Genomic DNA, 57,008 nt, shown 5'->3' with positions numbered 1-57,008 from the left:
CCGCATCCTGAATTCGCTCGGCGATACACCTGTGAAATCGCGAAACGCACGCGAGAAATTTCGCGCTTTCACTGCTTCGCGCTTTCGCGTTTTGCCAGGGACCAGGGGGCCGGGCTCGCGCGCTGCGTCACATTATGATCGACGACCCACGCCGCTTTCCGACACCCGAAAGGCTTTTACGGCAGCGTCAACTGCCGTTCCCATACAGCGTCGAATCAGCGAATCCTTCGGCGGCCAGCACCTGACCGACCAGAATCAGCGCGGTGCGCTCGATCGCGCTGCCCTGCACTTTCGCGACGATATCGTCGAGCGTGCCGGTGATCTTTTCCTCGTCGGGCCAGCTCGCGCGATAGATCACCGCAATCGGACACGTGCCGCCGTAATGCGGCCGTAATTCATCGACGATGCGTGCGAGATGCCGCACGCCGAGGTGAATCGCCAGCGTCGCGCGATGCCGCGCGAGATCGGCCAGCTGCTCGCCTTCGGGCATCGACGTCTTGCTCGCGTAGCGCGTGAGGATCAGCGTCTGCGACACGCCGGGCAGCGTCAGCTCGCAGCCGAGCGCCGCCGCGCAGGCGGCCGTCGCGGTCACGCCGGGTACGATTTCGTAAGGAATGTCCAACTCGCGCAAGCGGCGGATCTGCTCGCCGATCGCACCGTACAGCGACGGATCGCCCGAATGCAGGCGCGCGACATGCTGGCCCTTCGCGTGCGCCGCCGCAAGCAGCGCGACGATCTGGTCGAGATCCAGTTCGGCGGTGTTGATCACCTGTTCGGCGCTATGACCTTCGAGCACCGCCGCCGGCACCAGCGACCCCGCATACAGAATCACCGGACAACTGCGCACGAGACGCTGCCCTTTCACCGTGATCAGTTCGGGGTCGCCCGGGCCCGCGCCGATAAAAAACACTGTCATTCAGTACTCCAGTTATTGCTCACTGAGCCGAATCCGCATGTGCCTGCGGGGGCAACGCATCGAGAAGATCGGCAACGCCGGCGAACTCGCGATCGACGTCGGGCAACACCGGCCGTCGCAGCATGATCACCGGCAAGCCGCGTTCGCGCGCAACTTCGAGCTTGGCCTCGGTCGCGGCGCCGCCGCTGTTCTTGCTGACGACGACGTCGAACCCCTGCAGCGCGAACAGCGCGCGTTCGCCGTCGAGCGTGAAGGGTCCGCGCGCCGCGAGAATGCGCGCGCGCGCGGTGTCCGGATGCGAATCGAGCACGCGCACGGTCCAGAATTGATACGGCGGAATCTCGTCGAGATGCGCGAGCGGTTCGCGTCCTAGCGTGAATAGCGGCCGCCTGAACGCCGCGAGCGCGTCGATCAGTCCGTTCCAGTCATCGACCATGCGCCAGTCGTCGCCGGCTTGCGGCTGCCACGCCGGACGCCGCAGTGCCCAGCACGGCACCTTCGCGACGCGACACGCCTCTACGGCATTCGCGCTGATCCGCGCCGCGTACGGATGCGTCGCGTCGATCACGAGGCCGATCGCTTCGCTCGCGAGGTAACGCGCCAGACCCTCGCTGCCGCCGAAACCGCCGACGCGCACCGCGCACTTCAAGTCGTCGGGCACCTTGCCGAGTCCCGCGAGACTGTACACATGCGCGGCACCGAGCTGGCGCGCGATCTTCAGCGCGTCGCCGGTGCCGCCGAGCAGCAGGACGCGCGTCATCGGGCGACTCCGACGAAGTTGCCCTGCCGGTCGATCGCGAAGATTTCGACGCTGACCTGCGGCGGCACGATATCGCGTGCAACGGCCAACGCGTGCTGACAGACGATATCGCCGAGCGGCACCTGTTGCGCGTGCGCGAGAACGAGCGCCTGCTGGCTCGTGTTGGCCGCGCGCATCGCCGCTTGCAGCGCGGCGTCGGCGCCATGCTCGGCGGCCCAGCCGGCAAGCTGTTCGAGATCGATGCTGGAGTTGCGGCTATGCAGATCGAGATGGCCGGCCGCGAGCTTGCTGAGCTTGCCGAAGCCGCCGCAAATGCTCAGACGCTCGACCGGCGCGCGCTTCACATGCTTGAGCACCGCGCCGACAAAATCGCCCATTTCGATCAGCGCGATATCGGGCAGGCCGTAGTGCGCGCGCATCGCGTCCTCGCTCGCGTTGCCGGTGCAGGCCGCCACATGCATATAGCCGTTCGCGCGCGCAACGTCGATGCCCTGATGGATCGACGCGATATACGCCGAGCACGAAAACGGCCGCACGATGCCGGTGGTGCCGAGTATCGACAGTCCGCCGACGATGCCGAGCCGCGGGTTCATCGTTTTCAGCGCGAGCGCTTCGCCGCCTTCCACGCCGATCGTCACTTCGAAGCCGCCGCGATACGCATGGCGCGCGGCGAGTTCGTCGAGGTGCTGCGTCATCATCTGGCGCGGGACCGGATTGATCGCCGGTTCGCCGACCGGCAACGTGAGCCCAGCGCGCGTGACCGTGCCGACGCCCGGCCCGGCGCGAAAGATCACACCGGACTCGGCCACGAGGCGCACGCGCGCGAACACCAGCGCGCCGTGCGTGACGTCGGGATCATCGCCGGCATCCTTGATCGTGCCGGCTTCGGCGATCCGCTCGCCGTCCATCTCGGCAAAACGGCAGAACGTGAGCCGCATCGGCACATGCTGGCCCTTCGGCAGCACGATCTCGGCGACCTCGCTGACCTCGCCCGCCAGCAGCAAACGCGCGGCCGCCAGCGAAGTCGCGGTCGCGCAACTGCCGGTCGTATAGCCGCTGCGCAGCGGCGCCGGTTGTTCGGGGGTTTCGTCGCGCATTACGAATCGGCTGACGGTTTGGCAGGTTTGGTCACGTCGAGCAGCGTGATCGGCAACGCCTGGCGCCAGGTATCGAAGCCGCCGAGCGGTTGGGCGTGCGCGAGCGCGATGCGTGTCAGCGTGCCGCCATGCTGCTCGCGCCACGCGGCGAGCACCGCCTCGCCTTGCAGTGTGACAGCGTTCGCGACGAGCCGGCCGCCGTCGCGCAGTTGCGCCCAGCAGGTGTCGAGCACGTCCGGCACCGTTACGCCACCGCCGATAAACACCGCGTGCGGCGCGGGCAGTCCCCGCAACGCGTCCGGCGCGCGGCCGGCCACGAGTTGCAGACCGGGCACACCCAGAGCATCGCGATTCTGTTCGATGAAGCGGTGCCGCGCGTCGTTCGCTTCGATCGCGATCGCGCGACAGGTGGGATGCGCGCGCATCCATTCGATTCCGATCGAACCGCTGCCCGCGCCGACGTCCCACAACAACTCGCCGGGCGCGGGCGCGAGGCGCGCGAGCGTGATGGCGCGCACGTCGCGCTTGGTCAACTGGCCGTCGTGGATAAAGACGTCGTCGGGTAAGCCACAGCTCAGCGGCAGACGCGGCGCTTGCGCCGACGCGCGGCAGTCGAGCGCGATCAGATTGAGCGCGGCCATCTCGCCGGCCGGCCATTGATCGGCACGGCCATCGACACGCCGTTCGCGTTCACCACCCAGATGTTCGAGCACGGTCATGTGAGTCGCGCCGAAACCGCGCGCATCGAGCGACGCCGCCAGCGCCGCCGGGGTGTGGCCGTCCGCGCTCAGCACGAACAGGCGCGCGCCGTCGTGCAGATGCGCATTCAGCGTGGCAAGCGGCCGGCCGACCAGCGACACGGTCGCGACATCCTGCAACGGCCAGCCGAGCCGCGCGGCCGCGAGCGACAGCGACGACGGCGCGGGCAGCACGCGCAATTCGCCGGCCGGCAACTGCCGCGCGAGCGTCGCGCCGACGCCGAACAGCATCGGGTCGCCGCTCGCGAGCACGCACACCGCATGCGGACGCTCGGCCAGCAACGGCGCGAGATCGAACGGACGCGGCCACGCGGCGCGGCGCGCGGCGAGCCGCGCAGGCAGCATCGCCAGATGGCGCTCGCCGCCGTACACGACCGACGCGCCCAGCAACGCCCGACGCGCGGGCCGCCCCAAACCCGCGAAGCCGTCGTCGCCAATGCCCACTACGGTCAGCCATGCCGGCATGCGTCCATCCTCATCAGTTGCGTCGATTCTCGAGCGATTGCACCGCGCCACATCATGCATGCGGCTGCGCGCAAGCTCGCACGACGGGTTGCGAAAGTCCGCATGATACCGCCGCCATGCGGCCCGCGGGTTCGCGGCAGAGCGCCATGCCGCCACGATCTACGGCATCCCGCGATAGCCGGGAAACAGCCGCTGCGGCCACAGCCTGAAGATATAATGGCCGCTTTCATTGCCCACGGTCAGCCCGAAGCGCTTTCGGCCGCATGGTTCACGCCGGCCTTCATCGGGCAGCATGCAGCGAGGCCGCCACCATGCCGTCGCGCGACGCTAAACCCGGTGCCCCTTTGAATCGAGCTTCGCCTTCCCCCGTTTCGTCCCACGCGGTCACGCCACCGCGGTCACCGGCATGTCCGGGGTTGCTGCGCATCGTGCCCGCGCGCGACGGCGGCATCTGCCGCATCAAACTGCCCGGCGGCGTGCTGTGCGCGGCGCAGGCCCACGCGATCGCCGATGCGAGCACACGGCACGCGAGCGGCGTCGCCGAGTTGACCAATCGCGCGAATCTGCAATTGCGAGGCGTGCGTAGCGGACACGAAGCTGCGTTGAGCGCGGCGCTGATCGGCGCGGGACTCGGACCGGCCGCCGCTAACGACCCGCACACTACCGATCCCACCGCGCTCACTTACGCCGACGACATCCGCAACGTGATGATCAGCCCCGCCGCCGGCCGCGATCCGCACGCGCTGATCGACACGACGCCGCTGTGCGCAGAACTGCTCACGCTGCTGCAAAGCGATGCGCGCTTCGCCGCGTTGTCGCCGAAATTCGCGCTGCTGCTCGACGGCGGCGAACGACTCGCGCGAGTCGATCATCCGCACGACGTGTGGCTCGCGGCGTCGGCTGACGAAGAAGGCGTGCGCTTCGTGTTCGGCCTCGCGGGGTGCCCGGACTCGACCGGCGAAAACGCGAACGCGGGCGACCATCGCGATGCCAACGGCACGGGCGCGCTCGCGGCCGTGCCGCCGTCGCGCGTGCCAGCGCTCGTGCGCGCGTTGCTGCACACGTTCCTCGGCCTCGCCCCAGCCGACGCGACCCGCATGCGCGATCTGCTCGCCACGCATGCCGCCGATGCGCTGCTGCAGCACGCGCAACGCTTCGTCGATTTCCCGCTCGCGCGCGACGCATCGCTGCGCCACTGGCAACGCCACCTTCCCGCCGACGCGTCGCTGCGGCTCGGCGCGCATGCACAGCGCGGCGACGGCACGTGGCACGTCGGCGGCCAGCCACCGCTCGGCCGTCTCGATGCGGCCACGCTGAACGGCCTTGCCGCGCTCGCGCAGCAACACGGCAACGGCATGCTGCACGCAACGCCATGGCAAAGCGTGCTGCTGCCCGACATCGCGACCAACGCCGTACCCGCCGTGCTCGCGAAGCTGAGCGCACTCGGCCTCGCCTGCGATCCCGCGCAGGCCATCACGCATCTGATCGCCTGTGCCGGTTCGGCCGGCTGCGCGAAGGGCCTCGCCGACACCAAGACCGACGCGCTGCAACTCGCCGAGCGCTTACCCGCCGGCATCGACGTGCATTTGACCGGCTGCCCGCGCTCGTGCGCGGCCGCGCATCGCGCGCCCTATACGCTGCTCGCCGCCGCGCCCGGCCGCTACGACCTTTATCGACGCGACGACGAGCGCCCCGGTTTCGGCCAATGCGTCGCGCCCCAACTGACGATCGACGAGGCCGCCGCGCTGCTCGCGCGCCTCGCCCGGAGTACTCCCCATGCTTGATTACATTCGCGACGGTCAGGAGATCTATCGCCAATCGTTCGCGACGATCCGCGCGGAGGCCGACCTCGCGCGTATCCCCGCCGACCTCGAAAAGCTCGCGGTGCGCGTGATCCACGCGTGCGGCATGGTCGACGTGATCGACGACCTCGCGTTCTCCGACGGCGCCGGCAGCGCGGGCCGCAGCGCGCTCGCGCAAGGCGCGCCGATCCTGTGCGATGCGGGCATGGTCGCGCAAGGCATCACGCGCGCGCGGCTGGCCGCGAACAACGAAGTGATCTGCACGCTGACGCACCCGGACGTGCCCGCGATGGCGCGCGACATCGGCAATACGCGCTCGGCCGCCGCGCTCGAATTGTGGCGTCCGCACCTGGCGGGCAGCGTCGTCGTGATCGGCAATGCGCCGACCGCGCTGTTCCATCTGCTCGACATGCTCGATGCCGGCGCGCCGAAGCCCGCGCTGATTCTCGGCTTTCCGGTTGGCTTCGTCGGCGCGGCGGAATCGAAAGCGGCACTCGCGGAAAACAGCCGCGGCGTTCCCTATGTGGTCGTGCACGGACGGCGCGGCGGCAGCGCGATGGCCGCCGCCGCGGTCAACGCGCTTGCGACGGAGGTCGAATAAATGACGAGCCAGATAACGAGTCGCGGACGGCTGTACGGTATCGGTGTCGGTCCCGGTGACCCGGAATTGCTGACGTTGAAGGCGCTGCGGCTGCTGAAAGCGGCGCCGGTGGTCGCGTATTTCGTCGCGAAGGGCAAGAAGGGCAACGCGTTCGGCATCATCGAGGCGCATCTGCACGACGCGCAGCAGCATCTGCCGCTCGTCTATCCGGTCACGACCGAAGCGCTCGAACCGCCGCTGTCGTATGAAGCGATCATCGCGGACTTCTACGACACCGCCGCCGAAGTCGTCGCGGGCCATCTCGACGCGGGCCGCGACGTCGCCGTGGTTTGCGAAGGCGATCCGTTCTTCTACGGCTCGTACATGTATCTGCACGACCGGCTCGCGGCGCGCTACGACAGTGAGGTGGTGCCCGGCGTGTGCTCGATGCTCGGCGGCGCGGCGGTGCTCGGCGCGCCGCTCGTGTATCGCAATCAGAGCTTGTCGGTGCTGTCGGGCGTGCTGCCCGAAGATGAATTGCGCCGCCGCCTGGCCGATGCCGACGCGGCGGTCATCATGAAACTCGGCCGCAATTTCGACAAGGTGCGGCGCGTGCTCGACGAACTCGGACTCGCGCAGCGCGCGTTGTATGTCGAGCGCGCGACGATGCGCAATCAGCGCATCGTGCCGCTCGCCGAAGTCGATCCGATGGCGTCGCCGTATTTTTCGCTGCTGGTCGTGCCGGGGCAGAAGTGGCAAGGATGAACGCGCCCGCAATCGTGATTCTCGGCACCGGCGCGCTCGCGACAGCGCGGCGGATTCAGGCGCTGTATGTCGAGCGTGACGCGCATGCCGCGGCCGGCGTTGCTACGGCGTGTCAGGTCCACGCGCTGCAAGGCCGCGTCGAGGCCGACGTGTCGTACAGCGAACTCGGCGCCCAACTGCGCGAGCTGTATGCGCGCGGCACGCCGATCGTCGCGTTGTGCGCGGCCGGCATCGTGATTCGCTGCCTCGCGCCGCTGCTGTCGAACAAGGGTGCCGAGCCGCCGGTACTCGCGGTCGCCGAGGACGGCAGCGCGGTCGTGCCGCTGCTCGGCGGCCTCGCCGGTGTCAACGTGATGGCGCGCGACATCGCCGCTGCGTTGGCCGTGCAGCCCGCGATCACGACGAGCGGCGAACTTCGCTTCGGCACCTGCGTGCTCAATCCGCCCGATGGCTATGCGCTCGCCGATCTTGGCCAAGGCAAGCGCTTCGTGTCGGATCTGCTCGCGGGCGAAAGCACGCGCATCGAAGGCGACGCGCCGTGGCTCGACGACGCGCAACTGCCGCGCTCGGAGTCGGCGCGTCTCGCGATTCGCGTGACGCCGCGCGCGTGGGATGGGCGTGAAGACGAGCTCGTGATTCATCCACGCAGCGTGGTGGCGGCCGTCGTCAGCGACGACGCCGATGCCGATTCCGCCGACGCGATCGTCGCACGCGTGCGCACGGCACTGAGAGCGCACGGTCTCGCGATGCTTTCGCTCGCGGCCTTGCTCGCGTCATCGGCGAGCATGGCCGACCCGGCGCTTGCGCAAGCGGCAAGGCTACTCGAGGTGCCGTTACGCTTCTCCGATGCCGGCGCCGAACCGGGGGAAACGAATGCCGCACGCTTGCTGCATACGGCGCTACGCGTCCCCCATGAAACGCTGCACGACGACGACACTCACCCGAACGTCGCGCTCGCCCTCTGCTCACTGGCCATCGACGCCGCGACGCTCGGCCGTGCCCGCGGCCGTCTGACCGTGATCGGCCTCGGCCCCGGCTGCGCCGAACTGATGGTCCCCGCCGCGCGCACCGCGTTGAACGAAGCGACCGACGTCCTCGGCTATGACACCTACGTGAAAATGGCCGGCCCGCTGCGCGCGGATCAGCGTGTGCACGGCACCGACAATCGCGAGGAAATGCAGCGCGCGCGGCACGCGTTCGAGCTCGCGAGCGAAGGCCGCTCGGTCGTGATGGTGTCCTCGGGCGACCCCGGCGTGTTCGCGATGGCGGCCGCCGTGCTCGAAGCGCTCGAAGCTTCGAGCAACGACGCATGGGCAGCCGTCGAACTGTCGATCGTGCCTGGCGTGTCGGCCGCGCTCGCGACCGCCGCGCAAGCCGGCGCGCCGCTCGGCCACGACTTCTGCATGCTGTCGCTGTCGGACAACCTGAAGCCGTGGACGATCATCGAAACCCGCCTGCGCCATGCGGCGCAAGCCGATCTCGTGATCGCGTTCTACAACCCGGTTTCGCGCGCGCGTCCGTGGCAACTCGACAAGGCGCTCGACATCGTGCGGGAATATCGCGCGCCATCGACCCAGGTGGTACTCGGGCGCGACATCGGCCGGCCTGGCGGCACGCTGCGCACGCTGACGCTCGGCGAACTGCGCTCGGCCGACGTGGATATGCGCACGATGGTGATCGTCGGGTCGTCGCTGACGAGAAAATTCGCTTGCGGCGATAACGGCGCGCAATGGGTGTACACGCCGCGGTGGTACGAGTAAGCGGGCCGTACCGGGTGGTGCCAGCCCGCCCCGCTCATGCCACCTTCAGATCCTGCACCGCCCGCTGCCTGACGCCCAGGTCGTCCCACAATTCCGGATGACACGTGAACACCAGAATCTGATGCCGCGTCGCCGCGTCGATCAAGACGCGTTTGAGCGCATCGCGGCGCGCGGCATCGGTGTGGACCGCGGCATCGTCGAGCATCAGGAGCGTCGGCCGGCCTGAGGCCTGCAACAGGTCCGCGTACGCGAGCCGCGTCAGGATGCCGAGCTGTTCGCGCGTGCCGAAGCTCAGCGCGTCGAGCAGTTCCGCGCGGCCGTCGCGATCGAGCATGGCCGGAATCAGATCGTCGCCGAGCGCGAGGCTCGATTGCGGAAAAATCCGCTTCAGGTAGTGGCCGAGCCGCTCGGTCAACGGCGCGCGCAGCTGCGCGAGCGCGGCGTCGCGTTCGTCGACCAGCACTTCATCGAGCAGACTCAGCGCGCTCGCGCGCAGGCTCAGTTCGTCCTTGCGACGCGTGGCCTGCTCCACCTGCGCTTCGAGCGCGGCAAGCCGTTCGCCGAGACCCGATGCGCCCATCGTTTCGAGCTGGCTCCGCAGCTCCGCGATCCGCAGTTGACGCTCGTGCTGCTCGTTGCGCGCGAGTTCCGCCGATGCGCGATAGCGCTTCGCCTCCGCCACGGGATCATCCAGCCGCGCCGCATCGAGTTCGCGTTCGCGCTCGCCGCGCTGGTTCTTCAGCGCATCGACTTTCACGCGTTGCTCGACGATGTGCGCCTGCCACTGCGCGCGGTTGCGCCGGAACGCTTCGTCGTTCAGCTGCGCTTCTTTGCGTTGCAGCTGCGTCGCGAGCGAATCGGCCTTCGCGACGCCGGTGGATTGCGCGCCCGCCGCCTGTGCGAGCACCTTGCGCGCGGTCTCCAACGCGTCGCGCGCGATGTTGGCGTTGCGGCGCGCGTCGTCGAGCGGTGGCGCCGCGGATACGTCGGGCAGACCGGCAAGGCGCTCGCTCGATGCCTGCAAGCGCGCCGCCGTCGATGCCAGCGCCGCGCGCAACGCATCGATGCCTTGCGGCGCATGGACCTCGAGTATCCTGGCCTGGCTCTTCTGTTGCGCGACCAGCGTTTTCCATTGCTCGTGACGCGCCTGCGCATCATCCACCGACGCGACGCCGAGCGACCGCAGCAACTGTGCGTGCTGCGCCTCGAGCGACGCCAGCTCCGACAACCGCGCGGACAGATCGGACACACCCGGAATCACGCGCAATTCGCCGAGCTCGCCGAGCCCGATGCGCTTTTCTTCATCGACACGCAGCACGCCCGTGCCGCTGATCGTCTCACCGCCGACGCGCAACTCGCCGTTCAAGCTGTACTCGATGCGCGTCATCGCCGCTTCGGTCCGCGCGCGCAGCACGGTCAACTCGCCGTCGAGCGTGACGAGACGCTTGAACTGCGCGTCGTCGAGTTCGAGCGCCGCGGCGTCGCGCGCCGCCTGCAAGACGGCCGCGTTCGCCTTGTCCGCCTCGCCGATCGACGCTTCGAGCCGCTGGCTCTCTGTCCGATAGAAATCGACCTGGCTGCGCAGATCGGCAGCGGTCACGGCCGCGTTCGCGAGTTCGAGCGCACGGTTCGCCTCGGCCGCTGCCTGCTCGAATTGCGCCACACGGCTTTCGGCCTGCGCATGCGCGGTTTGCGCGGCCGCGACTTCGGCGCGCGCCGCGTCGAGTTGCTCGCGTTCGCGCGCGAGCGCCGCCTCCATGTCGAGCGCGCCCTGTTCCTGCTGCACCGACAACGCGAGTTCGGCCTCACCGATCTTCAGCGACTGCGCGAGCCCTTCGAGGCCACGTTCGAGTTGCTCGACCGCCGCGGCGCGTTGCTGCGCGAGCGCGGCCTTCTGCTCGTGAAGCTCCCACGGACGCCGGCGCTCGGCGTCGTCGAATGCCTGCTGTTGCGAGGCGAGGCGCGCGATGTTGTCGTCGAACTGCTGGCGCTGCTGTTGCAGCTCGTCGCGGCTCGCGATCAGCGTGGCCAGCTTCTGCTCCGCCTCCGCAAGCGGCCCGGTCGATTTCTGCGTGCGCGCGGTCAGCAGTTGCCGCAGCTCGCGCTGCACGGCCGCGATCAGCGCGTCCTCGCCACCCGCTTCGCGGCCGCCCGACAGTTGCGTGAGCGCGTCGCGCAGATACTGCGCCGCATGCCCGGTCGAATCGCGCATCTCCTGCGTGCCGCCTTGCTGCACCCACAACAGACCCGGCACGCCGGCGTTTTCGGCTTTCATCGGACCGCGCGCCGCGCGCGAGAAGCCGAGCAGCGCGGCGAGCTTGTCTTCGGCTTCGTCCTCGCTATACACGGCCTGGCCGATTCTCAGCTCGCAGCGCTGACGCGACACGAACTGCTTCGACAGACGGCACGCCACCCCATCGAGTTCGAAGCTGACTTCGACCGACGGTTGCCCGTTCGCGAGTCCCCACGGCAACAGATCCTTCAGATGCGAGGCCTTGTAGCGTTCGAGGAACACCGTGCGCACCGCTTCGGCAATCGTGCTTTTGCCGGCCTCGTTCGGGCCGACGAACAGGTTCAGACCGGGCTGCAGATCGTCGATCACGGTCTGCCCGCCGAACTGCCTGAATTCCTGAATCGCGATACGTTGCAGCTTCATGCGCAGGCTCCTTCACGCGGCGCTTCAGGTTGCCGTTCGCGCGCCTGCGCGGGCGGCGCGGCATGGGAATCGCGGTGCCACTGTTCGCGCTGAAAGCGCGCCAGCAGCAGCAACGCTTCGGCCGCGCGCCGCGCCTGTTGCGGATCGGCCTGCGCGTCTTCCTGCAAGCCGCGCAGCCGTGCCACCACCTTCGCGAGATAGCCGCTTTGCGCGCCGAGTTCGGCGAGATCGTCGGCGGTGGGCAGCACGTGCAGGCTGCTCAGATCGGCACGCAACGCGCGCACGCGGGCGCGCGCCTCTTCGACCGCGACATGCAGCGCCTCGGCATCGGCGAGCGCCGCGGTGCCGTCGACCTCGATGCGCAGCACGTCATTCGCGCCGAGTTCGGCGAGGCGGGCTTTCAGTGCGTCGATGTCGGTCGGTACCGAAATCGTCTCGTCCCAGCGATGCCACCGGTATCGCCCGACTCGAACCACATCGACCTGCGGCACCGCGCCGGGATCGCTGACGGTGACGTCGAGCACGAAGCCCGGCTCGTTCGCGCGGAAACGGTCCTGTTCGTGCGTGCCCGCGTACCACGTGCGTTCGTCGACGCGCAGATGACCGTGCCAGTCGCCGAGCGCCAGATAGTCGAGCCGCGCGCTCGCAGCGCGCGTCGGCGCGATCGGGTTCGACGAGTCGATGCCCTCCTGCAGAATGCCGCCGACGCTGCCATGCGCGAGCCCCACGCGGTGATAGCCGGGCGGCGTCTCAACGGAATCGAAGAAGGCGGTGGTGTCGTCGTAGGTGATGCGCTGCGTGAGCGGCGCGCATAGCAGCGCGCAACGGCACGCGTCGAGCAGCACGACGCCGCTTTCGAGCACGAGCCGCACGTTCGGCGGCACGCAATTGAGCCGCTGCGCGCGGGTCCACACGCTTTCGACGAGCGCCGCGTCGTGATTGCCCGGCAGCATGATCCACGTTCCGGAAAACGCTTGCAGCGCGGCGAACAAACGACGGATCACGGTGTCCGACACGGTCTGCAGGTCGAACACGTCGCCCGCGACGAGCACCGCGTCGACGTTGCGCGCGGCCGCTTCTTCGGCGATGCGGCGCACCGTGTCGAAGCGGGCCTCTCCGAGATGCGCGGCCTCGTCCGGTTCGAACTGACCGAACTGCGTGCCGATTTGCCAATCCGCGGTGTGCAGAAACCTGATCACTGTGCCTCCATTGCGATTGCGTTGCGTCGTGTTGCGTGGGCGCTCGACGACGAGCCCAACCGCGAATGTTACCTTGCCGAAGCCCCGGCGCGTATTGCGCGCGCGCATCCAGGCTGGACGCGTGCGCGGGCCGTACCGCATCATTGCAACCGAACCGGCTGAGCCCCGCACCTTTCAGCCGCCGCCCGACACGATCAACCGCGCCCGATGGACAAGACCACCGAACTGAAGAAAGCCAAGCGCACGCCTTTACTGCTGCTGCTCGCGGCCGCCTGCGTTTTCGTCGTCACCGCGTTCCTGCCGCGCGGCCTGTGGGTCGACGGCATCAAGGCCGTCGCCGAGGCCGCGATGGTCGGCGCGCTCGCCGACTGGTTCGCGGTCGCGGCGCTGTTTCGCCGCGTGCCGATTCCGGTCGTGTCCGCGCACACCGCGATCATCCCGCGCAACAAGCACAAGATCGCCGACAACCTCGCGCACTTCGTGCAGGACAAGTTTCTCGACGTGCCGTCGCTGGTCGGTCTGATCCGCCGGCACGATCCGGCACAGACCATCACCGTGTGGCTCGGCGAATCGGCCAACACCGAGCGTCTCGGCGACTACGTGGTGCGGCTCACCGGCGGCATCCTCGAGGTGGCCGACGATGCGCGCATCCAGAACTTCATCAAGGACGGCTTGCGCGACGTGCTCGCGAAGGTCGATCTGTCGCAATCGCTCGGCGCGATCCTCGACACGCTGACGCGCGACGGCCGTCATCAGGAACTGCTCGACACCGCGATCGATCAGGTGATCGCGGTGCTGCGCGAGGCGCCTGCGCGCGAATTCATTGCCGGGCGGATCGTCGATTGGGTGAAGAGCGAGTATCCGACGATGGAGAAGTTTCTGCCGTCGGCGTGGATCGGCGACAAGGGCGCCGAAGCGATCGCGAGCGCCGCGAACCGTATGCTCGAACAGATCGCCGAGAACCCCACGCACGAGCTGCGCGACAGGTTCGACCGGGTGGTGCAGAAGCTGATCGTGCGGCTGAAGACCGATCCGGTTTTTCTGCAACAGGGCGAAGCGCTGAAGCGCTATCTGGTCGAAGGCGAGGCTTTCAGCGCCTATGTGAAGGACATGTGGGGAGAACTGCGCGCGTGGCTCAAGCGCGATCTGCAAAGCGCCGACTCGGCGCTGCATGCGCGGGTCGCCGCGATGGGCGCGTGGGTCGGCCGCGAACTCGCGCGCGATCCGGCGCTGCGGCAATCGCTGAACGATCATCTCGAAGAAGCCGCGCGCGCGATGGCGCCCGACTTCGCGCAGTTCCTGACGCGCCATATCAGCGATACCGTGAAGAACTGGGACGCGCATGAGATGTCACGGCAGGTCGAGATGAATATCGGCAAGGATCTGCAGTACATCCGCATCAACGGGACGATCGTCGGGGGATTCATCGGTTTGCTGCTGTACGCGAGTTCGCAGTTGCTGGAGATGTTGCGGGTGCATGTCGGCTGACGACTCGCGCTCATCGAGCGACCCGCCGCGAGGCTGCGCGTGAGCCCTGCTCCCACCAAACCGCCTACAATTCGGGCATATGTCTTGCGGACGACCAGAACTCCGCTCGGTCGTCAACGCGTCCCAACCGGAATTGTGTTTACATGAAAATATCGCTGCCGCCGCCGCATGGGCGCCCCAACCGCGTTTATCCGCCGGGCACGCCGGGTCTGCATGGCCTCGTGTCGCTAATCACCGGCGTGGTGGTCGTGTGCGCGCTGTACTTCGGCCGGGAGGTGCTGATTCCGATCACGTTGTCGGTGCTGCTGAGCTTCCTGCTCGCGCCGCTCGTGCAGATGCTGCGGCGTCTGCACATGGGCCAGTTGCCGTCCATCTTCATCGCGGTGCTGTTCGCTCTCGCGTCGCTGCTCGCTATCGGCGCGCTGATCGGCGCGCAGCTCGTGCAGCTCGCGAACGCCCTGCCGCAGTACCAGGAAGCGATCGAGCAAAAGATCGAAACGGTGCAGGAAAAGACCGTGGGCCGCGCCGATTCGCTGATGAGCAGCGCTGCCAGCGCGCTGCAGCGCATGGCGCCGTCGCGCCCGGCGCCGCCGCGCCCGACCGGCCGCGCCGCGCGCAACGCGCCGCAAGTGCCGCAACAGGTCGAGGTGCACGAGCCCGCGCCGACGCCGGTGCAGCTCGCGCAGCGTGCGCTGACGCCGGCCATCGCGCCGATCGAGACGACCTTCATCGTGCTCGTCGTGACGATCTTCATCCTGCTGCAGCGCGAGGATTTGCGCGACCGTCTGATCAGCCTGTTCGGCTCGCGCGACCTGCACCGCACGACTACTGCGATCAACGACGCCGCCGGGCGCCTGTCACGCTATTTCGTCGCGCAGCTCGGCGTGAATCTGAGCGCGGGCGGCATCATCGCGATCGGGCTGGCGATCATCGGCGTACCGGGCGCGCTGCTGTTCGGCGTGATCGCCGCTTTGCTGCGCTTCGTGCCGTACATCGGCATCTGGATCGCCGCGATCCTCGCGGTATTTCTCGCGGCCGCGATCCAGCCGCAATGGACGATGGCGGTCCTCACGCTGATCCTGTTCATCGTCGTCGATGTGGTCGCCGGGCAGATCGCCGAGCCGCTGCTGTACGGTCATCGCTCGGGCCTGTCGCCGCTCGCGGTGGTGGTCGCGGCGATTTTCTGGAGCTGGCTGTGGGGGCCGATCGGCCTCGTGCTGTCGACGCCGCTCACGCTGTGCGTCGTCACGCTCGGGCGCTACGCGGACCGCTTGAACTTTCTGACCGTGCTGCTCGGCGATCAGCCCGCGCTGACGCCCGCGCAGAACTTCTATCAGCGCCTGCTCGCCGACGATCCGCACGAGGCGATCGTGCAGGCCGAACGGCTGCTGCGCGAGATGTCGCTGATCGACTACTACGACAAGGTCGCGCTCGAAGGCCTGCGGCTCGCGCGCAACGACGCGCAGCGCGGGGTGCTGATGCCCGAGCAGTTGCAGCGGATCAACGACGCGCTCGCCGATATCGTCGAGAACCTCGAAATCGCCGACGGGCTGCGCGATACGCTGTCGCCTTTGGAACCAGCGGACGCGGGTAACGCGCTGCTGGCGGGAGCGCCGGACCTGTCGTCGCCGGGCGCGGGTGCCTCCGAGCGCTACGGCAGCGATCTGCTGTCGCGCTCGCCACAGTCGGACGAAGCGGGCAAGGTGGCGGTGTTGTGCGTGCCCGGCCGCGGCGCATTCGACGAAGTGACGACGGCCATCGCCGTGCAACTGCTGAACCGCCAGGGCTTCGCGCCGCTGATGGCGACGCACTCGGGCTATCGCAGCGCGCGCGCCGATGAGCCGAGCTTCAAGGACACGTCGATCATCTGCATCGTGTCGCTCGACGCGCCCGAGTCGCCGCCGTATCTGCGCAACATGCTGCGGCGCACGCGCGAATGGCGGCCACGCGCGACGCTGGTGGTCGGCGTCGGCGATGCGCCGGACGACAGCGCCGAGCTTGATGCGGGCGGCGAGCTGCATGCGTCGCCGACGTTCCGCGCGATGATCCAGGCATGTCACGCTGCGACGAGCGGGCAACCCATGCGGCAGCAATCGCAGACGGCCAGCGCGGGCTGAGGCTGGGCAGGATCAACGTGTCTGCCCGCTGCTCAGCAATCGTTCGAGCGGCTCGGGCAGACCCAGATTCGGCTTGATTGGCGGCTGGGCGAAACTGCCCTTCGTCGCCTTTTTTGGACCTAGCCGGATAAGGCTCTCGAGCTGCGTAACCGCACTCGACACACCATCGACCACCGGCACCGGCAATTCGTTACGTATCTCACGTGCGAGACCCGCTAGCGGCGCGCCGGCGATGATGATGACGTCGGCACCGTCATCGTCGACAACCTGGCTGCACAGCGCCTTCAGTCTTGTTGCGTGATCCTGCTGCACGCTGCCGATATCGCGCAACGGCTCGTCGAGCGCGCGGATGCTGGCAAGGCGGCTCGCCAGATGACTGCGCTCGACAGTCTCGCGGTACCACGCCTTGATGCGCGGCGAGATCGCGATGATCGAGAAGCGCTGCCCGAGCGCTGCCGCAGTCAGCAGTGAGGACTCGGTCAGCCCGACTACCGGCACGTCGATCAGTTCCTTGATGCCCTGCAGGCCCGGATCGCCGAACGCCGCGATCACGACACCATCGTAGCTCCCATGGCGTTCGGCCGCCACGCACGCGCTCGCGTACGCGCCGACCAGCGCTTCGAAGCGGGTCTCGATGTAGGCAACGCCGAACGGCGCGGTCGCAACCTCGATCTCGGTATCAGGCGAAGCACTGCGTTGCGCCTCCGTCTGGATCAGCGCCGATACACTCTCGGAGATATTCGGATTGATCACCAGGATCTTCATGCTGCTCTCCACTTTAGAGGTCGACGTACTGCGGCTTGCCAGCGGCCAGAAACCGGCCCCGGCCCGCTTCCGGCTCGAGATAGTGGCCGCTCTCGACCAGCAGTTCGCCGCGTGACAGACAGTGCTTCGGCCAACCCTGGACGGTTCGTCCCTCGTACGGCGTGTAGTCGACGTTGTGATGCAGCGCGTCGTTCGCGATGGTGATCTGCTTGAGCGGGTCCCAAAGCACGATATCGGCGTCGGCGCCGACGGCGATCGTCCCCTTGCGCGGATAGAGGCCGTACAGCTTCGCGGGATTCAACGACGTCAGTTCGACGAACTTATGCAGCGACAGCTTCCCGCGGTTCACACCATCGAACAGTAGTGCCAGGCGGGTTTCGATGCCGGGGATGCCGTTCGGGATGTGCTCGAACGACACTTCCTCGCCGCCGGGCTTTTTGCCCTGCGGATCGTCGTATGAAAACGGCGCGTGGTCGGACGAGAAGACGCTGAATACACCGCGCTTTAATGCGCTCCACACGGCCTTCTGGCTGGACGAATCGCGTGGCGGCGGACTGCAAACGCACCTGGCGCCGTGATAGCCGTCCTCATGGCCGAGATCTTCGGCCGTCAGATAAAGATATTGCGGGCAGGTCTCGGCGTAGATGTTCAGGCCGCGCTGCTGCGCCCATTCGATCTGCTCGATCGCGTCCTGGCCCGACACATGCACGATCAGAATCGGCACGTCGACCAGTTCGGAGAAGGCGATCGCCCGATGCGTCGCTTCCCGCTCGACCACTGCCGGGCGCGACAGCGCGTGATACTTCGGCGCGTGCTTACCGGCTTCGGTGAGCCGGTCGGTTAGCCACGCGATGCAATCCGAATTCTCGGCATGCACCATGACCAGTGCCTGGTTGCGGCGCGCCACATCCATCACCTCGAGGATCTCGCGGTCGCTCAGCTTCAGATCGTCGTAGGTCATATAGATCTTGAACGACGTGTAACCAGCGGCGATTAGCTCAGGGAGCTCGCGTTCCAGCACCTCGGGTGTCGGATCGGAGACGATCAGGTGGAACGCGTAGTCGGTGACCGCGCGGCCTTCGGCGCGGCGATGGTAGTCGGCCACCGCGGCTTTCAGCGATTGCCCTTTTGCCTGCGCGGCGAACGGGATCACGGTCGTGGTCCCGCCACACACGGCAGCACGAGTACCGCTGTTGAAGTCGTCCGCCATCTTCAGCCCGTCCGGCATGGGTTGATCGAGATGGCAGTGCGCGTCGATTCCGCCGGGCAACGCCAGCAGGCCGGTGGCGTCGATCTCGCGCCTGCCTGCGTCGAGATCGCGGCCCAGCGCGACGACGATGCCGTCCTTCACGCCAATATCGCAATTGAAGCGCTCGGACGCCGTTACCACGTCAGCGTTGCGGATTACCAGGTCGTACATGGTTGTCATGACGGTCCTCTCAAACGACTTCAGAGAACAGGCGGCCCCAGCTTGCAAGCCGGGTCGTATCGTAGCCAGCGAGCTTCAACGACTTCCACACCACGGTGGAGACCGTGTCGTAGAGCGGGACACCGTGGTGCCGTTCCACTTCCGAGGCCAGATGTGCGGCGTGCAGGTTGGTGCAGAAAGTGACGATCGCTTCCGGCCGGTGCTCGGCGACATCGCGGATCTGTGCGCGCAGCGTCGCTTCGCTTACCTCGGAAAACTCGAAGTTCACCTTCAGGCCGAGGTGATTTTCGGATGAGCAGTCGATGCCGCTGTCGCGGTAGTTGGCGACGATCTTCTGCTGGACATCCTTCAGATACGGACTGACCAGACCGAATTTCTTCACGCCGGTCTTGTCCAGAATCTCGTTCAGCGCGAGCACCGACGTCGTTGCGGGAATGCCGGTCGCCTCCTCGATTTCGCGGCACAGGCGGCGGTCGGTCTCGAAACCGAGCCAGCCGGACGAAGTGCCGTTCCATGCGATCACGTCGACCTTGGCGTCGGCCAGCAGCCTAGCTGCCTGAATGATGTTGGTGGTGTCGAACTGTCCGAGCGCCTGCCCGGATAGCGAGATTTCGGTGACCTTGAAGCGGGAAAAATGGGCACTGACACCGGGCAACTGGGCCACCATCGCACTCGTGATCGGTTCGAGCGCGGTGTTGGATGACGGTGTAAGCATGCCGAGCATGACGCGTTTGCTCATGATGAAGTCAGCAATCAAGTGTTAATGGTGAAGAAAGGCCGGCTTAGACGGGCAATTTGCGTTCGTAGTCGATCAGCGTCGAACAGACGAGGAGTCCTACGCCTGCGGCGGCGAAAAACATCAGCGCCAGAAAATACGAGCCGGTGGCCTGCACGATCAGGCCGACGATGATCGGAACCAGAACGCCGCCGATATTGCCGCCCAGGTTCATGAACCCGCCGAGAAAGCCGACCTTGTGGCGTGTTCCCAGAATGGAAGGCAGGCACCAGTACAAACCGCACCAGCGCAGGAAGAACAACGTAGAGGCCAGCAACACCACCACCGCCGCCGCATTCCCGACATAGGCGACCGAGAAGATCGACACGGTCGCCGCGACCGCGGCGATTCCGAACAGCGTGCGCATCACGCGGTTGGGCGAACCGCCCGCCGCCTTCCACTTGTCGGCGATCCAGCCGCCAATCAGTTCACCGACGAAGCCGCTGAAGAAGATCGCGAAACTGGCTCCGCCCATCTGCTGGATGTTGAAGCCGTGAACCTTGTTCAGATAGTTCGGCATCCAGGTGAGCAAGCCATAAAACAGCGAGTTGAAGCACATCCAGCCAAAGAACATGCCCCATACCGAGCGATACCGGAAAAAATCCAGGCTGCGGCCGCTGGCATCAACCGGCTCACTGAGGTGCTCTTCCTGCAGCGCCGCTTCGAGATAGTCTGCTTCTGCCTGATTCACGGCCGGATGCTCACGCGGGTTGTTACGGATGTAGTACCAGGCAAAAAGGCCGGCAAGCATGGTTCCAATACCGGCCACCACGAAGGAGGTGCGCCACGATCCAAATTCGCTGATCAGCCCGGAGATGATCACCGCACCGAGTGCCGCTCCCAGCGGCGCGCCGCCGTCGAGCAACGTCGCCCCGCGGCCGCGTTCGTGCCGGGTCATCCACATTGCGTTGAGCTTGCCGCCCGCCGGGTAGATCGGTGCTTCGGCAGCGCCCAGGCCCAAGCGAGTGAAGATCAACGCGGTGGCCGTCGTGCAGACCGCGGCAATGCCCTGGAAGAAGCCCCAGAACAACGTGGCGCACGCGATCACGATGCGCGGTTTGAAACGGTCAGCCAGCATGCCCCCCGGGATCTGCATGAACGCGTAGGTCCAGAAGAACGAGCTGAGGATCAGTCCCTGCACTGCCGGGGCGATATGAAACTCCTTGGCGATGAGGGGCATGGCGACGGACAGCGAGGCCCGGTCCACATAGTTGATCGAAATCAGCATCAACATGATCAGAAAGATTTTCCAGCGTACGCCGGTCCTGACCTCGGCCTGCACGGCCGCATTTACGGTTTGCATCTGTGTCTCCTCCGTTCGCCTGATCATGGCTTTGGGGTCTCATGTCTGTGTCCGGGATCGCTCCAGGACCAGTGCGCTGCATGCGCCAGCGCAGTATATGATGCCTAATTATGGATTACAAGCGTCGCATTTCATTGATTTCAATACTTTTTTTATTTTCTGTAGATAGCCAGCCGAAGCTGTAAGACAATTAAGCGAAGACCGAGGATGCAAAAACGGAAACAGGCGACATGGACATGAATTCACTACCGGCTGATACACGCAAGCGCGTCAGCCTGCGCGGCACGGGTATGTACGCGGCGATCGCGGAGCGATTGCGCGAGATGATTCTCGAAGGTGAATTGGCGCCTGGGGAGCATATCGACGAGAAAGCGCTGTGCGAGCAGTTCGACATCTCCAGGACGCCGGTACGCGAGGCGCTCAAAACGCTCGTGACTGAGGGGTATGTGACCCACCGGCAGCACATGGGCTTTCAGGTCGCACCGATCAACAAGGCCGAGATTGCTGCCATCTTCGAAGTGCTGCATGGATTGGAGGAAACGGCCGGACGACTCGCTGCGCAGCGCATCGACGACAAGCAGATGAAGGTGCTGATGGAGCGCCATCGCACCATGGAGACGTACCACCGCGAAGGCAAGCGCACCGCCTACTACCGCGCCAACCAGAAAGTGCATCAGCACATCGTCGACGTCGCCGGCAATCCGGTGTTATCTGACATGTACGCATCGTTGATGAGCAAGATTCACCGTGCGAGAGGTGCGGCTAATGCTGATGTGCTGCGCTGGGCCGAGTCGCTCGGCGAACACAGTGAAATACTGGACGCGCTATCCAGACGCGATGGAGCATGCCTCGCCCGCTTGCTGCGCGAACATTCGGAACACACCGCCGCGGAAGTGATGAAAGTGCTCGAGACCGCAAATGGCAACGAGTAGTGAAGGTCTGTGAAGCCCGTATTGGCCTGGACGTCGTGTGCGCAGACATTGAACGAGGACACCGCCTTACGGTGCCCTCGGAAGGCTAGCGACCGGCGCTCTGACCGTCGTCGACGTGCAGAATTTCGCCCGTGACGAACGGTGCGGAATCAAGGAAGGGAATCGCGTCGGCGATATCGCTCATCTCCCCCATGCGCCCCAGCGGATGAAAAGCGCCCAGCGCCTGATGGGTTTCCGGCGCGTGCATCGGCGACTTGATGATCCCCGGCGCGACGGCATTCACGCGGATACCCCCAATCGCGTACTCGATCGCCAGCGACTTCGTGACAGCATGCTTTGCCCAGAAAATTTCTCGCTCGACTTCAACGCCAGCCGAGTCGATAGCGACCATCAAGGAAAACGCAGACAGGCTGATTCAGGTTTCGCATCGACCTGACATCACGCCTTGTCAGATTGCGCCAGCCACTGGTCCAGACTTACGCGGCCAATCCGCGCGTCGCCAAGCGGCACCAGCGACTGTTCCTCGACGCGGCCGCCGTAGTAGCGCGCATCCTGATCCGTCACAACAGGGCGCGGATCGCCGACAGATTTCAAATAACGTCTGACGATCGCGGCGAACGGTTCACGGTCCGGGCCCGCGATGTCCACCGTGCCGTTCAGTGGTGCGGCGAGAGCGACCTGCGCGAGGATCGCTGCGACGTCATCCGCCGCTATCGGCTGGAACAGTCCGTCCCCAATGCGCACCGTCCCGCCTTCTGTGCCGGCATCGGCAATCGCGCCGATGAATTCCATGAACTGGGTCGCGCGCACGATCGTGTAGGGCACGCCCGCCGCTTCGATTGCCTCTTCCTGCGCGACCTTGGCAACGAAATACGCGTTTTCCGGCGTGCGCTCGCAGCCGACGATCGAGAGCGCGACATGATGGCGTACCCCTGCTGCTACTTCAGCTTTGCCGAGGTTGCGCGTCGAGGTGCGGAAAAAGTCGAGCACCGCCTGCGGCTCCCAGGAAGGCGCGTTCGCCACATCCACTACGACGTCCGCGCCCGCTAGCGCGTTGCTCAGCCCTTCCCCCGTCACGGCGTTCACACCGGTACGGGGCGACGCAGCAATTGCCTCGTGCCCCGCCTCGCCAAGCAGCGTGACGACACGCGAGCCGATCAGGCCGGAACCACCGATTACGACGATCTTCATGGCACATCCTCCAGGTAACAGTCAGTTAGCGGACGGCTGGCGGCCGTTTCATCGGGGAAAGCCCTCGCCGCCGTCGCATCGTGTGAGGTCATTGTGGGAAGATCATGAACCATCGAAAAGTGCCAAGAAATGTTCAATGGACCAGGACATCCTGATTCCGGGCTGCTTGCCGGCGAGACAGTCATGAGCGTGCCTTCTACCGCATTCACCGTCGATATCGATCGGCAGCTCGAGTTACCGATCTACCTGCAGATTTGCGCGCGCTTCCGAACCGCGATCGCCGCAGGGCATCTGCGTCCGGGCGATCGCGTGCCCGCGTTGCGCAGCCTCGCTACGCAACTGAACACGGCGCGCGGCACGGTTGAACTGGCGTATACGATCCTCGTCGACGAAGGCTACCTCCAGATGCGCGGTGCGGCTGGCACGTTCGTGTCGCCCTCGCTGCCGGCTTCGGTGACGCGCACGGACACGCAGAGCGCAAGGGGTTCGAACGGCACGCAAAGCGCTGAAGCGGCGAGCGCAGTTCAGACGCCAGGCGAATCGCACGGCGCTCAACCGGCGCCGCGCCAGCTCGCCATTGCCACCGCCATGAGCGGCGAGCCCCGGCCGTTGCAGCCCGGCCTGCCCGCGCTCGACGCATTTCCGGTCAAGGTTTGGAATCGTCTCGTTTCGCATCGCGCGCGCAGCGGCGAGCGCGCGATGCTCGCGTACCCAGACCCTGCCGGCTACCGGCCGCTGCGCGAACACATCGCCACGTATCTCGGGCTGTCGCGCGGGGTGACCTGCCTGCCGGACCAGGTGTTCGTGACGAGCGGCTACCGTGCGACGCTCGAACTGGTGTTGCGCAGTCTCGCCAGCCCGAACGACAGCGTGTGGTACGAAGATCCGGGCTATCTGCTCGCGCGCGGCTTTCTCGCCGAAACCGGCGTACAGCTCATCGCAGTGCCGGTGGACAAAGAAGGGCTCGACGTCGAACACGGCACACGGCTGGATGCGCAGGCGCGCTTCGCGCTGGTCACGCCGTCGCACCAGAGCCCGCTCGGGCACACGTTATCGCTCTCCCGACGCATGGCGTTGCTGGGTTGGGCAGAGCAAGCGTCCAGCTGGATCGTCGAAGACGATTACGACAGCGAGTTTCGCTATCTGGGCCGGCCGTTGCCGGCATTGAAGAGCCTCGACCGTCACGATCACGTGATCTACTGCGGCACGTTCAGCAAGGTGATGTTTCCCGGCTTGCGGCTCGCGTATGCGGTGGTGCCGGAGCGGGCCGTCGAGCGTGTCGGGCGGGTCGCGCGCAGCATGAACGCCGGATCGCCAACCTTGTTGCAGGCCGCTTTGGCCGACTTCATCGAGCGCGGGCATTTTGCGCGACATCTGAAGCGCATGCGTGCGTTATATGCGGAGCGGCGCGTGCTGCTCGTGCGCGCGCTGGAGCAGGCGTTCGGCGAACGGCTGAGCGTCGAATTGCCGCCAGGGGGAATCCAGTTCGCGGCACAGTTCGCCGAGGGCCCTGATGGCCCGGTCGACGATGTCGCGTTTGCGGCGCGCGCCCGCGAAGCGGGGCTCGCGGTTCTCCCGCTTTCTATCTGGTACGCGAATGGCCGCACGCGTCGCACGCCGCGCGGCCTTGTGATGGGCTTCGCCAACATCGCCAATGCAGCCGAAGCGGGCCGCCTCGCGCGGACCTTGCGCGCGTGTCTGGACGGCTAACGAGGAGCGAAGGTCCAGATCCCTACCACTCGTCATGCGGCGCGGCGTTGTACCCAAAATGAGGACAGCCGCGCGCGCACGCCGACGCATACTGCACCGATAACGCAAGCAACCTGGAGACACGCATGGCCCGCCCGTTCAAGCCCTACCCGTTCGCGCCGCGCCGTTATCCGGCCGCGGTGCCGCCGCTCGTCGACGGACGCGATCCACAAACGCGCGCCGTCGCGATCGTCGGCGGCGGCCCGGTCGGCATGACGCTCGCGCTTGCGCTCGCGCGCCAGGGCGTGCGCTCGGTGCTGATCGAGGCCGACGACAGCGTCTGCACCGGCAGCCGCGCGATCTGCATCTCGCGGCGCAGTCTCGAAATCTTCAAGCGGCTCGGCGTCGTCGAGGGGTTTCTGCAAAAGGGGCTGGCGTGGACCGGCGGGCGCAGCTTCTATCGCGACACCGAGGTGTTTCGCTTCGCGATGCATCAGGACGACGAGCAATCGCTGCCGCCGATGATCAATATCGCGCAGTATCAGATCGAGCAGTTGCTGCTCGACGAGATCGAACGGCACGCCGATCTGATCGACATGCGTTGGCAAACGCGTGTGACGGGCCTCGCGCAACGGCCGCAAGGCGGCGCGACCTTGACGCTGCGCAGCGCCGAGTCTGACGATCCGCAAGGCACGAACTGGCAGATGGACGCCGCGTGGGCCGTCGCCTGCGACGGCGGACGCAGCACGATCCGCGACCTGCTCGGGCTGAAACTCACCGGCACGACCTACGAAGGCCGCTACGTGATCGTCGATATCGATCTCGACAGCACGCGCGCGACAGAACGCCTCGCTTATTTCGATCCGCCGTCGAATCCGGGCTCGACGGTGCTCGTGCACAAGCAGCCCGACAACGTGTGGCGCATCGACTATCAGTTGCGCGACGACGAAGACCCCGACGCCGCCGTGCTGCCCGAGAATGTGATCCCCCGCGTGCAAAGTCTGCTCGACTCGATGGGCGAAACCGGCGCGTGGTCGCCGATCTGGATCACGATCTACAAGGCCAATGCGCTGACGCTCGAGCGCTACCGGCATGGCAACGTGCTATTCGCGGGCGACGCCGCGCATCTGGTGCCCATCTTCGGCGTGCGCGGCGCGAACTCCGGCATCGACGACGCCGACAATCTCGGCTGGAAGCTCGGCTGCGTGATCAATGGCAGTGCATCGCCAGCGCTGCTCGATAGCTATAGCGACGAACGTGTGTACGCGGCGCGCGAGAATCTGAGCTACGGCATGAAAAGCACCGAATTCATGGCGCCGCCGACCTTCGCGTTCGATCTGCTGCGCACGGCCGTGCTCGGGCTCGCCGAGCGGCATGCAGCGGTGCGGCCGCTGATCAATCCGCGCCAGACGCATGCGATCGCGTATCGGCAATCACCGCTGAACTTCGCGGGCGACAAGGCCGATGCGTTCGATCGCGGCCCCGCGCCGGGCACCGTGCTGCCCGAATGCAGGCTGCTGAAACAATCGCAAGATGGCGCACGGGTCGGCATTCATCTAACCGATCTGCTCGGCCCGTGCTTCACGGCGCTGCGCTTCGATGCAGACCACGCGAACGACGGTGACGCGTGGCAGCAACTGCAAAGCACGCTAGCCGGCCAGGGCATTCCATTCAGCCTGATCGATATCGTCACGGCCGAAGCGCAATCGGCAAACGGCCCTCGCGTGGTCGACCCGACCGGCCGCCTCCACGACATGCTCGACGCGCAGCCCGGCACCGTCTATCTGATCCGCCCCGACGGCCACGTGCTGGCGCGCTGGCGCCACGGCAGCGCGGCCGCCGTGCGGCACGCGCTCGATGCCACGCTGACACAGCAGACCTAACGCGCAAGGACCCCTCGACACCATGACCGATTCCGATCTCGACCTCGTCTATACGACGCTGTGCAACACGCTGACCCACGAAGGCGAAGCGCAGGCGTCGCTGTATCTGGCGCGCCTCGCGCTGTTGTGCCTGACCGAACTCGACGACCCGCGGCGCGCGTTGTCGTTGATCGAAGCGGCGAAGCTGCCGGCCGCCGTCGCGGCCTGGCGCGGGCAATAGAAACCGCCTCCCTGGAGGCGGTGGCGAGCCGACTATTTTTCCGCGAGCCGATGACTGCCGCCATGCGGTTCGACGCGATAGCGCTGGCGAATCTCCTTCAAATGATCGAGATCGCCGGGGTGTTTGCCGTCGGGAAAATCGACTTCCGCGATGCTGTGGCCAGCGCTCGCCTTGAGCATCCCGCGCTTTTCGCCGCCGCTAGCCAGCACGGCGATCGCTTTGATATTGCCTTGCTGATCGTATTCGATATGTACCTTCATGGGGGACTCCTCGTCATGTTCGATGGAATTGAACGGATGCACAGCTGTCGGGTTTAAATTGCGTCGGTCCACGCAATGAAGAGTCCGTAGGAAGCAAAGTCGGTTGCGCTCTTGTTATGCACCTCCAGCAGCACGACGCGATTGCCTTCGGCGTCGCAATCGTTGGAAAGGTTGCGGACTTCGATGTTCTTGTCCCACGGCAGTCCCGACAGCGGGATCGCTGCCGCCCACAGGATTTCGCCGTAGTTCATCGGACCCACCCACCAGAACGCGGAGTCGCCCGCATTGAGATCGACGCCGCTGCCGACCAGTTGGCCATTTACATTGATACCCATCGCTGTCTCCCAGTTGCAGACGGCCACAGCGACGCGACATTGCCCGTGTGCCCGTGGCGGTCGTTACACCGCTGACTAGAGGACGGCAACGCTGGATGCGTTTTGAAGGAAGCCCGGTACTCCGCGAACTCCCACAAAAAAGCCGCGCGATCAACGCGCGGCTTTTCTTCCTTCTCAGAACCGGAGGCGTTACGACAACTACCTCATTGCTTCGGATACAAGCCCAACGTACTGGCATGCAGCCGCGCGAGCCCGAGCAACGCATCCGTATAAGGCGTCGGCACGCGCGTCAGCTGTCCAAGCTCACGCACCGCGCCGACCAGCGCATCGAGTTCGACCGCCTTGCCCGCCTGCACGTCTTGCAGCATCGACGTCTTCATCGCGCCGAGCTTCAGCGTGACCGTGTGACGGTCATCGGGCGCCTGGTCGATAGGGATGCCGAAGCGCGCGCCGATTTCCTTCGCCTCCAGCATGATGTGCGTGACGAAGCCGCGCACGAGTTCGTCGCCGAGGATCCGGTCGGTCGTTGCGCCAGTGATCGCGCTGACCGGGTTCATCGTCATGTTGCCCCATAGCTTGAACCACACGTCGCGCTGGATCTGCGCGGAGGCCGTCGCATGGAAGCCCGCCGCTTGCAACAGCGCGGCGAGCAGTTCGACACGCTCGCTCGGCTTGCCCGACGCCTCGCCGACGATCAGGCCATTGCCCTGGTGATGCCGGATCACACCGGGTGCGTCGATCAGGCAACTGGCATGCACGACGCAGCCGACCGTCTGCGCGGCCGGGATCGCGGCGGCGATCGCGCCGTCGGGATCGATCGTCTTCAGGCGCTGGCCGGCGAGCTCGCCGCCGAGGCCGTCGCAGAACCACCACGGCACGCCGTTCATCGCCGTCAGCACGATCGTCTCGGGGCCGAGCAGCGGTTTGATATGCGCGGCCACCGCCGCCATCGCCGGACCCTTCACCGCGATCACGACCAGCTCCTGCACGCCGAGATCGGCCGGCTTGTCGCTCGCCTTCACCTGCTCGGCGTAGATCACGCCGCCTTCGATCAACCGCAGACCATGCTGGCGCACCGCGTCCAGCGTCGCGCCGCGCGCCACCACGCTGACCTGATTCCCGGCCTGCGCGAGCTTCACTCCCATCCAGCCGCCGATCGAGCCGGCGCCATAGATCGCTACTTTCATCGCCTGAATCCTTGCCTGTTGCTGTGGTTATTGCAGCGTTGATTGTCGCGCTCTTTTACGCGTGGCTTCAATCATTGCCGGTAGCTCGCATCGATCCGGTCGACCCGCCGCACCAGCGCATCGAACACGTCCTGCCCGGCGCCGTGGCGCGGGTCGAACTGCAGCGCGTCGCGCGAGCAGCGAATCGCGATCTCTTCCGGCACCGGCCGCGCACGGCCCATCGAAAACGTCGCCATCTGGATTTCGCACGCGCGATTCAGCGTCCACAGAATCGCGAAGGTCTGCGGCAACGTCCGGCCCCACGATAGCAGACCGTGATTGCGCAGGATCACCGCCTGCTTGTCGCCGATGTGCGCGAGCAGCCGCGGGCCCTCTTCCGCATGAATCGTGATGCCTTCGAAGTCGTGATACGCGATCCGGTCGTGCAACTGCGCGCTATAGAAGTTGGTCTGCTGCAGGCCCTCTTCGAGACAGGCCACCGCGACGCCCGCTGTGGTGTGCGTATGCATCACGCAGTGCGCGTCGGGCAAGCCCTCGTGAATCGCCGCATGCACGACGAAGCCGGCCGGATTCACCGGATAAGGCGAGCCGTCGAGCACCCGCCCCTGCGCATCGATCTTCACCAGATTGCTCGCGGTGACTTCGCTGTAATGCAGCCCAAACGGGTTGATCAGGAAGTGGCGCTCGACGCCGCTGACGGTTTCGGGCACGCGCAGCGTGATGTGGTTGTAGATCATCTCGGTCCAGCCGAGCAGATCGAAGATCCGGTAGCACGCGGCGAGCTGCACGCGCGCCTGCCATTCGTCCGGATGCATCGCGGCCGATCTGGGCTGGCTCGCCGGTTGCGCTTCGAGGGTCGTGGCCATCGTCAGTGTCTCCATGATTGTGGTTGTGACGGCGCGGCCATACGCGCCGCCACCTATTCATTCTTGCTGCAACAGCGGCTGGACCGCCGGACGGCTTCAGGCGCCCGACACCACCGCCGCGATCGACGACGCGACATAGTCCGCGTTGCGCGCGTTCAGCCCGGCGACGCACATGCGGCCCGAGCGCAGCACGTACACCGCGTATTCGTTGCGCAGACGCTCCACCTGGCTTTCGGACAGGCCCGTGTACGTGAACATGCCGCGCTGCGCGACATAGCGCGCGCGCATCACTTCATCGACGCGTCCGTCTAGCCCCGCGTGGATCACGTTGCGCATCGCCAGAATGCGCTCGCGCATCGCGCCGAGCTCGGCTTGCCACGACGCGCGCAGCGTCGCATCGGCGAGCACGTTGGCGACGAGGCGCGCGCCGTGCGTGGGCGGATTGCTGTAGTTCGCGCGCACCGCCGACATCAGCTGGCCCGCCACGCGCGCCGCTTCGTCGGCGCTCTTGCAGACCACGCTCAGCGCGCCGACGCGCTCGCCGTACAGCGAGAAATTCTTCGAGAACGAGTTCGCGACGATCAGCGGCACGTTCGCGTCGGCGAGCAGGCGCACCGGAGCGGCGTCTTCTTCGAGGCCCGCGCCGAAACCCTGGTAGGCCATGTCGACGAACGCGATCAGCTTGCGGCGCTGCAAAACCGGCACCAGTTCCGCCCATTGCGCCGGGCTCAGATCGACGCCGGTCGGGTTATGGCAGCAAGCGTGCAGCAGCACGACGCTCTTTTCCGGCAATACGTCGATCGCGGCGAGCATTTCGGCGAAACGCAGGCCGCCCGTTTGCGGGTCGTAGTACGGATAGGTGTTGACCGTCAGGCCCGCGCCTTCGAATATCACGCGATGGTTTTCCCAGCTCGGGTCGCTAATCCACACCTGCGAGCCGGGGAAATAGCGCTTCAGGAAATCGGCGCCGACCTTCAGCGCGCCCGAGCCGCCTAGCGTTTGCAGCGTCGCGATCCGGCCTTCGGCGCGCGCCGCGCTGTCGGCGCCGAACACCAGCGCCTGCGCGGTGTCGCGATAGAGCGGCAGACCCGCCATCGGCAGATACGAGCGCGGGCCGATCGCGTCGAGCAGCGCGGTTTCGGCGCGGCGCACTGCATCGATCACCGGTAGCTTGCCGGCGTCGTCGAAGTAGATGCCGATGCTGAGGTTGACCTTGTTCGGCCGGGGGTCCAGCTGAAAATCTTCGTTCAGGCTCAGAATCGGGTCGCCCGGATAGGCGGGAATATGGTCGAACATGACGGGTCCTTGAAGGCGGCCTGTGCAGGCCTGTTGTAGCGGTCGTCCGCGCCGCGGGACGACAGGGCAAACCTCAAGTCTAAGCGGGTTCGCCGGGCTAAGTCGACCGGCACGAGTGTCGATCGTCGGCACGCCGCGCACAATCAATCGATTTTTCACGATTCGTAAGTTTTTCTTTAGAATCGATCGTATGCCTCTTACCCGCGTCACGATCCGCCAATTCGAAGCGTTCCTCGCCATCGTCGATCTGCACAGCATCGGCGCGGCGGCAGAGCGGCTCGGGCTGACTTCGTCGGCGGTCAGCCAATTGCTTGCCGAACTCGAAACGGAGCTCGGCTTCCGGCTGTTCGATCGCACCACGCGGCGTGTCGCGCTGTCCAGCGCGGGGCAGGACTTTCTGGCGTCGGCCGAATCGGTGCTGCGCCACGTGCGCGCGGCCGCCCAGTCCGCCGACGACATCCGCAATCGCGCGGCCGGCATCGTGCGGGTCGGCGCGCCGCTCGTGATCGCATCGACGGCGCTGCCCGCGGCGATCGCCGAATACGCGCGCGACAAGCCGAAGGTGGTCGTGCGGGTCTGCGATACCGTGGTCGAACAACTGGTGGAGCGCGTCGAGAGCGGCGACATCGATCTCGCGATCGGCCCGAACCGGCAAAGCGGGCCGCGCGTGCGTTGCGAGGCCGCGTTCGCGAGTCCGTGGGTCATGTGGTGCGCGGCCGCGCATCCGCTCGCCGCTCGCCGCCGCGTGCAATGGCAGCATCTGCGCGACGTGCCGATCGTCGCGACCGGCCGCGACCACGAACGCGCGGTCGATCAGATGCGCGCCAATCTGCCGGTCGAGGCGCGCATCATTCCGGTCGATGTCGTCGATAACGTGACCACCGCGTTCGGCCTCGCCGCGCAAGGGCTGGCGGTCACGCTCGCGCCGGCCTATGTGGCGCCGCTCGCGCGCACGTTCGGGCTCGTGATGAAGCGCATCGTCGATCCCGAAACGATTCGCGAGGTGTGCGTGTACCGGTCGACCGAACGGGCGCTGTCCCCATCGGCCGATGGTTTCGCGGATTTCGTGATGCCGTGGTTGAAACGCTGGGATCGGGAGACGCAGGCCGAGGCGCGGGGCAAGCGGAGTTGAAGCGCGATGCGACGCATCGCGCAGCTAAGGCTGCATACACAGCGCGAACAGTTGCCGCTGATTCGAAATCCCCAGCCGCGCATACGCGCGCTTCTGATACGTGACGACGCTCGCCGGCTTCACCCCCATCTGCGCGGCAATCTCGGCGGCGCTCGCGCCTTCGAGCGTGCCACGCAACGCGTCGAGCTCGCGCGGCGTCAGCGTCGGACATGCGCGCCGCACGCGCGCGAGCATCGCCGCGCCGCTACCCTGCTGATGCTGCCCGTTCAGCGCGTAATGGCCCTTCGCCGCATGCGCGAACAGCGGCGCGACGCTCTCGATCCGCTGCAGATCTCCGGGGGCGAACACGCCGTACGCGCCGTCGCGGTACAGGTTGATCGACAGCCACACGCTATCCGCGGGCTGCACCAGCAACGACAGCCGGTCCGATACGTTCGGCTGCGCGTAGCAGGCCGCGCGATACGCGTCGTTTTCGATTTCGTCGCCGCGCTGCTGATGCAGCACCAGCGCATCGCGTGAAGCGCTGCGCCGCCTGTCGTGGGTCTGGCCGATGATCGCGCGATTGCCGTCCAGCGCATAAAAATGCGCGGCGTAGCGTTCGGCGACGTCGCGCAGAAAACGCCCGCCGCGATGATCTGCCGCCGACACCGTACGCGGCCGCGCGTCGAACTCATACGCGAAGATCGTGCACTGCGAGACCGGCAGCGACAACGACTCGCCAACCGTCTGCAGAATGCTCGCGGCGAGCGCGTCGGCATCCGGGTCGGAGATCGCCATGACGAGGTCGGTGGCGCGCGCGGTGCTGATCTGACCGCTGCGCTGCGGTGATGCGAGGCGCCAGGAACGCATGATGGGGACTCGTGCTTGCGCTGCGTGGATTGGGTTGCGGCAAGCGTAGCACAGCGGGCATGCGGCGCAGGTGTGCCGGCGTGATCGACGCGTCAGCGACGCCTTATCGCCGGGTAAACGACCCCCGCTGCAACGCCACCACCCTCGGCAATTCGATCGTAAACGTCGTGCCGGCCTCGTCGCTGGATACGACGCTGACGTCGCCGCCATGCATGCGCGCGATCTCCTGCACGATATGCAGACCGAGCCCGAGCCCTTCGCGCGAGCGCGCGCCGTTGCCGTTCGACACGAACGCCTTGAACAGATGCGGAAACACGTCGGCCGGAATCGTGCCGCGATTGGACACCTTCAGGCGCACGCAATCCTCGGCCTCGCCATCGACCTCCACGCCGATATCGCCCTCCGGCGCGCCATGATGCAGCGCATTGCTGACCAGATTCGATACCGCCTGCCACACGAGATCGGTATCCCACGCGCCGGCCGTATTGCCGGTGCAGGTGAACACGATCTGCTTGCCGCTCTTTTGCGATGCGAATTCGTCGATCACCGAGCGGCACAGCGTCGCCAGTTCGATCGAGCGCGGCTGCAACGGCAGACGTCCGCCTTGCAGGCGCGCGAGGTTCAGCAGCTGATCGACCATCCGCGCCATGCGCAGCGAGCTGTTCTTCACGCGCGCCGCGACGGTCGCGGCCTGTTCGTCGGCGGCCGTGCGCATCAGGTACTCCGCCGACGCCAGCACCGCGCCGAGCGGCGTGCGCAGGTCGTGACTGAGCACCGCCATCAGCATTTCGTTCGCTTCGAGCATCTGGCGCGTGGTTACCAGTTGCGCGGCGAGCTGGCGCTTTTGCTGCTCCAGTTGCACGAACACGTCGACCTTCGACTGCAGAATGCGCGGGTCGAACGGCTTGTAAAGGAAGTCGACCGCGCCCGCCTCGTAGCCGCGGAACGTGCGCGACGCGTCCTGCGCGGTCGCGGTCAGGAAGATGATCGGTACGTGCGAGGTGCGCGGGCTGCCGCGCATCAGCGCAGCCAGCTCGAAGCCGTTCATGCCGGGCATGTTGACGTCGAGAATCGCCAGCGCGACTTCGTGCTTGAGCAGCAGATCGAGCGCGGCGGTGCCGGAGTCGGCGACCAGCACCGCGACGTCGGGACGCGCGAGCAATGCTTCGAGCGCGGTGATGTTGTGGACGATGTCGTCGACGATCAGGATGTTCACAGGTGAGTTCGTCATGGCATCGGATTAGAGGGATGTCGGCAGCGCGGCAAGGCGCTTCGCCAGGGTTTTGGGGTTGAAGATCGCATCGGCCGCGCCACGCTCGATCGCCGCGCGCGGCATTTCCGCCGAACCGGCGCTGGCGGGGTCCTGCACCCATGCGGTGCCGCCCAGCGCGCGCACGCATTCGAGGCCGAGCGCGCCGTCGTCGTTGGCGCCGGACAGCAGGATCGCGAGCAGCCGCTCGCCGTACACCGCGGCTGCCGATTCGAACAGCACGTCGATCGACGGCCGCGAGAAGCGCACCGCCGCATCGGTCGACAGCGCGACCGTGCGGTCCACTTCGACGAGCATGTGATAGCCGGGCGGCGCGACGTGTACGCGGCCGCGCAGGATCAGTTCGCCCGCATCGGGTTCGAGCACCGGCAGCGCGCAGCGATGCGCGAGCGCCGGCACCAGGTAGCTCGGCGAATCGGGCGGCAGATGCGTGACGATCATCACGGCCGCGCCGAAGCGCGCGGGCAACGCGGCGAGCAGCACGTTGAGCACTTCGACGCCGCCCGCCGACCCGCCGATCACGACCAGCTCGTAACCGCGCGGCGCGTGCGTGCGCGCGGCGCCGCCGGCATCGGCGGTCGGAGTCATCGCAGGTTCAACGTTCGGGGATGGCATCGCGACCTCGCTAACGCTTCTGATAAATGCGTTCGGCCGCGCGGAACTCGTCGAACGCCGGGTAGTGACGCGAAAACCGCAGGCTTTCCTTGCTGCCCAGGCCGAGAAAGCCGCGGCGCACCAGCGCGTTCTCGAACAATCCCAACGCGCGATCCTGCAAGCCGCGATCGAAATAGATCAGCACGTTGCGGCACGACACCAGGTGCGCTTCGAGGAACACTTCATCGGTGGACAGGCTGTGATCGGCGAACACCACGCGCTCTTTCAGCGAGCCGGCAAAGCGCGCGCCGCCATACGCTGCATGATAGTAGTCCGACAGCGAACGCGTGCCGCCCGCCGCCAGATAGTTCTGCGTGAAGCCCTGGATGCGTTCGAGCGCATAGATGCCCGCCTCCGCGCGCGCGAGCGCATCGGGGTTGATGTCGGTCGCATAGAACAGCGTGCGTTCGGTGAGGCCCTCCTCGTCGAACAGGATCTTCAGCGACCACAGCTCCTCGCCGGTGCTGCATCCGGCGACCCACACCTTGATCGACGGATAGGTGCGCAGACGCGGCAGCACGTGTTCGCGCAGCGCGAGGAAATACGACGGATCGCGAAACATGTCGCTGACCTGCACCGTCAGGTACCGGAACAGCCGCGAAAACTCGTTGCCGTCGCGCATGATGCGGTCCTGCAGTTGCGACAGCGTCTCCACGTTGAATTCGTCGAGCGCCTGCGTGAGGCGGCGGCGCAGCGACGACATCGCGTAGTGGCGAAAGTCGTGCTGATACTTCAGATAGATCGCTTCGAGCAACAGCCGCAGCTCGATGTCGAAATCGCTGAGGCGCTGCGGTACGTCAGATGCGGACGGTTTCATCGCGTTTCTCGCTTGTGTGCTTGCGCTCGCGCTGTCAGCGCTGCCGCAGCCACACGCGGCACAGCGCGACGAGCTTGTCGACGTCGATCGGTTTCGACACGTAGTCGTCGGCGCCCGCTTCGAGGCAGCGCGTGCGATCGTTCGCCATCGCCTTCGCGGTCAGCGCGATGATCGGCAGATGCGCGAAGCGCGGATCGCGGCGAATCTCGCCCATCGCGGTCAGGCCGTCCATCTCGGGCATCATCACGTCCATCAGCACCAGATGCACTTCTGGTGCGTTCTCCAGTTCGTCGAGCGCCTCGCGGCCGTTGCGCGCGATCAGCAGCTTCGCGCCGAGCGGTTCCAGCACGTGCGACAGCGCAAAGATGTTGCGCACGTCGTCTTCGGCGAGCAGGATCGTGCGACCCTCGAACGCATTGTCGCGTTGCCGCACGGTGCGCAGCATGCGCTGCTGCTCCGGCGCGAGCGACGACTCGACGCTGTGCAGGAACAGCGTGACTTCATCGAGCAGACGCTCCGGCGATTTCGCGCCCTTGATGATGATCGACTTCGAATAGCGGCGCAGCCGGTGCTCCTCTTCGTCGGACAGCATGCGGCCCGTGTAGACGATCACCGGCAGCGATGCATGCGCGGTGTTGGCGGCGAGGCGTTCGAGCAGATCGTAGCCGGTGCCGTCGGGCAGCGCGAGATCGGTGACGACGCAGTCGAACGCCACCGTCGACAGTTGCTCGAACGCGTCGGCGAGCGTCGCGACCGCGACGATCTCGGTGTTCTCGCTTTGCAGCAGCGCGCGGATGCTTGCACGCATCGGCGCGTCGTCCTCGATCACGAGCACGCGCTTCAGGCGCTGTTGCAGCCGCGCTTCGAGGCGGCGGATCGCGGCCTCCATCGTCGAGCGCGCGGTCGGCTTCAGCGTGTAGCCGATCGCGCCGAGGTGCAGCGCCTTGTCGGCGTGGTCGGTGGCCGACACGATATGAATCGGAATGTGGCGCGTCAGCGGATCGTTCTTCAGCCATTCGAGCACCGTGAGGCCCGAGCGGTCCGGCAGACCGACATCGAGCAGCACCGCGGCCGGCCGCATGTCGCGCACCAGCGCGAGGCCGCTGGCGGCGTCGCACGCGTGCACGAAGTCGAAGTCGAGTTCGTGCACGAGATCGCGCAGAATCGCGGCGAATGGCGGATCGTCTTCGACCGCGACGATCAGACGGCCCGCGCGGGTGCGATTGTCGCGATCGTCGGCAATCGGCGCAGCGGCGGGCTCGGCGGTGCCGGGCAGCAAAGTGTCGCGCGATGCGTCGGGCGACGCCCGGCTTGCCAGACCATTCGCCGGCGAGATTACCGCGGCGGGCGCGGCGTCGAGCGGCGTGTGCAGCAGCGGCGCTTGCGCCGTCGCCTGCGCGCCCATGTCCGTGCCCGTGCCCGCGCTCATCGCGCCGTCCGCGGCCACGAGCGCCTCGCGCGCATCGAGCGGCAGCCACAGCGAAAACACGCTGCCCTTGCCCACTTCGCTCGCGACGGTAATGCGCCCGCCCAGCAGCCGCGAAAATTCGCGCGAAATCGACAGCCCGAGACCGCTGCCGCCATATTGACGGCTCGTCGAACCATCGGCCTGCTGGAATGCCTCGAAGATCATGTCGAGCTTGTCGGCCGGAATGCCGATGCCGGAATCGCGCACGTCGAAGCGCAGCACGTTGTCCTCGACCTTGGCGACCTCGAGCGTGACCTCGCCGCGCTCGGTGAACTTCACCGCGTTCGACAGCAGGTTGCGCAGGATTTGCGTGAGCCGCTGACCGTCGGTGACGAACGTATCCGGGGTGCCCGGTAACTTGTCGAAGGCGACCCGCAAGTGCTTGGTCGCCGCGATCGGCCGGAACATTTCGTCGAGCGATTGCAGCGTCGCCTCGATCGACACCGTTTCGGGTTCGACCGTCAGCTGCCCCGCCTCGACTTTCGACAGGTCGAGAATATCGTTGATCAGCACGAGCAGATCGCTGTTCGACGCGTGGATCGTCTCCGCGTAGCGCACCTGCTCGTTGGTCAGATTGCCGCTGCGATTCTGCTGCAGCAGCTTCGCGAGAATCAGCGAGCTGTTCAGCGGCGTGCGCAATTCATGCGACATGTTCGCGAGGAACTCGGACTTGTAGCGGCTCGACTGTTCGAGGCGCTCAGCGTTGGCCGCCAGGTCGTTCTGCGCGCGCAGCAGATCCGATTTCTGCCGCTCCAGCCGCTGCGCGTATTCCTCGAGCTGCACGTTGGTCTGTTCGAGCTCGGCCTGCTGCGCTTCGAGGCGCCGTTGCGATTCCATCAGCGCGCGGCCGCGTTCCTCGAGCCCTTCGTTCGAGACCCGCAACTCCTCCTGTTGGACCTGCAACTCCTCGTTCAGCTGCTGCGTCTCGGCGAGCGCATCCTGCAGGCGTTCGCGATACAGCGCCGCTTCGAGAAAATCGCCCATGCTGTGGCGGATCAGCTCCATGAACTCCTCGTCGCGCGGCGTCACCTCGCGCAGGAAGCCCATTTCGATGACGCCGTTGACCTGGCCGTCGTTGTCGATCGGCAGGATCAGCAGATTGCGCGGCGCGCCGCTGCCCGTCGCCGACACGACCCGCACATAATCGGCGGGCACGTCGCGCAGCACCAGCGTGCGGTGCGAGCGCGCGGCCTGGCCGACCAGCGTTTCGCCCTCCTCGAAACTCAGGGCAGCGGTCTGCTCGCTGTCACGGCTATACCCGTACGCGGCGATGCGGCGCAGTGTGCCGCTCTGCCGGTCGCGCACGTACAGCGCGGCGACGACCGCATCGAGATATTGGGCGAGGAATTCGAGCATCGCGCGGCCGACGAGCGGCGCGCTCGTCTGGCCGACCACCTTATCTGCGAGCAGGCGCTGGCCTGAGCGCAACCAGACCTGCTGCTCGAGCAGCGTGGTCTGCTCGGCCTGCCGACGCAGCACGTTGTCGTAGGTCTCTGACAGGTCCAGCAGTTCGCGACGACCCCGCCATGCGAGCAGGCCGCTGACGCCGAGGCTGAACAGCAGGAACAGCCCCACCAGCGTCGCCGTCACATTGCGCGTCGCTTCGGCGCGCTGCTGGCGCAGGCGCAATTCGACGTCGAGAAACTCGCCGAATTCGCGGCGTATTTCGTCGAATTCGATCTTGCCGCGCCCCGCTGCAAGCGCGCTCTCATAGTCCAGGTTGCGGCGGCGCGCGTCGATGATCTCTTCGGCGAAGCGGGTCCAACGTTGCTGCAGCGCCTCGATCTGCTTGAGCCGCGCGATTTGCAGCGGGTTGTCGGCGAGCTGCTTTTGCAGGGTTTCGAGCTGTGCCTTGAATTTCGGGCCGCCGTTTTCAAACGGCGTGAGGAAACTCTCGTCACCGGTGATCAGGAAGCCGCGCATCGACGATTCGCGATCGACCGCGAGCCGCAGCATTTCGTTGGCGTCGCCGATCACGCGCTCGGAGTGCTCAGCCCAACTCATCGTCGACACGAGGTAAGCGATCAGGCCGACGAACAGCGCCATCGTGACGAGGCCGACGCCCAAAGGCAGCGCGATATTGCGGCGAAGGATGCGGCGGAAACGAAGTTGATCGACGGCCTGCGATGCGGTCATTTTTTCTGTAGGTGGCATGGCGAATCGGGTCGATGCGGAATGTTTTGCGGGTCTGCGCACGGTATTGAGTACCGCGAAGCGACCGCCGTCATCATACAAGGACGACCCGCATCGTGTAACGGAACTCCGCTCGTCGAGACTTGCCGGGCAGAGCGTGGTACGCATCGCGCGATGCGTCGCACGCGGTGCGCAATGCAAAAAGAACCTGGCCGGCTCGCACCGGCCAGGTTCCTGCCTCGTTCAGCGGCTAACGCGGCGGCGCAGCAACGCAACCTGCTCGGCCCGCTCAAGCCGGCACCGATTCCGCCTGCGCCGCGCGCGACCAGACACGATGCTGCCCCGCGGTCTTGATGAACGCCTTCAACACCTCGGCGGACTGCGAATCCTCGCCGGTCACGACGCCGTCCGGCTGCGCAGGCAACTGCGCGGCCGTGAGCAGATCGCGCCCCGCGCCGAGCGCCGCGATCGCCTTCAGATGCTTGAACGCTTCGAGCACGAAGTGCCGCGCATCGCCCGATTGCGCCAGCGCCTTCGCCCCCTTCTCGCCGCCGACGACGATCACCGCGTCGAACATCACCGACGGCAGCCCGGCGATCGTCGCGTCGGGTGCGAGGTCATCGATCCCGGCGAGCGTCGGTGCGATCAGCATCGGCGTCGCGCCTTCGCCCTTGAGCGCCTGCTGCAGCTGTTTGATCGCCGCGGCATCGGAACCGGGCGCGGCGAGCAACGCGATCTTGCGGGTCTTGATGCCGGGCTTCACGCGATTGAGCAGACTCAGCGCCGGCGACGCCTTCGGCCCAACCAGCCTCGCCGTGCCCTTCTTCGGCGCCGGCAGGCCGAGTCCTTCGGCGACTTTCGCGGCGAGATCGGCGTCGAAGTTCGCGAGAATCTCGTTGACCTGGCGCGCGCGAATCTCGGGCTTCGTCACCTTACCGAGCTCGAACTGATAGGCTGCCGCGATATGGTCTTTCTCCGGCTGCGACATGCTGTTGTAGAACAGCGCGGCCTGCGAGAAATGATCGGCGAACGAGTCGCTGCGCACGCGAATCTTCGTGCTCTCGACGCGTTCCTGATAGCTGCCGAAGCCGCCATCTTCGGCGCCCGGATCGGTTTCTTTCGGCCAGCCGTCGTTCAACGAGTTCGGTTCGTATGACGCCTGACCGACGTGAATCGCCTGTCGGTGCATCGCATCGCGCTGATTGTTCACGGACGGACAGACCGGCCGGTTGATCGGAATCTCGTGAAAGTTCGGACCGCCGAGGCGGCTGATCTGCGTGTCCGTGTATGAGAACAAACGCCCTTGCAGCAGCGGGTCGTTGGTGAAATCGATGCCCGGCACGATATGGCCCGGATGGAAGGCGGCCTGTTCGGTCTCCGCGAAGAAGTTATCCGGATTGCGATTGAGCGTCATCTTGCCGATGATCTTCACCGGCACCAGCTCTTCAGGAATCAGCTTGGTCGGATCGAGCAGATCGAAATCGAACTTGTGCTCGTCGGCTTCCTCGATGATCTGCACGCCCAGTTCGTACTCGGGATAATCGCCGCGCTCGATCGCTTCCCATAGGTCGCGCCGGTGAAAGTCCGGGTCCTTGCCGGCGAGCTTCTGCGCTTCATCCCACAGCAGCGAATACGAGCCGAGCACCGGACGCCAGTGGAACTTGACGAAGCGCGCCTTGCCCTGTGCATTGACGAAGCGGAACGTGTGGACGCCAAAGCCTTCCATCGTCCGAAAGCTGCGCGGGATCGCGCGGTCCGACATCGTCCACAACACCATGTGAGCCGATTCGGGCACGAGCGAAACGAAGTCCCAGAACGTGTCGTGCGCGGACCCGCCAGTCGGCATTTCATTCGGAGCTTCCGGTTTCACCGCGTGCACGAAATCGGGAAACTTGATCGCGTCCTGGATGAAGAACACCGGCATGTTGTTGCCGACCAGATCGAAATTGCCTTCCTGCGTGTAGAACTTCGTCGCGAAGCCGCGCACGTCGCGCACCGTGTCGGCCGATCCGCGCGGACCTTGCACGGTCGAGAAACGCACGTAGACCGGCGTCTCAGCGGCGGGGTCCTGCAAAAACGCGGCCTTGGTGTACTCGCGCATCGATTCGTAGACTTTGAAGACGCCATGCGCGGCCGAGCCGCGCGCGTGCACGATCCGTTCGGGAATGCGCTCGTGATCGAAATGCGTGATCTTCTCACGCATGATGAAATCTTCGAGCAGCGACGGGCCGCGCGGCCCTGCACGCAACGTGTTCTGGTTGTCGGCGATCTTGACGCCCTGATTGGTTCTCAGCGCCTCGCCTTGCGGTTTCACGCGATTGCGTTCGAGATCGTTCGATTTCGCGTCGTTCGACGGCGCTGGCCCGTTTACCTGGGCCGCGGGCTTCTGGGTATTCGCTTTACCTGCCATGGGGATCGACTCCTTGTGTTCGGGCGCGCGGCGACGAAGAGGTCGCGGCGCGCGATCACGGAGTCAGCAAGGGCTATACCCACGAAGTCATCGCGCAAATGACTGCGCGGCGGCGTCACGTCAGAACCGGTAGTTGATCGACACGTCGGCGACACCTGTCGCGCGGCTGCGCGTGATCGGACTGTTGCCCGCGCTGCCGACGAGCTGCTCGAACGCGCCGTCGGCGGTCGCGAACCAGTGCTTGCTGAACAGCCAGATCGCGCTGACACCGAAGCCCACCGACTTGAAGCCCGCGCTCGCGTGGTACTGCGGATACTGCGAGTGCGCGGCCTGCTCCTGATTGACGCCGAACCAGCTGTTCATGTACTTGGAGTCCGCGAGCACCACGTTCGGGCCGGCGAACCAGAAGAACTGCCTGGTGCTGCCGGGCATCGGCATATAGGCGCCGAGATCGCCGATCCAGCCGTTCGATCCGCCGAAATAACGGCGGATATCGGCGCGCAGCACCAGCGGAAAATCCTTCGACACGACGTACTCGCCCGAGAGCTTCAGACCCACCGCCGGGTTGATGTTGCCGAGCCCGTTGAGTTCTTGCGGATCGTCCTGGGCGCGCCGCCCGAGATCGTAGACCGCGGCCAGACTCATGCGCCAGTTCTCGCCCTGCGCGAAATTCACGCCGAAGCCTTCGCCGCTCGACAGAAAGAGCAGATCCTTGTAACGCACGTCGATGCTCGGACCGGCCACCAGGTGATAGCGGTCCGAGCCCTCGAAGCGCGGCTGGAACGACGTGGCCACGCCGAAGCGCAATTGCCAGTCGGGAATGTTCGGCTGCCACATCTTCTGCAGCGGAATACCCACCGAATATTGCCATTCGCCGAGCGGCGACGGCGTCTGCGCGAAGACCGCACCCGGCACGCAGGCCATCGCACCCAAGGTCGCGGCGAGGAGCGAACTCGCCGCGATGCCGGTTTGTTTATGACGAGGCATGACGCCCCGCTTCTTTCTACGGCTGTTCAACACCGGAAGCCTCCGATCCCGCTCGTCGCGATGAAGTTAGGTTTTCGCCCGGGGCCCAGCGCGGACCCAAAAGCACGGACGACCGCCGCACTGCTACTTACGGCGTGTAATTTTTCCAATCGATGACGCAGGCGCCGCCATGCGCACGAGGCGCGGCTAGCCCGCGTGGCCCACGCGGCCGTGCGGCCACTGTGCACAGTCCTTGCGCGTCGCGGTGACGCGGACAATGGCCAACGGGACATGGCCTCGCAAGATATGCGCCAAGTCTGTGGAAGATTGATGACGAGCGCGTTGACAAGAGTATCGCGAAGACGGTCAGGCGGCAGCGGCGCCGCGGGCGCCGCCGTTCGGCCGGTTATTGCCCTGCCTGGACGAGCACCGGTTTGTCGCGATACAGGCTGGGGAACAGGCGCTTCAGGTTGGCGATTTTCGGCATGTCGTTGAACACGATATAGGCCGAATCGGGATGCAACGTCAGATAGTTCTGGTGATACGACTCGGCCGGATAGAAGCCCTTGTACGGCTCCGTCTTCGTGACGATCGGCGCGGGGAACACGTGCGACTTGTCGAGCTGCGCGATATAGCTTTGCGCGACGCGCCGCTGCGCGTCGTTCAGCGGAAAGATCGCGGAGCGGTATTGCGTACCGCTGTCGGGCCCCTGACGATTCAGCTCGGTCGGGTCCTGAACCACCGAGAAATACACCTGCAGCAACTGGCCGTAGGTGACCTTGCCCGGATCGAAGGTAACCTGCACCGATTCGGCGTGCCCCGTGTCGCCGCCGCTGACGGTCTCGTACTGCGCGGTGTCGCGTGAGCCGCCCGAGTAGCCGGACACCGCCCGCGTGACACCGCGCACATGCTGGAATACGCCCTGGACGCCCCAGAAGCAGCCGCCCGCCAGTACCGCGGTTTCCTCGTGCGCGGTACTGGCCGGGAGCGGTTCGTCGAGCGCGGGCGGTGCGATGACGACGGCGTTCTCCGCCGAGAACGCGACGCGCTGCGCGAGCGGCAATGCGAAGGCAGCGGCGCCGAGCAGCAACGACAACGCGGCCGCACGTGAGCGTTTCGAGTTGCCGCCGAGCGATGTAAGGGATTGCGGTCTGTTGCCAGTCATGATGGTCGCTCCGAAAAAGTGCCGGCGCTCGCCCGCCGTGGCACGGTGCTGCCAGGGCCAGATGCGGGTGCGCCGAAGCTTGGTCGCGCGGGGACAGCGTTTATGACAGCATGCGCGTTTTTGCGGCCTGCTGCGCGGTTGAGCGGCCGCGAGGCTTACAGCGGAAATTTCGTGGTCGACAGGATTTCCTTCAGCACCATGAACGAGCGGATCTGCCGCACGCCCGGCAGATACAGCAATTCCTCTGCGTGCAGACGATTGAAGCTGTCGCTGTCGCGCGTGCGGATCACCATGAAATAGTCGAACTCGCCGGTCACCACGTGGCACTCCATGCAGCCGGCCACCTTCTGCGCGGCCTTTTCGAATTCGGCGAACGACTCGGGCGTCGAGCGATCGAGCACCACGCCGATGATCACCAGCATGCCCGCGCCCGCCGCCTTCGGATCGAGCAGCGCGACCACGCCGCGAATCAGCCCGGATTCTTTCAAGCGTTCGACGCGCCGCAAACACGCCGGCGCGCTCAGCTTCACTTTCGCGGCGAGCGCCACGTTCGAAATGGACGCGTCGGTTTGCAACTGCCGCAGGATCGCGCGATCGATGCGATCGAGCGTGTGGTGGGGATCGGATGGTTTTGAACCCTCGCGAACTTTAGTTGCGTTCATAGCCGTGTCTACGAAGTTTTCTTATGGGCCAGACCTCTGTTGATTTTGAAAAATACGTCCGAGCGATTTTTTTCGCAAGCTCATTTCTGGCTGTTTTTTCTAACATGAACGCACGCAAATCACTCACCACGGAGCCGCGATGAACCTGCAACGATTCCCCCGCTACTCGCTCACCTTCGGGCCCACGCCGATCCAGCCGCTCAACCGTCTGAGCGAGCATCTCGGCGGCAAGGTCAAGCTTTATGCCAAGCGCGAGGACTGCAATAGCGGCCTCGCGTTCGGCGGCAACAAGACCCGCAAGCTCGAATATCTGATCCCTGACGCGCTCGCGCAGGGCTGCGACACGCTCGTGTCGATCGGTGGCATCCAGTCGAACCAGACGCGCCAGGTCGCGGCGGTTGCCGCGCATCTGGGCCTGAAATGCGTGCTCGTGCAGGAGAACTGGGTCAACTACTCGGACGCGGTGTACGACCGCGTCGGCAACATCCAGATGTCGCGCATGATGGGCGCCGACGTGCGGCTCGTGCCGGACGGCTTCGACATCGGCTTTCGCAAGAGCTGGGAAGACGCGCTCGACAGCGTGCGCGCTGCCGGCGGCAAGCCGTATGCGATTCCGGCCGGCTGCTCGGATCATCCGCTCGGTGGACTCGGCTTCGTCGGCTTCGCGGAAGAGGTGCGCCAGCAGGAAGCCGAATTGGGCTTCAAATTCGACTACATCGTCGTGTGCTCGGTGACGGGCAGCACCCAGGCGGGCATGGTCGTCGGTTTCGCCGCCGACGGCCGCGCCGATCGGGTGATCGGCATCGACGCCTCGGCGAAACCGGCGCAGACGCGTGAGCAGATCACGCGCATCGCGAAGCGGACCGCCGAAAGCGTCGAGCTGGGCCGCGACATCACCGCGAAGGACATCGTGCTCGACGAGCGCTACGGCGGCCCGGAATACGGTCTGCCCAACGACGGCACGCTCGAGGCGATCCGTCTGTGCGCGCGGCTCGAAGGCATGCTGACCGATCCGGTGTACGAGGGCAAGTCGATGCACGGCATGATCGACAAGGTGCGCAACGGCGAATTTCCGGCCGGCTCGCGCGTGCTGTATGCGCACCTGGGCGGCGTGCCGGCGTTGAGCGCGTACAGCTTCATCTTCCGCGACGGTTGAGGGGGTTTAGCGGATTCAGCCGACGGGCGTCCGCGATTCGACCGCGAGCTTCTTCCTCAAATGCTTGCGCAGAAACTCGACGAATGCCCGGATCGTGACCGAGCTTTGCCGATGCTGCGGATAGACGGCATAGACGCCCGTCGCCGATGGCAGGAACGCTTCGAGCACGGGCACGAGCTGTCCGCTGGCGAGCGCATCGGCGACGATGAAATCGGGCAGCCGAACGATTCCCAGTCCCGCGACGGCCGAATCGCGAATCAGCTCGCCGTTATTGGCCCGCAACGGCCCGCGCACCTCGACGCTCTTCACCGCGCCGTCGACGCGAAACTCCCAGCTCACCGCGCCGCCGTGGCCGTACAGCAGACAATCGTGATTCGCGAGATCGGCCGGCACAGCCGGGCTGCCACGCCGCCGCAGATAACCGGGGCTGCAGCACGCAATCATCCTCACATCGATCAGCTTCTGCGCGATCAGCGACGAATCCGCCAGCGTGCCGATGCGGATCGCCATGTCGAAGCCCTCGCCGACCACATCGACCGCGCGGTCGCTCAGTTCCATATCGAAGCGCACGTCGCGATGCTCGCGCAGAAACGCGGCGACCAGCGGCGACAGATGCGTCATGCCGAACGACATCGGCGCGCTCACGCGTAGCAGCCCGCGCGGCCCGGCACGGCGCAGCGACATCGCCTGCTCGGCGTCCTCGACCTCGCCGAGGATGCGCTTCGCCCGCTCATAGAACTCCTGGCCCAGATCGGTCACCGCCAGCTTGCGCGTATTGCGAATCAGCAATTGCACGCCGAGCGCCTCTTCGAGCGCCATCACACGGCGGCTCACGAACTGTTTCGACAGCGACAGCCGGTTTGCCGCGGCGGTGAAATTGTGGGCGTCGACGGTCGCGACGAAGATCCGCATGTCATCGAGTTGCATCGTATTGTCCACTCCAATGCGACAGTGTTTCCGTTTTTACAATGATTATAACCGTCCGGATTGACCTACACTGTCATTCATCGATCGCAGCCAAACATCTGGCCCGGATCAGACGACAAAACTCAAGGAGAAAACAGCATGCTCGAAATCAGACACGCCAACCAACGTGGCCGCGCGGAACACGGCTGGCTCAGCTCGCGCCATACGTTTTCGTTCGCGCACTACCACGATCCGAAGCAGAACGGCTTTTCCGACCTGCTCGTGATCAACGACGACCGTGTGGCGCCGGCGCAAGGCTTCGGCAAGCATCCGCATCGCGACATGGAGATCTTTTCGTATGTTCTCGAAGGCGCTCTCGAACACAAGGACACGATGGGCACGGGCTCGGTGATCGTGCCGGGCGACATCCAGCTGATGAGCGCAGGTACCGGCGTGGCGCACAGCGAATACAACCATTCGAAGAGCGAGCCGGTGCACTTCCTGCAGATCTGGATCGCGCCGGCCGAGCAAGGCACGAAGCCGCGCTATCAGCAACAGCACTTCGGCGCGGCCGACAAGCGCGGTGTGCTGCGGCTGGTGCTGTCGCCGGACGGTGCCAACGGTTCGCTGCAGTTGCAACAGGACGCACGTGTGTATGCGGGTCTTTTCAACGGCGACGAAACCGCGCGGCTCGAACTCGCGAAGGATCGTTATGCGTATGTTCATGTGGCGCGCGGCAGCGTCACGGTGAATGGCGTCGAGCTTGGCGAGGGTGATGGCGCGCGGGTGCGTGGCGAAGAAGCGCTGACGTTCACTCAGGGCCGCGACGCGGAAGTGCTCGTGTTCGACCTGCGCAACATCGAAACCTCGGCGTTGTGGGCATAAGCGCTTCGCTTGCGCCGCTAATGACTCTATCTTGAACGTGGCTCGCTGGACGACGATTTCCAGCGAGCTTCAACCCTCTACCCCAACGGGAAAAAATCATGCGCTACACGCTGTTTGAAAACCAGAAAGACGCCGTCGTTCTCGTCGCTCGAATCCTGCTGATGGTGCTGTTCGTGATGTTCGGCTGGTCGAAGCTGACCGGCTTTTCCGGCACCGTCGCTTATATGACGTCGACCGGCGCGCCCGTGCCGGAGTTGTCGGCTGTTATCGCGGTGGTGATGGAACTGGTCGTGGGCGTCGCGCTGCTGGTGGGTTTCTTCACGCGCCCGCTGGCGCTGCTGCTTGCGCTGTATACGCTCGGCACCGCGTTCATCGGCCATCACTACTGGAACATGACGGGCGCGATGCAGTACGACAACATGATTCATTTCTACAAGAACATCGGCATCATCGGCGGCTTGCTGTTGTTGTGCGTGACCGGTCCGGGCAAGTATTCGTTCGACCGGCGTTGAGACCGATTTCCGTGCTCTAACGAAAAAGGCCCGCATGCAGCGGGTCTTTTTTCGTGCGCAAACTAAAACGGCGGCCCGCGGGCCGCCGTTTGGGTGACTGATCGACCGAATCAAACCGCTGCTTCGGCTTCCGCTTCGCTGACCGCCGCGACTTCTTCGCTATGGCGGATCAGGTGATCGAACGCGGACAGCGATGCCTTCGCGCCTTCGCCCACCGCGATTACGATCTGCTTGAACGGCACCGTGGTCACGTCGCCGGCGGCGAACACGCCCGGCACCGACGTCGCGCCACGCGCATCGACGACGATCTCGCCATGCTTCGACAGTTCGACCGTGCCCTTCAGCCATTCGGTGTTCGGCACGAGACCGATCTGCACGAACACGCCTTCGAGTTCGACGTTCTTCACTTCGCCCGAAGCGAGGTCCTTGTAGACCAGACCGTTGACCTTCTTGCCGTCGCCGGTGATTTCCGTGGTCTGCGCCTGCGTGACGATCGTCACGTTCGGCAGGCTGCGCAGCTTACGTTGCAGCACTTCGTCGGCACGCAGCGTCGCGCCGAATTCGAGCAGCGTTACTTCGCGCACGATACCCGCGAGGTCGATCGCCGCTTCGACGCCCGAGTTGCCGCCGCCGATCACCGCGACGCGCTTGCCCTTGAACAGCGGGCCATCGCAGTGCGGGCAGTACGCGACGCCATGATTGCGGTACTCGCGCTCGCCCGGCACGTTTATTTCGCGCCAGCGCGCGCCCGTCGCGAGGATGATCGTCTTCGCCTTCAGCACCGCGCCGTTCGCCAGACGCACTTCGTTGATGCGCCCCGGAATCAGCGCTTCGGCACGCTGCACGTCCATGATGTCGACGTCATAGGCCTTCACGTGCTGTTCGAGCGCGGTCGCGAACTTCGGTCCTTCGGTTTCGGTCACCGACACGAAGTTTTCGATCGCCAACGTATCGAGCACCTGGCCGCCGAAACGCTCTGCCACGACGCCAGTTGCAATGCCCTTGCGTGCCGAGTAGATCGCCGCCGCAGCGCCCGCCGGGCCGCCGCCGACGATCAGCGTATCGAACACCGGCTTCTTTTCCAGTTCCTTCGCGGCGCGCGCACCGGCGTTGGTGTCGAGCTTCGCGAGGATTTCCTTCACGCCGCTGCGGCCCTGGCCGAAGGTTTCGCCGTTCAGGAACATCGTCGGTACCGCCATGATCTGGCGCGCTTCGACTTCGTTCTGGAACAGCGCGCCGTCGATCGCGACGTGACGGATGCGTGGATTGATCAGCGCCATCACATTCAGCGCCTGCACGACTTCCGGGCAGTTCTGGCACGACAGCGAGAAATACGTTTCGAATTGATAGTCGCCGTCGAGGCTGCGAATCTGTTCGATCACCGCATCGTCGAGTTTGACCGGATGGCCGCCGACCTGCAGCAGTGCGAGGACGAGCGACGTGAATTCATGCCCCATCGGAATGCCGGCGAAACGAATGCCCGCTTCCTTGCCCGCTTCGCCGATCGAAAACGACGGCTTGCGCTCGTCGTCGCCGCGACGCTCGATCACCGTCACGCGCTCCGACAGAGTCGCGATGTCGTTCAGCAGGGCCAGCAGCTCCTGCGACTTCGCGCTGTCGTCGATCGATGCGACGAGCTCGATAGGCCTGCTAACTTTTTCGAGATACGACTTCAGTTGAGTCTTGAGATTGGCGTCAAGCATGGCGTTGCGATTCCGTGACGAGGGGTGTTGGTGTCCCGGCGCCGCACATATCCGCAGAGGACATGTTGGGCCCGGGGAACGCGCGAAACGCCGTAGCAGGCGATTCGCGCGGTGATGCGCCGGGATGAATCCCGGCAGATGCAGACTGCGAGTGCAGCGTGAGCTGCGCGGACCTTAGATCTTGCCGACCAGGTCGAGCGACGGGGTCAGCGTTTCTGCGCCCGGCGTCCACTTGGCGGGGCACACTTGACCCGGGTGAGCCGCGATGTATTGCGCAGCTTGAACCTTGCGCAGCAGTTCGCCAGCGTCACGGCCGATGCCGTTGTCGTGGATTTCGCACAGCTTGATCTCGCCTTCCGGGTTGATCACGAACGTGCCGCGCAGCGCGAGGCCTTCTTCTTCGATCAGCACGTCGAAGTTGCGCGAGATAGCGAGCGTCGGGTCAGCCAGCATCGGGTACTGGATCTTCTGGATCGTGTCCGACGTGTCGTGCCAGGCCTTGTGCGTGAAGTGCGTATCGGTCGACACGCTGTAGATCTCAACGCCGATCTTCTTGAACTCTTCGTAACGATCGGCCAGGTCGCCCAGTTCGGTCGGGCACACGAAGGTGAAGTCCGCCGGATAGAACACGAAAACCGACCACTTGCCCTTCAGGTCTTCTTCAGTGACGGTCTTGAACTCGCCGTTATGGTAAGCCTGTGCTTTGAACGGTTTGACTTGACTGTTGATGATCGGCATTTGCTGAATCCTCTTTGGAGGGTGGTTGGAAAGTAGAGCCAGTATGTCAGACTACACTTAATAGGTAAAGTGGATTGTATTAATGAGTTTGATAGTCCATCCCTATTAATTTTCTCGGTCGAGACTATCGGGTCGATTGGCGGGCGTTTCAGCCCTTCAGAAGCCGCCACAGCGTGGTTCGACCGATGCCGAGCGCGCGGCTCGCGGCGGCACGATTGCCGCCGGATTGTTCGAGGGCACGCAGCGCATCCTCGCGGCTGGGGCTGACGCGGGGCGCCGTGCCGCCAGGGTTAGCGGGCCGGGACGCTTCTGTGATTCGCTCGCCCCCGGCCGGCCTGATCCGGCCGAACTCGGGAAACACCGCCAACCAGTCTGGCAAGGCGTCGGCAGTCGAGTTCCCGGACATCTCGCTGGCCGCGTCACCGATATAAATCGCCGCGCGCGCCAGCAGATTTTCCAGTTCGCGGACGTTGCCGGGCCACGCGTAGTTCGCGAAAAGCGGGTCGAGAAACGCGAGCACCCGTTCGAGCGCCGCCGCCGACAAGCCGTACTGCAGCGCGCTGCGCTCCAGCAGATGCCGCGCCAGCGGCGCGATGTCGGCGCGGCGTTCGCGCAGCGGCGGCAATTTTATCTGAAGCAGATTTAATCTGAAATACAGATCCGCGCGAAACGCGCCTTGCTCGACGAGCGCGTGCAGATCGCGGTGCGTCGCGGCGATCACACGCACATCGACCGGCGTCGCGCGGCCCGCGCCGAGCTTCATCACCTCGCGTTCCTGCAGCACTCGCAACAACCGGCTTTGCAGCGCGGCCGGCATTTCGCCGATTTCATCGAGAAAGATGGTGCCGGTGTGCGCGATTTCAAATAGCCCCGGCTTGCCGCCGCGTCGTGCGCCCGTGAACGCCCCTTCCTCGTGCCCGAACAGCTCGCTTTCGATCAGCCCTTCGGGCAGCGCCGCGCAGTTGAACGCGACGAACGGATTGCCGCGCCGCCGGCTCGCGTTATGGATGCCCTGCGCGACCAGTTCCTTGCCGGTGCCGCTTTCGCCGCTCAGCAGCACGGTGGCGTCGTGCGCGGCGCCGGCGCGCGCGAGACGGCGCACGCGCTCGAGCGCCATCGAGGCGCCGATCAGGTCGTCGAGCCGGTGCCGCGCGACCAGATGCCTCGGCCGCTGGCTGGTGCGCAGCGAGCGGTCGATCCGCTGCGCAACGAGCGCGTCCTGCGCCGTCACGACGAAACCGGCCCGCGCGCCCTGCTCGACGATCGGCACACAGCTGACGATCAGCGCGCGCCCGCCGATCTGCTCGACGCGTTCGTCGACTGGCTGGTCGGCGGCGCGCGTCTCGCGCAACAGCGGTGCCAGCGCGCGCCCGACGCGCGCGGGAGTGTCCTCGTCGTCCTTCGGGGCCTCCTGCGCCGGGCCTAAACCGAGCAGGTCGAGCATCGCCGGGTTGACGGCTTCGAGCTGGCCGGCTTCGTCGAACGCGGCGACGCCGTCGCGCAGATGCGCGACGATCGTATTCAGCCGCACCCGCTTCGATTCCTTCTGCCGGCTCACGCGCGCCAGTTCGACCGAGCGCTCGAACGCTTCCTCGACCGCGGCGAGCGAGTACAGGAACACGCTTTCCATGCCGGCCTGCTGCGCCAGATCGCAGGCCATGCCCGCGCCGACCACCACGCGGCACCCCTGCGCGGCGAGTTCATCGACCGCGTGCCGCACTTCGTCGATCGACCGGTACGCGCGCTGCCGCAGATCGACGTTCAACAGCGGGCTCAGGTCGGCCAGTTCCTGCGCGATCGCTTCATGCAGCACGAGCCCGATGCGTGCCTGCGGCCAGGTGGCGGTGGCGCGCGTGATCGCGCTCAACACGTCGAAGCCGTTCACCTTGACCATCACGACCGGCACGCTGAGGTTCTCCCGCAGGTACGCGCCATTCGAGCCGGCGGACAGTACGACGTCGACGGAACCCGCATCCACGTACGCCTGCAGCGCGGCGACGGCCGCGCCGTAGCCCTCCCGCACCGTGAAGAATTTCGCGCGGCCGGCATAGCGCGGCGCGACCGCCTCGCAAAGCGATTGCAGTCGGCTGATACTGACGAGTGCGACGCCGGGGCGCCCGATATCAACGGCGGGGCTCGGGTTCGCGACGAACGGGGCGAACGTGGACACTGCGGTTCTCCTTGATTGAAACGTTCGGCGAAACGTTTCATGAAACGTTCCACCGATTTTCTCACGAACCGTCAGGCCAAGCCCATAGCGCGCAAACCCTTGTTCTATCTGCACAACGCGTTGAACACCCGCCCATGGCACGTTTCCTGCAGAATGTCGCCCGCGTTCCACCACCGCTTTCCCTTCTGGAGACCCGCATCATGACCACCACTTCCGCCACCCGCCGCGCCGCCTTCCGCGCCAAGGTCAATCAGCGTCAGGGCCTGCTCGTGCCCGGCGCGTTCAACGCGATGAGCGCGCGCGTGATCGAGGACGCCGGCTTCGAGGCGGTCTACATCACCGGTGCGGGCGTCACTAACATGTCGCTCGGCCTGCCCGATCTCGGCTTCATCGGCCTTGCCGAAGTCGCCGAGCACACCGCGCGCATTCGCGACGCGGTCGCGCTGCCGCTGATCGTCGATGCCGACACCGGCTTCGGCAACGCGCTGAACGTGCGCCAGACCGTGCGCGTGCTCGAGCGCAGCGGCGCCGACGTGATCCAGTTCGAAGACCAGGTGATGCCGAAGAAATGCGGCCACTTCTCGGGCAAGGAAGTCGTCGCGACGAGCGAGATGGTCGGCAAGATCCGCGCGGCCGTCGACGCGCGCGAAGACGCGAACCTGCAGATCATGGCCCGTACCGACGCGGCCGCAGTCCACGGCATCGAAGACGCGATCGAGCGCGGTCATCGCTTCATCGAGGCGGGCGCCGACATCCTGTTCATCGAGGCGACGGAATCGCTCGCCGACATCGAGCGTCTGCCGGGGCTGTTCGACGTGCCGCAGCTGATCAACATCGTGATCGGCGGCAAGACGCCGGTGCAGTCGCGCGACGCGCTCGCGAAGCTCGGCTACGGCATCGTGCTGTACGCGAACGCGGCGCTGCAGGGCGCGGTGCTCGGCATGCAGCGCGCGCTCGGCACGCTGCAAAGCAACGGCCGCCTCGACGAGGACGCGACGATCGTCGCGCCGTTCAGCGAGCGCCAGCGGCTCGTCAACAAGCCGCTGTATGACCGGCTGGACAAGGAGTACGCGGCGAAGGACTGACGCAAGGGTGGCGGCGCGGCGGTGCGGCGCGCTGCATGCCTGCGTGATATGGGACCTTTTATTGCGTTAGCATTCAGGGCTGGCAAGCGAGGCTGAAATTCAGCCAAGCTGATGTTCCCGCCAGCCCGAAGCACAAAAACGCAACCGAAAGGCAATCTCGAGCACCATGAAGTCACACGCTTCGCGCGCCGCGCGCCGGCCCGTCAATCGTCTTTGCGCGCGCATCAGCGCGCCACGGGAGCTCGCGCGATGAGCACCAGCGGCACCCGCACCGCGCACGTCGGCTGGCTGCCGTACATCGTCGCGGCCACCTTCTTCATGGAGTACCTCGACACCACGGTGATCGCCACCGCGCTGCCGCAGATGGCGCGTTCGTTCGGCGTCGGCCCGAACAGCCTGAGCCTCGGCATGACCGCCTACATGCTCGCGCTCGCGATCTTCATTCCGGCGAGCGGCTGGGTCGCCGACCGCTGCGGCGCGCGCACCGTGTTCGTCAGCGCGATCGGCGTGTTCACGGTCGCATCGGTGCTGTGCGGGCTGTCGCAGAACGTGCCCGAGTTCACCGCCGCGCGGCTGCTGCAAGGCATCGGCGGCGCGATGATGGTGCCGGTCGGCCGTCTGATCGTGGTCCGCAGCACCGAGAAAGCCCGCATGATGCAGGCGATCTCGACGATCACCTGGCCGGCCATCGCGGCGCCGGTGGTCGGCCCGCCGATCGGCGGCTTCATCACGACCTACGCGTCGTGGCGCTGGATCTTCCTGCTGAACGTGCCCTTCGGCCTCGCGGCGATCGCCGTCGCGCTCGCCATCGTGCCGAACCTGCGCGGCACCGAACGCAAGCCGCTCGACGTCGTCGGCCTGCTGCTGAGCGGCGTCGCGCTGACCGCGATCCTGTACGGCGCGGAGCTGGCGAGCCAGCCGGCCACCAACGCGTGGCTCGCGATCGCGGTCGTGGCGGGCGGTCTGCTGGTCGGCGCGATCGCATTCCTGCACGCGAAGCGTCATCCGCATCCGCTCGTCGACGTGTCGACGCTGAAGGTGCCGACGTTTTCGGTGACCGTCATCACCGGTTCGTTCACGCGCATCGGCATCGGTGCGGTGCCCTATCTGATGCCGCTGCTGTTCCAGGTCGGCTTCGGTCTGTCGGCGTTCCGCTCGGGTCTGCTGCTGCTCGCGAGCGCAGTCGGCAACCTCGGCATGAAGGCGCTGACCACGCGCATCCTGCAGCGCTACGGCTTCCGGATGGTGGCGATCGTCGACGTGGTGGTGGCAGGCATTTTCATCACCTTGTGCGGACTGCTGACGCCCGACGTACCGCTCGTGGTGGTGCTGATCGTGGTGTTCGTGTACGGCGTCACGCGCTCGATGCAGTTCTCGACGCTGGCGACGCTCGCCTATGCCGATATCCAGCAGACCCAGATGAGTGCGGCGAGCACGCTGTGGAGCGCGGCCATGCAAATGACGATCGGTCTCGGCATCGCGTTCGGCGCCGTGTCGCTGCGCGTCGCGGCGCTGTTCAACGGCGAGACGTCCGGCCACGTGTTCACGCTCGACGATTTCCGCCTCGCGTTCCTGTTCGCCGGCGTGCTGACGCTACTGTCGGTGATCGGCTATATGGGGCTCGCGCGCGATGCCGGACAGAGCATCGGCGGGGGTTCGCGCGGTGGCGAGACTACCGCGAAGGGCTAAACCGTACACACTGCCGCTACGCAAACCTGGGAGACACGCCGTGCAAGCCAGCGAACTGACGATTTCCAGCCGCATCGCCGATCTCGACCTCGACATGGTCTACGCGTTCCTGTCGCAGGAAACGCCGTGGGCCAAGGGCATGCCGCGCGCGACCTTCGAGCGGGCCGTCGCCGGTTCGCTGTGCTTCGGTGGATTTGTCGACGGCAAGCAGATCGCGTTCGCGCGTCTGATCACCGACGAGGCGACCTTCGCATACCTGTGCGACGTGTTCGTGCTGCCCGCGTATCGCGGCCAGGGGTATGCGTCGGCATTGATGAAACATATCTTTGCGAGCCCGTCGCTCGCCAGTCTGCGCAGAGTCGTGCTGGTCACGACCGACGCGCATCACGTCTACGCGCCGCATGGCTTCACGTCGCTCGCGAACCCGGAGCGCTATATGGAGTTGCATCGGCCGGATGTTTATCGAGCGGCCGGATAGGCGCCGTCTCAGCCGTACGCGCGCTCGCGCATCCACTTCGTCATGATCCATTTGTCGCCGGCCAGTACCGGCGCGCCGCCGTGCAGCGTCGACGGATCGAGCTGGCGCTCACCGTTCATGTAGCGGAAATACACCGCGCCGCCCGCCTGCGCCGCGACCGACAGGCCCGCCGTGGGAAACACCGTCTCTCCGCCGTCGGCGACGTCGTTCAGATAGATGATCAGCGTCGCGACGCGCTGGCCGCCCTGCGCGGTGTGCACCGCGCTGCCGGGCTGATCGGGCGCGAAGAAGTCGAAATGCGGGCTGTACTCGCCGCTCGTGCCGTAATGCAGCACCTGCAGACCTTCGCCGTTTTCGAGCGGCCAGTTCGTCAGGCTCGCGATGCGTCGTTCGACTCGCGCGATCAGCTGATCCTCGCCGCGCCGATACCAGACGCCTTCGCTGGTCCGGTTGCGGATCACGTCCTCCCGGCCGGTGAGTGGATTGACCGTCGTCGAGCGTTTCAACCGATGCCGCGAGCGTTCGATCAGCTCGGCGCATTCCGCGGCCGACAGTACGTCGGCGAACACGACCAGTTGCGGGCGCTCACAGCGCAGCAACACGCGCACCTCGCGGTCAGCCGCGTCTATCAGGTTGCCGCGTGCAACCGGCGCGGCGTCGTATCGATAAGGGTTGGTGGCGGGATCGGCCACCGTGGCGGGCGCCGCGGGGCCGGACGCGCTCCGATCGAACGCATGGTGGACCGCGACTCGGGCCTCGCCGTCGGCAAAGCCGGCCTGCACCATCGCGTCGACCATCGAGCCCGGCGTGCAGCCGCGCGCGACATTGCTGCTCAGCCATTCTTGCCAGGCGGCATCGACGACTCGCATAGCGTTTCCTGTGGGGCGGCCCGGCAAGGCGTGCGGGCACGAGCGTGCTTCGATCATAGCAAGCGCGATGCGCGCGCCGCCGCCCGCACGCGCCTAGCCGCGCTCGCGATTCAACTGCCCGCGATAGTGCAGCAACCCCCGACGCGCCTGCTGCCTGAGCATCCGTTGCACGAACGGCGACCAGCCCAGCAGCGTGCCGCGCACGCCCATCGCCTGGCGCATCCACAGCCACAGATCGAAGCGGTCCCGATGCTCGACGATGAGTCCGTCGCGGAACACGAAACGCGCCTCGATCCGGTTCACCACGTCGCGCCCCGTCTGCACGAAACGGTAGCGCGCCACCCACTGCGCGCGGCCGGTACGGTCGTCGGCCTCGATGTCGCTGAAGGTCAGCGAGAAGTCCTGCGCGTGCTTGACGAGCATGCGCCACATGTCGCGCACTTCGTCGCCGACCAGTTCGCCGAAGGCGGGGTCGCTGAAGACGGCGTCGTCGGCATAACAGGCGACCATGGTCTCGGCGTCGCGTTGCTGGAAGGCGGTGTAAAAACGTTCGATCAGCTCGGTGTTGGGATGGCTCATTGATGTCGTGTGGTGTATTGCGGGAGCACGTCATGCACGCGCAGGGTCGCGCCGCGCTCCGGAAAAACAGCCCGCGCGCGGTAGGCGGCGGGCATGGCGCACACGATATAGGAAAACGGCGTGAATGGGGGGCCGGCGCGAGCCGACGACGGCTTTACCCTTCCGATACCGCTGCCTTGAAGCGCACCCCCTCCGCCCGCCCGGCGAGCCCCCACACC

Annotated in this window: 48 protein-coding genes and 2 pseudogenes; 17 read left to right on the top strand and 33 right to left on the bottom strand. The window is 65.8% G+C overall.

All coding sequences use genetic code 11. The features are described from left to right. Positions 1-187 precede the first annotated feature (187 nt). Genes cobM through cbiE form a run of 4 tightly spaced genes read right to left on the bottom strand, consistent with a single transcriptional unit; the run spans position 188 to position 3,996 of the window. Positions 188-916 carry a precorrin-4 C(11)-methyltransferase gene (gene cobM / locus GCT19_RS18620; protein ID WP_152852741.1) on the bottom strand — a complete coding sequence of 243 codons (729 nt, stop codon included), beginning with the start codon at positions 914-916 and terminating at the stop codon, positions 188-190. Positions 917-935: 19 nt separating this feature from the next. After that, positions 936-1,676, bottom strand: a complete 741-nt coding sequence (locus GCT19_RS18615) for a cobalt-precorrin-6A reductase (protein WP_152852740.1) — start codon at positions 1,674-1,676, stop codon at positions 936-938. Next, positions 1,673-2,773 (bottom strand): cobalt-precorrin-5B (C(1))-methyltransferase, encoded by a 1,101-nt coding sequence (locus GCT19_RS18610; RefSeq protein ID WP_152852739.1) that lies wholly within the window; start codon positions 2,771-2,773, stop codon positions 1,673-1,675. Before GCT19_RS18610 ends, GCT19_RS18615 begins: the two co-directional genes overlap by 4 nt. Further along, on the bottom strand, positions 2,773-3,996 hold the full coding sequence (gene cbiE, locus GCT19_RS18605; protein WP_152852738.1) for a precorrin-6y C5,15-methyltransferase (decarboxylating) subunit CbiE: 1,224 nt from the start codon (positions 3,994-3,996) through the stop codon (positions 2,773-2,775). Before cbiE ends, GCT19_RS18610 begins: the two co-directional genes overlap by 1 nt. A gap of 311 nt (positions 3,997-4,307) precedes the next feature. On the opposite strand from cbiE, the gene cobG reads away from it, so the two are divergent. The 4 genes from cobG to cobJ are packed head-to-tail and all read left to right on the top strand — an operon-like array spanning position 4,308 to position 8,903. Beyond that, on the top strand, positions 4,308-5,780 hold the full coding sequence (gene cobG / locus GCT19_RS18600; RefSeq protein ID WP_152852737.1) for a precorrin-3B synthase: 1,473 nt from the start codon (positions 4,308-4,310) through the stop codon (positions 5,778-5,780). Next, a complete protein-coding gene (locus GCT19_RS18595; RefSeq protein WP_018438125.1) occupies positions 5,773-6,399 on the top strand; it encodes a precorrin-8X methylmutase in 627 nt (208 codons plus the stop codon). Before cobG ends, GCT19_RS18595 begins: the two co-directional genes overlap by 8 nt. A gap of 12 nt (positions 6,400-6,411) precedes the next feature. Next, positions 6,412-7,143 carry a precorrin-2 C(20)-methyltransferase gene (locus GCT19_RS18590; RefSeq protein WP_026229202.1) on the top strand — a complete coding sequence of 244 codons (732 nt, stop codon included), beginning with the start codon at positions 6,412-6,414 and terminating at the stop codon, positions 7,141-7,143. Further along, complete coding sequence (gene cobJ / locus GCT19_RS18585) at positions 7,140-8,903, top strand: precorrin-3B C(17)-methyltransferase (protein ID WP_152852736.1); 1,764 nt, start codon at positions 7,140-7,142, stop codon at positions 8,901-8,903. The genes GCT19_RS18590 and cobJ overlap by 4 nt, the downstream gene beginning before the upstream one ends. A gap of 34 nt (positions 8,904-8,937) precedes the next feature. On the opposite strand, the gene GCT19_RS18580 is transcribed toward cobJ, so the two are convergent. Both GCT19_RS18580 and GCT19_RS18575 read right to left on the bottom strand, forming a co-directional pair. Beyond that, positions 8,938-11,559 carry an AAA family ATPase gene (locus GCT19_RS18580; RefSeq protein ID WP_152852735.1) on the bottom strand — a complete coding sequence of 874 codons (2,622 nt, stop codon included), beginning with the start codon at positions 11,557-11,559 and terminating at the stop codon, positions 8,938-8,940. Further along, complete coding sequence (locus GCT19_RS18575) at positions 11,556-12,758, bottom strand: metallophosphoesterase family protein (protein WP_321576827.1); 1,203 nt, start codon at positions 12,756-12,758, stop codon at positions 11,556-11,558. Before GCT19_RS18575 ends, GCT19_RS18580 begins: the two co-directional genes overlap by 4 nt. A gap of 207 nt (positions 12,759-12,965) precedes the next feature. Between GCT19_RS18575 and GCT19_RS18570 the strand changes: the two genes are divergently transcribed. Further along, complete coding sequence (locus GCT19_RS18570) at positions 12,966-14,246, top strand: DUF445 domain-containing protein (protein ID WP_018438130.1); 1,281 nt, start codon at positions 12,966-12,968, stop codon at positions 14,244-14,246. A 143-nt stretch (positions 14,247-14,389) separates the two neighbouring features. Continuing rightward, positions 14,390-16,363, top strand: coding sequence for an AI-2E family transporter (locus tag GCT19_RS18565; protein ID WP_152852734.1), 1,974 nt, complete (start codon positions 14,390-14,392; stop codon positions 16,361-16,363). Between the two features lie 12 nt (positions 16,364-16,375). On the opposite strand, the gene GCT19_RS18560 is transcribed toward GCT19_RS18565, so the two are convergent. From GCT19_RS18560 to GCT19_RS18545, 4 genes are read right to left on the bottom strand one after another with little or no spacing between them, the layout of a single operon-like run. After that, complete coding sequence (locus GCT19_RS18560) at positions 16,376-17,128, bottom strand: aspartate/glutamate racemase family protein (protein ID WP_152852733.1); 753 nt, start codon at positions 17,126-17,128, stop codon at positions 16,376-16,378. A gap of 13 nt (positions 17,129-17,141) precedes the next feature. Then, entirely contained in the window at positions 17,142-18,557 is a 1,416-nt protein-coding gene (gene hydA, locus GCT19_RS18555; RefSeq protein ID WP_152852732.1) for a dihydropyrimidinase, read from the bottom strand. A gap of 10 nt (positions 18,558-18,567) precedes the next feature. Then, entirely contained in the window at positions 18,568-19,296 is a 729-nt protein-coding gene (locus GCT19_RS18550; protein WP_152852731.1) for a maleate cis-trans isomerase family protein, read from the bottom strand. Positions 19,297-19,339: 43 nt separating this feature from the next. Further along, positions 19,340-20,635 carry an MFS transporter gene (locus GCT19_RS18545; protein ID WP_018438135.1) on the bottom strand — a complete coding sequence of 432 codons (1,296 nt, stop codon included), beginning with the start codon at positions 20,633-20,635 and terminating at the stop codon, positions 19,340-19,342. Positions 20,636-20,925: 290 nt separating this feature from the next. Between GCT19_RS18545 and GCT19_RS18540 the strand changes: the two genes are divergently transcribed. Further along, a complete protein-coding gene (locus GCT19_RS18540; RefSeq protein WP_018438136.1) occupies positions 20,926-21,567 on the top strand; it encodes a GntR family transcriptional regulator in 642 nt (213 codons plus the stop codon). 85 nt (positions 21,568-21,652) lie between these two features. On the opposite strand, the pseudogene GCT19_RS18535 reads toward GCT19_RS18540, so the two are convergent. Both GCT19_RS18535 and GCT19_RS18530 read right to left on the bottom strand, forming a co-directional pair. Next, positions 21,653-21,898, bottom strand: a pseudogene (locus tag GCT19_RS18535) (SDR family oxidoreductase); the annotation flags it as partial. A gap of 107 nt (positions 21,899-22,005) precedes the next feature. After that, entirely contained in the window at positions 22,006-22,758 is a 753-nt protein-coding gene (locus tag GCT19_RS18530) for an SDR family oxidoreductase (protein WP_018438138.1), read from the bottom strand. A 183-nt stretch (positions 22,759-22,941) separates the two neighbouring features. Between GCT19_RS18530 and pdxR the strand changes: the two genes are divergently transcribed. From pdxR to GCT19_RS18515, 3 genes are all read left to right on the top strand, one after another. Further along, positions 22,942-24,468, top strand: coding sequence for a MocR-like pyridoxine biosynthesis transcription factor PdxR (pdxR, locus tag GCT19_RS18525; protein WP_018438139.1), 1,527 nt, complete (start codon positions 22,942-22,944; stop codon positions 24,466-24,468). Between the two features lie 125 nt (positions 24,469-24,593). Beyond that, positions 24,594-26,330, top strand: coding sequence for an FAD-dependent oxidoreductase (locus GCT19_RS18520; protein ID WP_152852730.1), 1,737 nt, complete (start codon positions 24,594-24,596; stop codon positions 26,328-26,330). Positions 26,331-26,352: 22 nt separating this feature from the next. Further along, positions 26,353-26,550: a hypothetical protein gene (locus GCT19_RS18515; protein ID WP_152852729.1), complete on the top strand. Its 198-nt coding sequence runs from the start codon at positions 26,353-26,355 to the stop codon at positions 26,548-26,550. A 32-nt stretch (positions 26,551-26,582) separates the two neighbouring features. Here the strand turns inward: GCT19_RS18515 and GCT19_RS18510 are convergent, their stop codons facing one another. From GCT19_RS18510 to GCT19_RS18490, 5 genes are all read right to left on the bottom strand, one after another. Continuing rightward, a complete protein-coding gene (locus GCT19_RS18510) occupies positions 26,583-26,810 on the bottom strand; it encodes a hypothetical protein (protein WP_152852728.1) in 228 nt (75 codons plus the stop codon). A gap of 53 nt (positions 26,811-26,863) precedes the next feature. Further along, entirely contained in the window at positions 26,864-27,145 is a 282-nt protein-coding gene (locus GCT19_RS18505) for a hypothetical protein (protein ID WP_013091774.1), read from the bottom strand. Between the two features lie 203 nt (positions 27,146-27,348). Next, the gene (locus GCT19_RS18500) at positions 27,349-28,332 is read right to left on the bottom strand and encodes a 2-dehydropantoate 2-reductase (RefSeq protein WP_152852727.1); all 984 of its coding nucleotides are present in this window, start codon (positions 28,330-28,332) and stop codon (positions 27,349-27,351) included. 71 nt (positions 28,333-28,403) lie between these two features. Then, positions 28,404-29,198, bottom strand: coding sequence for a class II aldolase/adducin family protein (locus GCT19_RS18495; protein WP_152852726.1), 795 nt, complete (start codon positions 29,196-29,198; stop codon positions 28,404-28,406). Between the two features lie 96 nt (positions 29,199-29,294). Next, positions 29,295-30,494, bottom strand: a complete 1,200-nt coding sequence (locus GCT19_RS18490) for an amino acid aminotransferase (RefSeq protein WP_018438145.1) — start codon at positions 30,492-30,494, stop codon at positions 29,295-29,297. A 190-nt stretch (positions 30,495-30,684) separates the two neighbouring features. Between GCT19_RS18490 and GCT19_RS18485 the strand changes: the two genes are divergently transcribed. Next, positions 30,685-31,626, top strand: a complete 942-nt coding sequence (locus GCT19_RS18485) for a LysR family transcriptional regulator (protein WP_026229205.1) — start codon at positions 30,685-30,687, stop codon at positions 31,624-31,626. Between the two features lie 24 nt (positions 31,627-31,650). On the opposite strand, the gene GCT19_RS18480 is transcribed toward GCT19_RS18485, so the two are convergent. The 9 genes and pseudogenes from GCT19_RS18480 to GCT19_RS18440 all read right to left on the bottom strand — a co-directional run bounded on the left by GCT19_RS18480 (position 31,651) and on the right by GCT19_RS18440 (position 44,020). Beyond that, positions 31,651-32,475, bottom strand: a complete 825-nt coding sequence (locus tag GCT19_RS18480; protein WP_152852725.1) for a helix-turn-helix transcriptional regulator — start codon at positions 32,473-32,475, stop codon at positions 31,651-31,653. Between the two features lie 103 nt (positions 32,476-32,578). Beyond that, on the bottom strand, positions 32,579-33,706 hold the full coding sequence (locus GCT19_RS18475) for a hybrid sensor histidine kinase/response regulator (RefSeq protein WP_152852724.1): 1,128 nt from the start codon (positions 33,704-33,706) through the stop codon (positions 32,579-32,581). Positions 33,707-33,715: 9 nt separating this feature from the next. Continuing rightward, entirely contained in the window at positions 33,716-34,333 is a 618-nt protein-coding gene (locus GCT19_RS18470; RefSeq protein ID WP_152852723.1) for a chemotaxis protein CheB, read from the bottom strand. Positions 34,334-34,370: 37 nt separating this feature from the next. Then, positions 34,371-35,216, bottom strand: coding sequence for a CheR family methyltransferase (locus tag GCT19_RS18465; RefSeq protein ID WP_013091782.1), 846 nt, complete (start codon positions 35,214-35,216; stop codon positions 34,371-34,373). 34 nt (positions 35,217-35,250) lie between these two features. Next, complete coding sequence (locus GCT19_RS18460; RefSeq protein WP_152852722.1) at positions 35,251-38,820, bottom strand: response regulator; 3,570 nt, start codon at positions 38,818-38,820, stop codon at positions 35,251-35,253. Positions 38,821-39,106: 286 nt separating this feature from the next. Beyond that, a pseudogene (gene katE, locus GCT19_RS18455) lies at positions 39,107-41,239 on the bottom strand (catalase HPII); the annotation flags it as partial. A 108-nt stretch (positions 41,240-41,347) separates the two neighbouring features. Continuing rightward, the gene (locus tag GCT19_RS18450) at positions 41,348-42,247 is read right to left on the bottom strand and encodes a MipA/OmpV family protein (protein ID WP_026229208.1); all 900 of its coding nucleotides are present in this window, start codon (positions 42,245-42,247) and stop codon (positions 41,348-41,350) included. A 352-nt stretch (positions 42,248-42,599) separates the two neighbouring features. After that, on the bottom strand, positions 42,600-43,358 hold the full coding sequence (gene msrA / locus GCT19_RS18445) for a peptide-methionine (S)-S-oxide reductase MsrA (protein ID WP_018438155.1): 759 nt from the start codon (positions 43,356-43,358) through the stop codon (positions 42,600-42,602). Between the two features lie 155 nt (positions 43,359-43,513). Continuing rightward, positions 43,514-44,020 (bottom strand): Lrp/AsnC family transcriptional regulator, encoded by a 507-nt coding sequence (locus GCT19_RS18440; RefSeq protein WP_152852720.1) that lies wholly within the window; start codon positions 44,018-44,020, stop codon positions 43,514-43,516. 139 nt (positions 44,021-44,159) lie between these two features. On the opposite strand from GCT19_RS18440, the gene GCT19_RS18435 reads away from it, so the two are divergent. Further along, positions 44,160-45,176: a 1-aminocyclopropane-1-carboxylate deaminase gene (locus tag GCT19_RS18435; RefSeq protein ID WP_152852719.1), complete on the top strand. Its 1,017-nt coding sequence runs from the start codon at positions 44,160-44,162 to the stop codon at positions 45,174-45,176. A gap of 15 nt (positions 45,177-45,191) precedes the next feature. On the opposite strand, the gene GCT19_RS18430 is transcribed toward GCT19_RS18435, so the two are convergent. Continuing rightward, positions 45,192-46,103 (bottom strand): LysR family transcriptional regulator, encoded by a 912-nt coding sequence (locus GCT19_RS18430; RefSeq protein WP_152852718.1) that lies wholly within the window; start codon positions 46,101-46,103, stop codon positions 45,192-45,194. Between the two features lie 138 nt (positions 46,104-46,241). Between GCT19_RS18430 and GCT19_RS18425 the strand changes: the two genes are divergently transcribed. Together GCT19_RS18425 and GCT19_RS18420 are read left to right on the top strand one after the other, a co-directional pair. Next, positions 46,242-46,967, top strand: a complete 726-nt coding sequence (locus GCT19_RS18425; protein WP_152852717.1) for a pirin family protein — start codon at positions 46,242-46,244, stop codon at positions 46,965-46,967. Between the two features lie 98 nt (positions 46,968-47,065). After that, positions 47,066-47,479, top strand: a complete 414-nt coding sequence (locus GCT19_RS18420; protein WP_018438159.1) for a DoxX family protein — start codon at positions 47,066-47,068, stop codon at positions 47,477-47,479. Positions 47,480-47,589: 110 nt separating this feature from the next. On the opposite strand, the gene ahpF is transcribed toward GCT19_RS18420, so the two are convergent. From ahpF to prpR, 3 genes are all read right to left on the bottom strand, one after another. Further along, positions 47,590-49,182 (bottom strand): alkyl hydroperoxide reductase subunit F, encoded by a 1,593-nt coding sequence (ahpF, locus tag GCT19_RS18415; protein WP_152852716.1) that lies wholly within the window; start codon positions 49,180-49,182, stop codon positions 47,590-47,592. A gap of 174 nt (positions 49,183-49,356) precedes the next feature. Beyond that, positions 49,357-49,920: an alkyl hydroperoxide reductase subunit C gene (ahpC, locus tag GCT19_RS18410; RefSeq protein ID WP_018438161.1), complete on the bottom strand. Its 564-nt coding sequence runs from the start codon at positions 49,918-49,920 to the stop codon at positions 49,357-49,359. A 148-nt stretch (positions 49,921-50,068) separates the two neighbouring features. Continuing rightward, entirely contained in the window at positions 50,069-52,090 is a 2,022-nt protein-coding gene (gene prpR / locus GCT19_RS18405; protein WP_321576826.1) for a propionate catabolism operon regulatory protein PrpR, read from the bottom strand. Between the two features lie 200 nt (positions 52,091-52,290). Between prpR and GCT19_RS18400 the strand changes: the two genes are divergently transcribed. The 3 genes from GCT19_RS18400 (at position 52,291) to GCT19_RS18390 (ending at position 55,342) form a co-directional block, all read left to right on the top strand. Then, on the top strand, positions 52,291-53,175 hold the full coding sequence (locus GCT19_RS18400; RefSeq protein ID WP_018438163.1) for an isocitrate lyase/PEP mutase family protein: 885 nt from the start codon (positions 52,291-52,293) through the stop codon (positions 53,173-53,175). A 249-nt stretch (positions 53,176-53,424) separates the two neighbouring features. Next, positions 53,425-54,864, top strand: coding sequence for an MFS transporter (locus tag GCT19_RS18395; RefSeq protein WP_026229210.1), 1,440 nt, complete (start codon positions 53,425-53,427; stop codon positions 54,862-54,864). Positions 54,865-54,904: 40 nt separating this feature from the next. Next, entirely contained in the window at positions 54,905-55,342 is a 438-nt protein-coding gene (locus GCT19_RS18390) for a GNAT family N-acetyltransferase (RefSeq protein WP_018438165.1), read from the top strand. Positions 55,343-55,350: 8 nt separating this feature from the next. Here the strand turns inward: GCT19_RS18390 and GCT19_RS18385 are convergent, their stop codons facing one another. From GCT19_RS18385 to GCT19_RS43375, 3 genes are all read right to left on the bottom strand, one after another. Then, positions 55,351-56,211: a 2OG-Fe(II) oxygenase gene (locus GCT19_RS18385; protein WP_152852715.1), complete on the bottom strand. Its 861-nt coding sequence runs from the start codon at positions 56,209-56,211 to the stop codon at positions 55,351-55,353. 93 nt (positions 56,212-56,304) lie between these two features. Further along, positions 56,305-56,790 carry a nuclear transport factor 2 family protein gene (locus GCT19_RS18380; RefSeq protein WP_152852714.1) on the bottom strand — a complete coding sequence of 162 codons (486 nt, stop codon included), beginning with the start codon at positions 56,788-56,790 and terminating at the stop codon, positions 56,305-56,307. Beyond that, positions 56,787-57,008: hypothetical protein (locus tag GCT19_RS43375; RefSeq protein WP_227749283.1), on the bottom strand; the 222-nt coding region annotated here is incomplete at its 5' end. The genes GCT19_RS18380 and GCT19_RS43375, both read right to left, overlap by 4 nt.

Origin of the sequence: Paraburkholderia atlantica, from assembly GCF_009362785.1 — a bacterium.
In the GTDB taxonomy this organism is placed as follows: domain Bacteria; phylum Pseudomonadota; class Gammaproteobacteria; order Burkholderiales; family Burkholderiaceae; genus Paraburkholderia; species Paraburkholderia atlantica.
The sequence above is the reverse complement of the archived record's forward strand: the minus strand, read 5'-3'. Positions and strand labels throughout refer to the sequence as shown.

What these genes read in the sequence shown, in the direction of transcription:
- GCT19_RS18420 (WP_018438159.1), top strand. Translation starts at nt 47,066, where the DNA reads ATGCGCTACACGCTGTTTGAAAACCAGAAAGACGCCGTCGTTCTCGTC.
- GCT19_RS18500 (WP_152852727.1), bottom strand. Translation starts at nt 28,332, where the DNA reads ATGAAAGTAGCGATCTATGGCGCCGGCTCGATCGGCGGCTGGATGGGA.
- GCT19_RS18580 (WP_152852735.1), bottom strand. Translation starts at nt 11,559, where the DNA reads ATGAAGCTGCAACGTATCGCGATTCAGGAATTCAGGCAGTTCGGCGGG.
- cobM (WP_152852741.1), bottom strand. Translation starts at nt 916, where the DNA reads ATGACAGTGTTTTTTATCGGCGCGGGCCCGGGCGACCCCGAACTGATC.
- cobG (WP_152852737.1), top strand. Translation starts at nt 4,308, where the DNA reads ATGCCGTCGCGCGACGCTAAACCCGGTGCCCCTTTGAATCGAGCTTCG.
- hydA (WP_152852732.1), bottom strand. Translation starts at nt 18,557, where the DNA reads ATGACAACCATGTACGACCTGGTAATCCGCAACGCTGACGTGGTAACG.
- GCT19_RS18570 (WP_018438130.1), top strand. Translation starts at nt 12,966, where the DNA reads ATGGACAAGACCACCGAACTGAAGAAAGCCAAGCGCACGCCTTTACTG.
- GCT19_RS18395 (WP_026229210.1), top strand. Translation starts at nt 53,425, where the DNA reads ATGAGCACCAGCGGCACCCGCACCGCGCACGTCGGCTGGCTGCCGTAC.
- GCT19_RS18490 (WP_018438145.1), bottom strand. Translation starts at nt 30,494, where the DNA reads ATGTTCGACCATATTCCCGCCTATCCGGGCGACCCGATTCTGAGCCTG.
- GCT19_RS18550 (WP_152852731.1), bottom strand. Translation starts at nt 19,296, where the DNA reads ATGAGCAAACGCGTCATGCTCGGCATGCTTACACCGTCATCCAACACC.
- GCT19_RS18515 (WP_152852729.1), top strand. Translation starts at nt 26,353, where the DNA reads ATGACCGATTCCGATCTCGACCTCGTCTATACGACGCTGTGCAACACG.
- GCT19_RS18470 (WP_152852723.1), bottom strand. Translation starts at nt 34,333, where the DNA reads ATGACTCCGACCGCCGATGCCGGCGGCGCCGCGCGCACGCACGCGCCG.
- GCT19_RS18560 (WP_152852733.1), bottom strand. Translation starts at nt 17,128, where the DNA reads ATGAAGATCCTGGTGATCAATCCGAATATCTCCGAGAGTGTATCGGCG.
- GCT19_RS18495 (WP_152852726.1), bottom strand. Translation starts at nt 29,198, where the DNA reads ATGGCCACGACCCTCGAAGCGCAACCGGCGAGCCAGCCCAGATCGGCC.
- GCT19_RS18565 (WP_152852734.1), top strand. Translation starts at nt 14,390, where the DNA reads ATGAAAATATCGCTGCCGCCGCCGCATGGGCGCCCCAACCGCGTTTAT.
- GCT19_RS18440 (WP_152852720.1), bottom strand. Translation starts at nt 44,020, where the DNA reads ATGAACGCAACTAAAGTTCGCGAGGGTTCAAAACCATCCGATCCCCAC.
- GCT19_RS18615 (WP_152852740.1), bottom strand. Translation starts at nt 1,676, where the DNA reads ATGACGCGCGTCCTGCTGCTCGGCGGCACCGGCGACGCGCTGAAGATC.
- GCT19_RS18520 (WP_152852730.1), top strand. Translation starts at nt 24,594, where the DNA reads ATGGCCCGCCCGTTCAAGCCCTACCCGTTCGCGCCGCGCCGTTATCCG.
- GCT19_RS18530 (WP_018438138.1), bottom strand. Translation starts at nt 22,758, where the DNA reads ATGAAGATCGTCGTAATCGGTGGTTCCGGCCTGATCGGCTCGCGTGTC.
- GCT19_RS18435 (WP_152852719.1), top strand. Translation starts at nt 44,160, where the DNA reads ATGAACCTGCAACGATTCCCCCGCTACTCGCTCACCTTCGGGCCCACG.
- ahpF (WP_152852716.1), bottom strand. Translation starts at nt 49,182, where the DNA reads ATGCTTGACGCCAATCTCAAGACTCAACTGAAGTCGTATCTCGAAAAA.
- GCT19_RS18400 (WP_018438163.1), top strand. Translation starts at nt 52,291, where the DNA reads ATGACCACCACTTCCGCCACCCGCCGCGCCGCCTTCCGCGCCAAGGTC.
- msrA (WP_018438155.1), bottom strand. Translation starts at nt 43,358, where the DNA reads ATGACTGGCAACAGACCGCAATCCCTTACATCGCTCGGCGGCAACTCG.
- GCT19_RS18425 (WP_152852717.1), top strand. Translation starts at nt 46,242, where the DNA reads ATGCTCGAAATCAGACACGCCAACCAACGTGGCCGCGCGGAACACGGC.
- GCT19_RS18540 (WP_018438136.1), top strand. Translation starts at nt 20,926, where the DNA reads ATGTACGCGGCGATCGCGGAGCGATTGCGCGAGATGATTCTCGAAGGT.
- pdxR (WP_018438139.1), top strand. Translation starts at nt 22,942, where the DNA reads ATGAGCGTGCCTTCTACCGCATTCACCGTCGATATCGATCGGCAGCTC.
- GCT19_RS18510 (WP_152852728.1), bottom strand. Translation starts at nt 26,810, where the DNA reads ATGAAGGTACATATCGAATACGATCAGCAAGGCAATATCAAAGCGATC.
- GCT19_RS18385 (WP_152852715.1), bottom strand. Translation starts at nt 56,211, where the DNA reads ATGCGAGTCGTCGATGCCGCCTGGCAAGAATGGCTGAGCAGCAATGTC.
- GCT19_RS18485 (WP_026229205.1), top strand. Translation starts at nt 30,685, where the DNA reads ATGCCTCTTACCCGCGTCACGATCCGCCAATTCGAAGCGTTCCTCGCC.
- cbiE (WP_152852738.1), bottom strand. Translation starts at nt 3,996, where the DNA reads ATGCCGGCATGGCTGACCGTAGTGGGCATTGGCGACGACGGCTTCGCG.
- GCT19_RS18460 (WP_152852722.1), bottom strand. Translation starts at nt 38,820, where the DNA reads ATGACCGCATCGCAGGCCGTCGATCAACTTCGTTTCCGCCGCATCCTT.
- GCT19_RS18595 (WP_018438125.1), top strand. Translation starts at nt 5,773, where the DNA reads ATGCTTGATTACATTCGCGACGGTCAGGAGATCTATCGCCAATCGTTC.
- cobJ (WP_152852736.1), top strand. Translation starts at nt 7,140, where the DNA reads ATGAACGCGCCCGCAATCGTGATTCTCGGCACCGGCGCGCTCGCGACA.
- GCT19_RS18505 (WP_013091774.1), bottom strand. Translation starts at nt 27,145, where the DNA reads ATGGGTATCAATGTAAATGGCCAACTGGTCGGCAGCGGCGTCGATCTC.
- GCT19_RS18430 (WP_152852718.1), bottom strand. Translation starts at nt 46,103, where the DNA reads ATGCAACTCGATGACATGCGGATCTTCGTCGCGACCGTCGACGCCCAC.
- GCT19_RS18545 (WP_018438135.1), bottom strand. Translation starts at nt 20,635, where the DNA reads ATGCAAACCGTAAATGCGGCCGTGCAGGCCGAGGTCAGGACCGGCGTA.
- ahpC (WP_018438161.1), bottom strand. Translation starts at nt 49,920, where the DNA reads ATGCCGATCATCAACAGTCAAGTCAAACCGTTCAAAGCACAGGCTTAC.
- GCT19_RS18465 (WP_013091782.1), bottom strand. Translation starts at nt 35,216, where the DNA reads ATGAAACCGTCCGCATCTGACGTACCGCAGCGCCTCAGCGATTTCGAC.
- GCT19_RS18475 (WP_152852724.1), bottom strand. Translation starts at nt 33,706, where the DNA reads ATGACGAACTCACCTGTGAACATCCTGATCGTCGACGACATCGTCCAC.
- GCT19_RS18480 (WP_152852725.1), bottom strand. Translation starts at nt 32,475, where the DNA reads ATGCGTTCCTGGCGCCTCGCATCACCGCAGCGCAGCGGTCAGATCAGC.
- GCT19_RS18610 (WP_152852739.1), bottom strand. Translation starts at nt 2,773, where the DNA reads ATGCGCGACGAAACCCCCGAACAACCGGCGCCGCTGCGCAGCGGCTAT.
- GCT19_RS18380 (WP_152852714.1), bottom strand. Translation starts at nt 56,790, where the DNA reads ATGAGCCATCCCAACACCGAGCTGATCGAACGTTTTTACACCGCCTTC.